Raw genomic sequence first — 56,027 nt, 5'->3', positions numbered from 1 at the left:
GCTGCACTGCGCGATTTGCCGCTGGAGTGGCACTGCATCGGCCCGATCCAGAGCAACAAGACTCGGCTGGTGGCCGAACATTTCGACTGGGTCCACAGCATCGACCGTCTCAAAATCGCCCAGCGCCTGTCCGAGCAGCGGCCCGAACACCTGCCGCCCTTGCAGGTGTGCATCCAGGTCAATGTGGACGGGGGCGAGACCAAATCGGGTGTGTCGCCGTCAGACTTGCCAGCGTTGGCGCAGGCCGTGGCGGCCTTGCCGCGACTGCAGTTGCGCGGGTTGATGACCATCCCCGAACCGGCCGAGACCGACGCACAAATGCGCGCCGTGCACCGCCAGGCCAAAGTCTTGTTCGAGCAGTTGCGTGCGCAAGGCCTGCCCCTGGACACGCTGTCGATGGGCATGAGCGCCGACTTGGCCGCCGCCATTGCCGAGGGCAGCACCATGGTGCGGGTGGGTACGGCGATATTTGGCAAGCGCTGAGCGAATGAGGTACCTGCTTGTAGCCTTTTGCTGTTGCCTGACTCGCCTATCCCTTGAATTCAAAGACGGGGTACAGTGCCCCAAAAGACCTGACCACATCACCCATGACCCTGAACCCTTCTCAAGAACCTGCCGTGCACGCAGGCCCGGTGCGCCGGTTCAAGCAGCCGGACTACCTTGAAGTGGCCCCCACTTTGGGGGACTTGCGCCAGAAAATCGATGCGCTGGATGAACAGATCGTGGCCCTGCTGGCGCAACGTGCCTTGTGCGTGAAGGACGCCACCCGTTTCAAACGCGACGCCTTTCAGGTGGCGGCGCCTGCACGGCAGGCGCAGGTGTTTCAGCGCATCCGGCATTTGTGTGAAGCCCATGCCGCCAGTTTTCCGGGCTTTGCCGATGTGGTTGAAGCCAGCTACCGGACTTTGGTGGCGGGCTTCATTGCTGGTGAAAAAGACCTGTTTGACATCACCGAGGAGATACGCTCTTGACAACCCAGACCCTGATGAAAATGTTGACCCTGCGCAAGCTGTTTCAACTGTTTGTGGCCGGCACATTGACCTGCCTGGTAGGCTTGGCCCCGGCACAGCCGACCTGGCCGAGCAAACCGGTGCGCATCGTGGTGCCTTACGGCCCGGGGTCCTCGCCTGACGTCATTGCCCGCATCGTGGCGGACAAGCTGTCGCAGCGGCTTGGACAAGCCGTGATCATTGAAAACAGGCCAGGCGCGGGCGGCAACACCGGCTCGGGCGTCGTGGCCAAATCTGCCGGGGACGGGTACACCTTTCTCATCAGCACCAATGGCCCGCTGGTCTACAACACCGTCATCTACAAGAAGCTGTCCTACGACCCGTTCACCGAGCTGAAGCCGGTGATTCTGGCGGGCGGTCAGGCCAATGTGTGCGCTGTGCGTGCCGATTCGGGCATCACCTCGCTGGCCGGACTGATCGATGCCATGAAGAAAAATCCGGGCAAGTTCAACTTCTCTTCGACCGGTGTGGGCAGCTTGTCCCAGCTGGGCGTGGAGTTGCTCAAGGTCAAGACCGACACCTTTGCGGTGCACATTCCCTATGCGTCTTCGCCCCTGGCCATCACGGCCATTTTGCAGGGTGACGTGCAGTTCGCCTGCGTGCCCGCCGTGGCGGTGATTCCCCAGGTCAAGGCGGGCAAGATGCGCGCCCTGGCGGTGTCCACGGCCAAGCGCAGCCAGCTGACGCCCGACATCCCGACCATGAAAGAAGCCGGTTTGCCTGAAATTGAAAGCACCGCCTGGATGGCCTTGATGGCCCCCGCCAGCACCCCCCAGGACATCGTCTTGCGCATGAACCAGGAGATCAACGCGATCCTGGCCCTGCCCGATGTCAAGGACAAACTGCACGCCCAGTACATGGAACCTTTGGGCGGGTCGGTGGAAGATTTGCAGAAGTTCATGCAGCAGGAGCTGCGCACCATGACGCCCATCATCCGGCGAATTGGGTTGACCATGGAGTGATGATCGGCCTTCAGTTCGCATGGCATCTGGTGTGCATTGCTGGGTGTCCCGATTTCCTGATGAACGACGGCGTTGCTCCCGGTTTTGTAGAGGTCGGGGTTGCACCCTGCCGCCCTCTGGAGTGAAAAAAACATGAAAGCACCCGTATCGCTGATGGAGTCGGCCCGGGCCTTGCCCCTGTTCGGTGACTTTGACGTGGTGGTGGTGGGCGGTGGACCGGCAGGTCTTGCGGCCAGTGTCAGTGCGGCCAGGCAGGGTGCACGCGTGTTGCTGGTGGAGCGCTATGGTTTTTTGGGGGGCATGGGCACGGCCGGTGGGGTCACCAATTTCGCGGGTCTGTATGGCCGCCGGGACGGTGACATGGTGCAAGTGGTGCACGGTGTGGTGGACGACTTGCTGGACCGGCTGGAGTCGTTGGGCGGGCTCAATGCGCCGCAAGATGGCATGAATGGCCGCATCCGGGTGCGCTCTTACGACGTCTCGGCCTACAAATGCGCGGCCGATCAGTGGCTGTTGGCAGCAGGGGTGAAGATCCTGTTTCACGCCCACGCGAGCAGCGTGATCCTGTCGGGCAGACAGATCGCCGCCTTGGTGCTGGAGACCAAATCGGGGCGCTGTGCGGTGCGGGCCCGGCATGTCATCGATGCTTCGGGCGATGCCGATGTGGCCAAGTTTGCAGGCGTGCCTTACGAGGTGGGCGATGGGCAGGGCAGTGGCCTTTTCCCCACGCTCATGTTCCGCATTGGCGGGGTCGATCCCGAGCCCGCACTGGCCGCTGTGGGGCCGTTTCAGGCCATCAACGACTGGATGGCCCAAGTGCAGCAGGCTCAGCCAGGGCGTTACCGTTTTCCGCGTGAAGGGGCCATCTTGCGGCCGCAAAAAGACCCCCGCGAATGGCGCGCGAACGTGACCCAAATCCGCAATGCCCAGGGCACGGCCATGGACGCCACCGACGCCCGCCAGCTCAGCGCAGGTGAAATCGAAGGGCGACGGCAAATTGCCGATTTCTTCGCGTTCCTGAAAAACGAAATCCCTGGTTTTGCAAACGCTCACATCGTCGAGATTGCGCCACAAGTGGGCATTCGCGAGAGTCGGCGCGTTCGGGGGCATTACCAGCTCAGCAAGCAGGACATCCTGGATTCGGTGGTGTTTGAAGACAGCATCGGCCTGAATGCCTGGCCGCTGGAAATCCACGCCGAAGGGCGCATTGAATGGGGCTTTCCGCACAACACCGATCTGGGGGTGGGCCGGGTCTACAACGACTTGCCCTGGCGCATGCTGGTGCCGCTGGGCGTGGACAATCTGCTGGTGGCCGGTCGGTGCGCTTCCATGACCCACGAGGGCCAGTCCGCCGCCCGCGTCAGCGGGGCCTGCTTTGTCATGGGCCAGGCCGCAGGCACGGCCGCCGCCATGATGCGGGAGGGGCAAGCGTTTGAACACATCAACGTCACGCAATTGCAGGCGCGCCTGATCCGCGATGGGGCCGTTCTGGCCTGAGGAAGGTGTAAGGGGGATTCAGGCCCTTGCGCCAGGCATCCGGCTCAATGGTCTTCACCCGGCTGCAGCTTGAACACGCTGCGTCGCTCGCCCACCGGTAAGCCCGCCACATTCAAAATCACCTGCGCACGCCAAGGGGCCAGTTGTGCACGCTGTGCATCGTCCAACCAGCCCAGTTGGTCCAGCGCCTCCACGCTGGCGGCAAACAGCGCCGCCTTGTTGCCGTCCATGATCTTGATGGCCAGGGCCTGCCCCCGCGAACGGCTGGCCACCACCTGCACCCCATCGGCCCCCACTTTGGTGACCCAGTCGCCCCGACCCGCGCGCATGAAGTCGGCGTCGTTGCGCCCAGTGCCCGAGACCAGCTCGGGGTGCGCGCTCATGGCCTGGCCCAGCTGCGTCAGGCTCTCGCCATACAGGCCGTCCGATTCGGGTTGCGCCAGGCGGGCATAGCTGCGGGCCAAGCGTGCCAAGGGCATGGCGTAGTTGGGGGCCGAGCAGCCGTCGATGCCCAGCGCCAGTTCTTCTTCCCTGAGTCCGGCCAGGTGCGCCACCGCCTGGCGAATGCGTTGCTGCAAGGGGTGGTCCACCTCGGTGTAGCTGTCGGTGGGCAGGCCGTGCTGCACGCAATACGCCAGAAAGCCGCTGTGTTTGCCGCTGCAGTTGTGATGCCGCTCATCAAAAGCAAAGCCTTCGGGCATGGGCTTGTCGAAAAACGTGAAGCGGTAAGGCACATGGCAGCCGCAGCGCATCTGGCGCGTGCTGCTGCCGCTTTTGCGCAAGATGGACGAGACCTGTTCGACGTGCATGTCTTCGCCGTTGTGGCTCGCGCACATCATGGCCAATTCTGTGGGGGTGAAGCCGAAATGTGCCACGCCGCCCGACTGCACCAGCGGCAGGGCTTGCATGGCCTTCAGGGTGGAGCGGGTGAAGCACAGCCAATGCGGGTTGCCCACTTGCGCCAGCACGCGGCCCTCGGTGTCGGTCACGGCCAGTGCGCCCAGGTGCAGGCATTCCTGTACGCCGTTGCGGGTGAGTTCGATCAGGGGGGCGAAGTTCATGATGGTGGTCTGTTGTGTTGAAAAAAAGCCAGTCTATTGATTCTGCCCTGTGAAGTTTTCAATGCTCAAAGATGTTGTAGGTCGGAGGTCGAAGACCCCGACATGGGCCTGTGCCGAAACCCATCATGTCTGAATCTGCGAGTAGCGACCTACGAGATGACATGTCTCACACATTTCAAACTTCAGCGTGCCGGATCAATAAATTGTCCCGGACTTGACCGGGTGCTGGCGGGGCTGCGCCGCACAATGGCCGCATGCAAAACATTCATTCTCCCCTGCAGGCTCAACTGGTTCAGTGGCTGGTGGCCCCCGGCGCGGACGTGGCCGCAGGCGACGTGTTGGTCATTTTGGAAGCCATGAAAATGGAACACGAAATCCGCGCGCCCCATGCCGGGCGCTTGAACGAGCTGTACTTTCAGGCGGGCGAGACGGTGGGTGAGGGGGATGTCTTGGCGAGCTGGATGCAGATGGATTCAGTGCCAGTGGCGCGTAAAACGGAGGCCCACGCACCGGCCACCTCCGCCGTGCCGTCGGCTTTGCCTGTTGCGCCTCAGACCCCAGCCCATGGCGCTGTAAGCCCTGCCGCCCTGGACGCCCCCCGCGCCGACCTGCAAAAGCTGCAAGACCGCCTAGCCTTCACGCTCGACGCGCAGCGCCCCGAAGCCGTGGCCAAGCGCCATGCCTCTGGCCTGCGCACCGCCCGCGAGAACATCGCCGATCTGTGCGATCCCGATTCCTTTGTCGAATACGGCGCACTGGCCGTGGCCGCCCAAAGCCGCCGCCGCAGTGCCGACGACCTCATGCGCAACACGCCTGCCGACGGCATGGTCACCGGCATCGGCTGCATCAATGGCCAGCGCGTGGTCGTCATGGCCTATGACTTCACCGTGCTGGCGGGCACACAGGGCATGCGCAACCACCAAAAAACCGACCGCATGCTGGGCGTGGCGCTGCACAACAAGTTGCCCGTGGTGCTGTTCGCCGAAGGCGGCGGGGGGCGGCCGGGTGATGTCGATGTCGCCATCGTGGCGGGCCTGAACCTGGCCACCTTCGCCTCCTTTGCGCGGCTCAATGGCCAGGTGCCGGTGGTGGGCGTTGTGGCGGGGCGCTGCTTTGCGGGCAACGCGGCTTTGCTGGGTTGCTGTGACGTGATCATTGCCACCCGAGACAGCAACATTGGCATGGGTGGCCCAGCCATGGTCGAAGGCGGGGGCTTGGGCGTTTTCAAGCCCGAGCAAATTGGCCCGAGCGCCGTGCAGCACAGCAACGGCGTGATCGACATCCTGGTGGACAACGAAGCGCAAGCCGTGACGGCGGCACGGCATTACCTGTCGTGCTTTCAAGGCGCACAAACCGAATGGCAAGCACCGCCCGCCGAGGCGCTGCGCCATGTGGTGCCCGAAAACCGTGTGCGCGTGTACGACACTCGCAACGCCATGCAGGGCATCGCCGATGAGGGCAGCCTGTTGCCTTTGCGCACCGACTTTGGCGTGGGCATCCACACCGCGCTGGCGCGCATCGCGGGCCGTCCGGTGGGCCTCATGGCCAACAACCCGCTGCACCTGGGCGGCGCGATCGACGCCGATGCTGCCGACAAAGCCGCCCGCTTCATGCAACTGTGCAACGCGCATGGCCTACCCATCGTGAGCCTGGTGGACACGCCCGGCTTCATGGTCGGCCCCGACATTGAGGTGCTGGCGCAAGTGCGCCATGTCTCACGCATGTTTGTGGCGGCCGCTCACCTGCGGGTGCCGCTGCTCAGCGTGGTGCTGCGCAAGGGCTATGGCCTGGGCGCCATGGCCATGACCGGCGGGAGCTTTCACGAAACCCTGAGCACGGTGGCCTGGCCCACGGGCGAGTTTGGCGGCATGGGCCTGGAGGGTGCGGTGCGGCTGGGTTACCGCAAGGAACTCGAAGCCCTGCCCGAAGGCCCCGAGCGCGAAGCGTTGTTTGAGCAGCTGCTGGCGCAGCAATACGAGAACGGCAGCGCGATCAACATGGCGGCCACGCTGGAGATCGACGCGGTCATCGACCCGTCCACCACCCGCGACTGGCTGGTGGCGGGGTTGGAGGCCGGGCGGGTGAGGCCCGCCGATGGCACGCTGGCCATCGACACCTGGTGAGCGCAGAAGCGGTGCTTGCTTCCTTTGTAGGAGCGACGCCCTCGTCGCGATGAGCCGGTGCAAACCACAAGCCATCGCCCCGGGGGCGGGGCTCCCACAAAGAGGCGATCTCTGTTTTTTGTAGGAGCGACGCCCTCGTCGCGATGAGCCGGTGCAAACCACAAGCCATCGCCCCGGGGCGGGGCTCCCACAAAGAGGCGATCTCTGTTTTTTGTAGGAGCGACGCCCTCGTCGCGATGAGCCGGTGCAGACCACAAGCCATCGCCCCGGGGCGAGGCTCCCACAAAGAGGCGATCTCTGTTTTTTGTGGGAGCGGACGCCCTCGTCGCGATGAACCGCTGTTGGTCAGCCCTTGGGCACCCGCGCTGGCAGCACCGTGCCCACACACTCGCCAAAACCAATCCGTGCAGCGCCCGCTTTTTCGCACCAGCCGCGCAGCACCACGCTGTCGCCGTCTTCCAGCCAGGTGCGTTGCTCGCCATTGGGCAGGGCAATCGGGTTCTTGCCGCCGGTGGTCAACTCGATCAGCGCGCCTGCCTGGTCCAGCGTGGGGCCCGAGAGCGTGCCGCTGCCGAACAGGTCGCCCGGCTGCAGGTTGCAGCCGTTCACCGTGTGGTGCGTGAGCATTTGCGCCACTGTCCAATAGGCGTGGCGGTAGCTGGTGCGGCAGATGCTGGCGTCAGGCTGACCGGCAGCGCGCATTTGCGGCGTTTGCAGGCCCACTTGCAGCTGGATGTCGAACGCGCCGCCGCTGCGGTTGGCGGCACTGTCCAGATAGGCCATGGGTTGCGGGTCACCTTCTGCGCGGGTGAAGGCCACGCGGTAAGGGGCCAGCGCTTCGAGCGTCACCACCCAGGGCGAGACCGTGGTCGCAAAGTTCTTGGCCAGGAAGGGGCCTAGAGGTTGGTATTCCCAGCCCTGGATGTCGCGGGCCGACCAGTCGTTGAGCAGGCAGATGCCGAACACATGGTCTTCGGCTTCGTTGATGTCCACGGCCTCGCCCAAGTCGTTGCCGCTACCGACAAAGATGCCCAATTCGAGTTCGATGTCCAGCCGCTTGCAGGGGCCGAAAGACGGCTCGGTCGCGCCGGGCGGCATCGTCTGGCCCACCGGGCGGCGGAATTGCTGGCCAGACACGCCGATGCTGGACGCACGACCGTGGTAACCAATCGGCACCCATTTGTAGTTGGGCAGCAGCGGGTTGTCGGGGCGGAACTGTTTGCCGATGTTGGTGGCGTGGTGGACCGAGGTGTAGAAGTCGGTGTAGTCGCCGATGCGGGCGGGCACGTCGTATTCGGCTTCGGCTTGCGGCACCAGGCAGGCTTGCAGAGCGGCTTGCTCGGCCGAGCCTTCGCGCAGTGCACGCGACAGGGCCAGGCGCAGGGCGCTCCATGCCGATGCGCCCATGGCCATCAACGCGTTGAGCTTGTCTTGTGCGCCCGCTTGCGCGGCATCAGCAGCCTCGCCTGTCAGTACGCCTGACTTGGCAACAGCCGCCAGGTCCACGATCTGGTCGCCAATGGCCACGCCGCCCCGAAAGGCTTCGGTTGAGCTTTTGCGGCGGAACACCGCAAAAGGCAGGTTCTGGATGGGGAAGTCGGTGCCAGGTGTGTTGGCCGAGGCCACCCAGCTTTGCAGGGCGGGGTTGTGGGTTTCGTTGAGCATGTTCATCAAGTCTGCTTTCAAGAGGCCATGCTGCCATCGTGCATCCAGGCGGCGTGTTTGGGGGCGCGTTTGGTTTGGCTCCACTCTTCGAGCATGTCCCACTTCACCTCGTCGAGCTTTTTCATCATCTCGGGCGTGCCGCAGTCGGCGGCCAGCTCCAGGCGGTGGCCGCTCGGGTCAAAGAAATAGATGCTCTTGAAGATGGTGTGATCAACCGGGCCGAGCACCTCGACACCACCCGCCACCAGCTTGTCTTTCGCCGCCAGAAGCGTTTCCATAGAGTCCACTTTCAGCGCCAGGTGCTGCACCCAGGCAGGGGTGTTCTGGTCGCGGTCCATGGGCGGCTGGCTGGGCAGCTCAAAGAAAGCCAGGATGTTGCCGTGGCCCGCATCCAGAAAGATGTGCATGTACGGATCGGGCGCTTTCGTGGACGGCACTTCGTTTTCGGCAATGGCCAACACGAATTTCATGTCGAGGTGCTTTTGGTACCACTCGACGGTTTCTTTGGCGTCTTTGCAGCGGTAGGCAACGTGGTGAACGGATTGAACGAGCATGGGAGTCTCCTTGGAAGTGAGGGGGTCAGAGGTCTTGCAGGGCAGCGGTGATCAGCTGCTGGAACAGGTTTTCGTCGGCCAGGGCGTTGGCGTTCAGCAAGGCGAGCTTGACGAGGAACAACTGTGCCTTGTCTGCGCCTGCTTGGTCAATGGCTGTGGCGAGGGCGTCGTAGACGGTTTCAAGGCCGCCGATGGTGAGTTGTGTGTTGGTCATGGTTGTTCTTCAAGGATCTGGCCCTGTGAGGTTTGACGTTCAAGGCATTTTTTGGGGATCACGTTCTGTCCTTTGTGCCAATGTGGGAGCCCCGCCCTCGGGGCGATGGGTGGTGGTCTGCGAGGCCAGATCGCGGCGAGGGCGCCGCTCCTACAGGGTGGATTCCATGCCAACATCATCGGGCCTGATCAAAAGTGTGGCAGCGCGGTCGTCAGAGCGGCTTGCAGGCGCGTGGCATCCAGTGTGATCCAACGCGCACAAATGTGCTGGTCTGGGCGCAACAAATACGCGCCACCGTTGGCGGCCACACCATAACGCTCACGCAGGTGGCCGTCGGCGTCGGGCAGGTACTGGTCGGCACCCGCTACAGACTGGGCCGCACCGATGGCGGTCACGTTCAAGGGCATGCCTGTTGCACGCGCTGTGCTGATCACCTCTTGCAATGCTTCAGGCAAATCCGTGTCGGTGAAGTACAGCAGGTCAAAGCCGCCGCCCAGGTGGTCGAGCAAAAAGTCGTTCGCGCCCAGGCGCACGTTTTGCGGGGGCGCGCCGTGCGCCGGGCCGGTCTTGAATAAGCCGTTGTCGTCGCCCATGCTGTTGAGCATGGAGTGGGTGTACTCGTGCGGACGCGAGGTGCGCCAGTGGTAGAGCGGGCGCACAAATTCTTGGGTGAGCGAGAGCGACAGCACCGCATCGCGCAGCAAGCGAAAGCCGGGGCTGGGCGGTGCCATGAAACGGGTGCTTTTGCCCGCCTCGGTGATGATCTCGCGGGCCGCGCCCACGCGCTCGGTGCTGTGGTTGGCCAGCAGCTTGTGACCCGCCAGACCTTTGACCACAAAAGCCAGATGCCAGCCCAGAGACTGCGCATCTTGAAAAGCCGTGTTGGCCCCGCGCACGCCAAAAATGGGCAGCAGGTGCGCCGCGTCACCGGTGAAGATCACGCTGCCGTGCACAAAGTCGGGCAGCGTGAGCGTGCGTGCCGAGTAGACCGAAGACCAGTCCATCTCCCACTTGAGCCCTGCGTGGCCGATCATGGCCAGTTGTGCGTCGATGCGGGTCTTGAGCGATTCGGGGCGTAGCGCTTCTTCGGGTGTTTCGCCCGGGGGCAGCTGGTAGTCCACCCGCCAGATGCCGTTGGGCTCGCGGTGCATCAAGATGGTGTTGCCGGGGTTCCAGTCGGGGTCAAAAAAGGCCAGGCGCTCGGTGGGGAAGGGCAGATCAATCTTGATGTCAGCGATCACGAAAAAGCCTTCGTAAGACGCGCCTTCCATTTGCAGGTTCATGGCGGTGCGGATGCCTGAGCGGCCCCCGTCAGCGGCCACGACCCAGCCGCTTTCGAGTGCATACGGCCCTTCTGGCGTGTCGACTTCGAGCAGGGCGTAGCCGTCTTTCTGTTCCACGGCGTTGACCTTGTTGCCCCAGCGGAAGTCGATCAGCGGGTTGGCTTTGCACGCGTCGTGCAGGTACTCCTCCATGAACTGCTGCTGCACGTTGATGATCGGGAAAAAGCGGTCATCGGCATCGTGTGGCGCTTCCATGCGGAACACGCGCTGGCCCCGGTAAAACGAGTTGCCAAAGCGCCAGGGCAAACCGCCTGCGGTCATGCGGTCGGCCACGCCCACTTGCTGCAAGATTTCCATCGAGCGGCGGGTGAAGCAAATCGCCCTGCTGCCTTGCGAGAACTGCAGCTCGGCCGACAGCACCACGCTGGGCACGCCGTGGCGGGCCAGCTCCAGCGCCGTGACCATGCCTGCAGGGCCTGCGCCGACGATCACAACCTTCTTGCGGTCTTGTTTGGGGTGAGCTGATGCCAGCCAAGGTTTGAAGACTTCGTACTGGTAATAAATCGAAGGGCGGGCTTCGGTGGTGGGGTTGTGCATGGGATGGTCGTTGTGTGATGTTCAGCGGGGACGTACGTGCGATATCAATCGGTCGAACAGTGCGCTCAATGTGGCCTGTTCCTTGTCGGTCAGGCAGCCAAAAATGTCCTGATTGCGTTGGTGGACCATGGCCATGGCGCGCTCAAACACTTCGCGCCCGGCAGGCGTCAGCGTCAGCACCACGCCCCGGCCATCGCCCGGGTGGTCGGCTTTGAGCACCAAGCCCTGATCGACCAGCGCCTGCGCAGCGCGGCTGGCTTGGCCCTTGTTCAGGTTGGCTTTGTCGGCCAACTCCTTGACCGACAAAGGCTCAAAAGTGCCAATCGTCGTCAGGCACCGCCCGTCGCTCATCGACAGGCCCGTGCGCTCCGGATAGACCGACTGGCTGTCCATGTCGGTCAGCTTGTGCAGCTGGTGCAGGCGGTAGGTCAGCGTACGGTCGAGTGGCACGGCGGGTGTGCCAGCGCTGGGCGGTTTGGAGGGTGTGGTCATGGGCCAAATGGGTTTTGGCCGGATTGTAAATAAAACTGGTTGCGTGCGCAACCAGTTGGGTTTTGATGAATTTTGTAGGTCGGTGGCTTCAGCCCCGACATGGTGGACCGCATGCATGTGTCGGGGCTGAAGCCGCCGACCTGCAAATGCTTTGTAAAAAAGAATACTTGATGGCTCATAAAAAGAGTGGCTCAATCCTTGCAAAAGAGGGGGGAGAACGTTATGCAATACCGCCGATCGAACATCCCGGGGGGCACATACTTTTTCACGGTCGTGACCCATCAGCGTGCACCGTGGCTGCGAGAGGCGGGGGCGGTGACTGCCTTGGGTGATGTGATGCGGCTTGTGCGTGCTCAACGCCCATTTGAAACCCTGGCGATGGTGGTCATGCCCGATCACCTGCATTGCATCTGGCGTTTGCCTGGCGATGACGCCGATTTTTCGACCCGCTGGATGCTGATCAAGCAAGGCGTTGTGCATCGCTTGCGTGGGCGCAATGGCGTTCAGACCTTATGGCAATCCCGATTTTTGGAATACTCATTGCGCGGCGAACGGGATGTGGAGCAGCACACGCATTACATCCATTTCAACCCGGTCAAGCATGGGCTTGTGCCGCAGGTCGGTGATTGGCCGCACAGCACTTTTCACCGGTATGTGAAGAACGGCATTTACCCTGCTGATTGGGGCACGGCCCCCGGCGTGTTGCCTGGCGTCAGAGAGTGAAGCGTTGTAGGTCGGCGGCTTTAGCCCCGACAAGTGCGAGTGGTTCATCATGTCGGGGCTAAAGCCGCCGACCTACAAAAACCAACAGTTCAAAACCGCGGCAAATCCGGGTGTTTGATCGCCCCCGCCCGCACCAGCATCTTGCCGTATTCGGCGCAGCGGTTCAGCGTCGGGATGACCTTGCCGGGGTTCAAAAGGCCTTGGCGGTCAAAAGCGCGTTTGACGGCGAACATCTGCTCGTTTTCTTCCGCGCTGAACTGCACGCACATGCTGTTGACTTTCTCGATGCCCACGCCGTGTTCGCCAGTTACGGTGCCGCCCATGGCCACGCTGGTTTCCAGAATCTCGGCACCAAACAGTTCGCAGCGGCGCAGCTGGTCTGCGTCGTTCGCATCGAACAGGATCAGCGGGTGCAGGTTGCCGTCGCCCGCGTGGAACACGTTCAGGCAGCGCAGGGCGTATTTGGTTTCCATCTCGGAGATGGCTTGCAGGATGTCAGCCAAGCGCTTGCGCGGGATGGTCGAGTCCATGCACATGTAGTCGGGGCTGATGCGGCCCGACGCCGGGAAGGCGTTTTTGCGGCCACTCCAGAATTTCATGCGCTGGGCTTCGTCGCGGCTCACGGTGATGGCCGTGGCCCCGCAGCCCCGCAGCACCTCGCTCATGCGGCCAATTTCTTCTTCGACCTCTTCGGGAGTGCCGTCGCTTTCGCAAAGCAAAATCGCCGCCGCGCTCAGGTCGTAGTCGGCATGCACAAAGTCTTCCACGGCAATCGTCATGGGGCCGTCCATCATCTCCAGCCCCGCCGGGATGATGCCGGCCGCAATCACGGCCGCCACCGCGTCGCCTGCTTTGCGCACGTCGTCAAAGCTGGCCATGATGCAGCGCGCCAGTTGCGGTTTGGGCACCAGCTTGACGGTCACTTCGGTGGTCACGGCCAGCATGCCTTCACTGCCCACCAGCACGGCCAGCAGGTCGTAGCCGGAAGTGTCCAGCGCGTCGCTGCCAAACTCGATCGGGTCGCCTTCGATGGTGAAGCCTTTGACCTTGAGCACGTTGTGCACGGTGAGGCCGTATTTGAGGCAGTGCACGCCGCCTGAGTTTTCGGCCACGTTGCCCCCAATCGTGCAGGCGATCTGGCTGGATGGGTCCGGCGCGTAATACAAACCATAAGGCGCAGCCGCTTCGCTGATGGCCAGGTTGCGCACCCCGCACTGCACCACGGCCGTGCGGCTGACCGGGTCAACGGTTTTGATTTGGTTGAAGCGCGCCATCGACAGCGTCACGCCCATGCGGTGCGGCATGGCCCCGCCCGACAGGCCGGTGCCCGCGCCGCGTGCCACCACGGGCACTTGCAGGGCGTGGCAGGCCCGCAGCACGGCTTGCACTTGCGCTTCGGTCTCGGGCAGCGCCACCACCAAGGGGCGCTCGCGGTAGGCGGTCAAACCGTCGCACTCGTAGGGCGTGGTGTCTTCAGGGGTGTACAAAATCGCGTCAGCTGTCAGCACCCGGCCCAAAGCCTGCACCACAGCGCGTTGGCGCTCGGCACGTTCGGTGGCGGTCAGTTCGTTGGTTTCTGCGGGGGTATTGGCGCTCATGGCAATCAAGGCCTAGAAAGTGATGTCCAACTGTAAGCGCAAGCCCGGTGCGTGGGGCTGAAGAATCTTTGATGAGCGTGTGAATTTAGCCATCACAACATCAGCGTTGAAAGGGGGATGACTTTGTAGGTCGGCGGCTTCAGCCCCGACATCTTGGGCCAATCAAGCCAGCACGCTTTTGAGCCAGTCGGCAAAGGTGGCGCATTCCCAGCGTTCCATGGTGCCGGTGCGCCAGCACAGGTAATGGGCGTGGGGGCTGGGTACGCTGCGGTCAAACAGCCGCACGAGTTGCCCGTTTTCCAGCCAAGGTGCGCCCAGCTTGGTGCGGATCAGGCCGATGCCCAGGCCTTGGGCGGCGGCGTCGCACATCAGGCCGATGTCGTTGAAAGACGAGCCGTCGATGGGTTCGGGCCAATCCAGGTCGTGGGCAGCAAACCAGGTGCGCCAGGGCTCCAGCGGGCTGCGCAGCAGGGGTTGGCCCAGCAGGTCCTCTACGCTGGTAAAGGGGCCGTTTTCGCGCAACCAGGCGGGTGATGCCAGCGGCGTGACTTCATCCTTGGCCAGGCAGACGTGCTCCACATCCGAATAGCGCCCGGTACCAAAGCGCACGGTCAGGTCTGCATCTTCGGCCACCACGTCGAGCAAGGGAATGCTCACTTGCAGGGTGATGTCGATCTCGGGGTAGGCGTCCAGGAAATGCTTGAGGCGCGGCATCAGCACTGAGCGTGCAAAAGTCGGGGTGACCGCCAGGCGCAGCTTGCGGCGCCCGGGCGTGTTGCTGGCGCTGGGAAAGCGCTGCAAGGACACCAGGCCCTCGCGCACATGGGCCAGGTATTCAATGCCTTCTGTCGTCAGCGAAAAATCCGCACGGCCAAACAGCTTGGTGCCGATGATTTGTTCAAGTTGTTTGACGCGGTGACTCACGGCGCTGGGCGTCACGCACAACTCTTCAGCCGCTTGCGTGACACTGCGCAAGCGCGCCAAGGCTTCAAAGGTCAGCAGGCACTGGATGGGCGGGATGCGTGAGGTGGCGGACATGGTTAATCAGTTGGGGACAGAGCTAAAGATCTGTCCCTCAAGGTTATTTATTTGAAGATCACGGTTTTGTGGCCGTTGAGCAGCACCCGGTGCTCGCTGTGCCACTTGACGGCGCGGGCCAGCACCTGGCTTTCGGTGTCGCGGCCCTGGGCGGTCAGGTCTTCCACGGTCTTGCTGTGGTCCACGCGGGCCACGTCCTGCTCGATGATCGGGCCTTCGTCCAGGTCAGCCGTCACATAGTGCGCGGTGGCACCGATCAGCTTCACGCCCCGGTCGTGCGCCTGGTAATAAGGCTTGGCCCCTTTGAAGCTGGGCAAAAAGCTGTGGTGGATGTTGATGGCCCGACCGGCCAATTTGCGGCACAAGTCGTCAGAGAGGATCTGCATGTAGCGCGCCAGTACCACCAGCTCGGCGCCTTCGGCCTGGATGATTTCGTACTGTTTGGCTTCGGCCTGCGCCTTGTTGTCTTTGGTCACCGGGATGTGGTGAAACGGCACGTTGTAGCTGGCCGCCAGTTGGTAGAACTCGCGGTGGTTGCTCACGATGGCGCGGATATCGAGCGGCAGCAGGCCACTCTTCCAGCGGAACAGCAGGTCGTTCAGGCAGTGGCCTTCTTTGCTGACCAAGAGCACGGTGCGCATGGGCTGGGTGGTGGCGTGCAGGTCCCACTTCATCTCAAAAGTCTGGGCAAACTCACCCCACTGGGCATTCAGGCTATCGCCGTCAACTTGCTCACACGCAAACTGCACCCGCATGAAAAACAGGCCGGTGTCGTGGTCGTTGTACTGCGCCGCTTCTTCAATGTTGCCGCCACGCTCCAGCAGGAAACCCGATACGGCATGCACGATGCCGGTGCGGTCAGGGCAAGAGAGGGTCAGGATGTAGGTCGTGGTCATGGAGCAATACGGTGTTTCACGGTGTCCCTGCCCCGGCTGGATGCATGGGGTTCAGGACGGCGTATTGTAGATAAGCGCATGCCCGTGTCGCTTTCGGGCGCAAGCCCGTCGTTGCCCGGCTTAAACTGGCAGGCTGCATGCAACTCAAGGAGTTTTTGACGTGGCCCATACCGACCTGAACATGGACAACCAGTGGTTGCCCTTCACCCCCAACCGTACTTTCCGCCAAGATCCGCGTGTGTTCGTGGGCGCAGAAGGCATGCACTTCACCACCCATGATGGCAAAAAGGTGATCGATGGCATCTCCAGCCTCTGGTGCGTGGGCGCGGGGCACAACCGCCGCCCGATCAATGAAGCCATCAAAAAGCAACTGGACACGCTGGACTACGCCACGGCTTTTCAGGCCAGCAACGACAAGGCTTTCAAGGCCGCCGAGATGATTGCGGCCATGGCGCCCGGCGATCTGAACAAGGTGCTGTTTTGCAACTCGGGCTCGGAAGCGGCCGACACTGCCCTGAAAGTGGCACTGGCCTACCACCGCGCTCGGGGCGAAGGCCACCGCAACGTCTTCATTGGCCGCGAAAAGGGTTACCACGGCGTGAACTTCGGCGGCATGAGCGTGGGCGGCCTGCCTGCCAACCGCAAGGTCTACGGTGCGCAGCTTTTGCCGCGTGTGGACCACATGCGCTTCATCCACGACCCGGTGAACCACCCCTACATCCACCATGAGGAGCCCGTGTGGGCGGAAGACCCGCTGCTGGAACTGGAAAACCGCATTTTGGTCTTGCACGACCCAAGCAACATCGCGGCTGTGATCGTGGAGCCGATTGCGGGCAGCGCAGGCTGGTACATCCCACCCAAGGGCTATGTGAAGCGCTTGCGTGAGATTTGCGACAAACATGGCATCTTGCTGATTTTTGACGAGGTCATCACCGGCTTTGGCCGCTTGGGCGTGAACTTTGGTGCCGACTACTACGGCGTGGTGCCCGACATGCTCAACTTTGCCAAGGCGGTGACCAACGGCGTCATCCCGCTGGGCGGCGTGATCTGCCGCGACTTCATCTACGACGCGATGATGAACGCCAACTCTCCCGAACACGCGATCGAGTTCTTCCACGGTTACACCTATTCGGGCCATCCTGTGGCTTGCGCAGCGGCCATTGCCACGCTCGACTTGATGAAAGAAGAAAACCTGTTTGCCCGCGCGGGCCAGCAAGGCCGCGTGCTGGGTGACGCCATGCACAGCGCCTTGAAGGGTTTGCCCAATGTGATCGGCATCCGGACGCTGGGCCTGGCCGGTGCGGTGGAGTTGTCCAGCATCGCAGGCTCGCCCGGCAAGCGGGCTTATGACATCTTCATGGACTGCTTCCATCATGGCGTGTGGGTGCGACCGGCGGGCGAGAACATCGTCATTTGCCCGCCCTACATCGTCGAGAACTCACACATTGATCAGATCGTGCAAACCGTGGCCGACAGCATCCGTCGGCATGCCTGAGCGGGACTCAGCAGCTCGCAGCGACCGCGCTACCGCTGCACTGCCAATCCCGCCACTGCTCCGTAGGTCGGCACTCGCAGAGTCCGACTTTGGCTTGTCATGCGCATGTGGCCGATGGGGGCCTTGCTGGTCAATCAACCATTGGTCGGGGACTTCGACCGCCGACCTACAGGACGGCGCTTGAATCACGCTTTACGGACGGTGGCCACGCTGCTGGCCGCATGGTGCGCTGCCCAGCTTTGCCTGTGGCTGCACACGCCGATTCCCTGGATGCTCGGGCCTTTGATCGTCACGGCTTTCGCGTCGATGTCGGGGCTGCCCACGCACAGTTCGGGCTGGCTGCGCAATGCGGGGCAATGGGTGATTGGGGCGGCGCTGGGTCTGTATTTCACACCGCAGGTCAGCGCCTTGGTGGTCAGCTTGTGGTGGGCGATTGTGCTGGCCATCGCTTGGGCCCTGTTGCTGGGCGGACTGTTTGGCCTGTGGTTGCACCGCCAGCATGCGGCGGATTTTGCGCACCTGTCGCCCCGTGCCTTGCGGGCCACCACTTATTTTGCCAGCGCCATTGGCGGTGCCTCGGAGATGACTTTGTTGTCTGAGCGGCACGGCGCACGCACCGACCTGGTGGCGGCAGCGCACAGTGTGCGCCTGCTGTGTGTGGTGATCGCCCTGCCCTTTGGCATGCAATGGGCGCAGCACCGCTGGGGCTTGCATGTCGATGCGAGCTTGTTGCCCGGCCCACGCATTGCCCAATGGCCGGGCTTGTTGTGGCTGGCGCTGGCCACAGCGGTGGGCGCCGGGGTGATGGTGGCGGTCAAGCGTACCAACCCGTGGTTCATGGGGCCGCTGCTGGTTTCCATGGGACTGACCTTGTCGGGTGTGGAATGGTCCGCCGTGCCCAACGATTTGTCGAATGCGGCGCAGCTGGTGATCGGGGTGAGTCTGGGCGTGCGTTTTCGCCGTGAATTTGTGCACACCGCCCCTCAGTGGCTGCTTTCGGCAGCGGGCGGCACGTTTTGGATGATGGCCCTGTCCTTGGCTTTTGGTCTGCTGATGGCCTGGCTGACCGGCCTGCACCCGGCGACTTTGATTTTGGGCACAGCCCCAGGCGGCATTGCCGAGATGGCGATCACCGCCAAGGTTTTGCAGTTGGGGGTGCCAGTGGTGACGGCGTTTCAGGTGTGTCGCCTGGTGGCGGTGCTCTTGATGGTCGGGCCCTTGTTCAAGTGGGTGGTGGCTCAGGAGCAAGCCAGAACAGTGGACCCTTCGTAGGTCGGTGGCTTCAGCCCCTACGTTTGCAGGATGGGCCACTGTCGATCCACTGTGGCACTCAGGGTGATCAACAATTTGTCGGGGTCTTCGACCGCCGACCTACAGGGGCGTGGCTGACCATGGGGGTCAATGCACGACGACAGGCTGCTGGGCCAGGCCGGTGTAGCCTTCCAGGGTGTCTTCGACTTCTTCTTGTGTGGGGGTGTGTTGTTGCCAGGCCTGGATTTGTTGCTGGAACATTTCTGCCCAGGAACCGTCCAGGTACACCTCTTTGCCAGAGCGTTTGTCCACGATCTCAAAACCATGGCGTTCCAGCAGCGGTTTGCTGGTCGCTGGCGCGGCTTCTGCGGGCGCGTTGGCCAGCATGTGCATCACGGCAAATGTTTCGGATTCGTACAGCAAGTTCATATGGTCATTCTCCCTCAAGTCCTGGTGAACAAATGAGGACTAGGCGATGAACTTCAAGCGGGTGTGGTTTTTTAACCCGCTGGGGTGGTCGCCGGAAGGGCTGGCAGGATTTTTTGACCGTTCATCAGCAAGTCAATGTAACTGCCGCTGACCTGGGTGATGCGGATGCGCACCGGCAGCCAGCCGTGTTTGGGCGAGACCCAGAATTCGACCTTCGCATCAAAGCGGTTGCGCGGCTGGGCCGACCATTTGGTGGTCTCCAGGATTTCGCTGTTCAGCGTCAGGGTTTCGGCTTGCTCAAGGGTCAAGATCCAGGGCACGGCTTCGCGCAAGGTGACGGTCTGGATGCTCAGGCGCGTGCCTGGGGTAAATCGCTCGGGCGAGCCCGCCATGGCCGATGCCAGTTGCACATACAGACTGATTTGGTCTTGGGCACCCGGCAACAGCTGTGCCGTGGGCGCATTGCTGCTGAACACCACCTGCTTGTTCTCGCGGTCAAAGTGCGAGGCCCTCTCGCCGCGCCAGCTGTCCGTGAATTTGCTGGGCGCCAGGCCTGCTGCCGTGATTTGCCCTTGGCTGCGCCAATGGCGCGAGCCCAACAAAAAGGCTTTCACCGACAGTGCCAGGGTATAGGCTTGGTCGTTGTGTTGCCAGTTCAGCTCGCCGCTGGCGTGGTAGGTGATGCCTTTTTCCATGCCGGTGAGGTTGTAGCTGAGCAGCATGGACGGCGGCAAGGCGCCCAAAGGGATGTTGGGCAGCACCTCGGTGGGCGCGGGCTCGGTGGCGGCCGTCACGGCAGGTGGTGCTTCTGGTACTGGTGCGGTGGTCGATGCAGTGGTCGCTTCGCTCGCTGGGCTTTTCGGTGCATCGGCGGTGGCGACCGCGCTGCTGGCCTCTTTTTCTGGCGCTGAGGCCTCTGGGGTGGGGGCCTGCGCGATGGGCGTCTGCGGCAATGGGGCCGCAGGCGGTGGCGCCGCTTCTTTGGCAATGCGGGTGCGCGGAGCGGCTGGTTTGGGCGCTTTGACCGCGGGTGCCACAGGCACAACGGGTGTCAGCATGCGCGTTTGCAAGGGGTTGACCCGCGCCGCATCGGGCGTGGCCAGTTGCACCTCCAGCAAACCTGACATGCCCAGGAAAAACACCAGATGCATCACCAGCACCAGGCCCACCAGCCAGGCCAGCGTTTTGCGGGCGGGCCGCCCAGAGGTTGGCCATGCGCCCAATGCCGGGGTGGATGCGCAAGACACGCTGCGTCCCACCGCGTCAGACCTGGCGCCAGCCCAGATCGGCCGACAGCTGCGTTGCAAACTGGCGCAGGGCTTGGGCCACGGGCCCTTGCCACTCGGTGTGCAAGGTGGCCGATGAGCCCAAAGCCACGACGCCCAGCACCAGGTGCCCATCGGCATCAAACACCGGCGCACAAAAGCCTGCAATGCCAGGCAGCAAGACATTGACCACGCGGCCCAGGCCTTGCTGGCGGGTTTCTTCGATCATGGCTTGCACCTGCGCTTGGGTGCTTGGCAGATCGCTGCGCCCGAGTTTGCGTGCCAGGGCCAGCTCTTTGTCGATCATCGGCTGCGCTTTTTCAGCGGCGCCCCCATGGCTGTTGAAGGCGGCAAAGCAGCGGCCCGTGGCCGATGACAGCAGGGGCATCACATCGCCCAGGCGCAAGCTGACCGGCACGGCCAGCGGGGTTTCTTGCCAATGCACCAGGGTCGGCCCCCGGTTGCCCCAAACGGCCAGGGCCACGGTGTGTTCTGTGGCCTCCATCAAGGCGTGCAAACGCTCGCGGGCCATCTTGACCGCATCCAGGCGAGACAAGGTGGCCAAGCCCAGACGCAGCGTGGCCGGGCCGAGTTCGTAGCGGTTGGTGCTGCTGTCTTGCACCACCAGGCCCAGGCGCTGAAAGCTCACCAGATAGCGGTGGGCTTTGGCGGCGCTCATGCCCGCAGCACTGGCCAGATCGCGCAGCATCAAGCGATCACTGGCCTGTGCCAGGACATCGAGCAGCGCAAAACCGACCTCCACCGACTGGATGCCAGCGCGCTCTTTGCCTTCATCGGAGAGGGGGGTGCCTGGGGCCATATCGTCTAGAATCCGGTTTCGTTTAGTTAAACGAGTTTAACAATGCGTAATTTTTCAGTGCGCCACACTGTAGCGCATCTCGACCAGAACGGGACACCTTCATCATGAAATTGGCGACCTACAAAGACGGCTCACGCGATGGACAACTCGTGGTGGTGTCGCGCGACCTGAGCACAGCCCATTATGCGACCGGCATCGCCAGCAAACTGCAGCAAGTGCTGGACGACTGGAATTTTCTGGCCCCGCAACTGGAAGACCTGTACCTGACCCTGAACCAGGGCAAGGCTCGTCATGCTTTCCCGTTTGACCCTGAGCGTTGCATGGCCCCGCTGCCCCGCGCCTACCAGTGGGCCGATGGCTCAGCCTACCTCAACCATGTAGAGCTGGTCCGTGCGGCGCGCAACTCGGAAGTGCCCAGCAGCTTTTACACCGACCCCCTGATGTACCAAGGCGGCAGCGATGATTTCATCGGCCCTTGCGACCCGGTGGTCTGCGCCAACGAGGCGTTTGGCATCGACTTCGAGGCCGAAATTGCCGTCATCACTGGCGACGTGCCCATGCAAACTCCCGCCGACGAAGCCATTGAAGCGGTGCGCCTGATCATGCTGGCCAACGACGTGAGCCTGCGAAACCTGATCCCGAACGAGTTGGCCAAAGGCTTTGGCTTTTTCCAGAGCAAACCCGCCACCGCCTTCAGCCCCGTGGCCGTGACGCCTGACGAGCTGGGCGATGCCTGGCAAGGAGGCCGCGTGCACCTGACGCTGCAATCCACCTGGAACGGCCGCAAAGTCGGCATGTGCGACGCCGGCCCCGAGATGACTTTCCACTTCGGCCAATTGATCGCCCACATCTGCAAAACCCGCAATGTGCGCGCAGGCTCCATCGTGGGCAGTGGCACCGTGAGCAACAAGAGCGTGGAAGTCAAAGGCAAACCGCAGTGGCCCAAAGGCTACAGCTGCATCGCCGAAAAACGCGCCATCGAAACCATCCTGGACGGCAAACCCTCCACCGAATTCATGAAGTTCGGCGACACCATCCGCATCGAGATGAAGGGCCAAAACGGCGAGAGCTTGTTTGGCGCAATTGAGCAGGAAATCGTGCCCATCGAAGCCTGAGCACCCCTGTCAGGGTCTTCGACCACCGACCACAAAATGCAGCGCCCTCGTAGGTCGGCACTCGAAGAGTCCGACATGTGTGAATGCCTCCACCCAGCCAAAACGAGCCGCGCCGCTGGATCAAACAAACGTCGGGGTCTTCGACCACCGACCTACAAAATGCAGCGCCCTCGTAGGTCGGTACTCGAAGAGTCCGACATGGCTGGCACAACCAGCGCCTATTGCCTCCCCGCTGGCCCCATCAACCATGCAGCCAACTCACAAAATGAGCCGCTACGGCCTCCGGCTTTTCCATCATCATCATGTGACCCGATCCAGCCACCACCTGCACGACGGGGTGGGCGGGCATCAGGTCGGCCATGGCCTGGTGCTGCTGGGGGCTGGCCCAGGTGTCCCACTCACCGGCCATCAGCAAGGTGGGCACACGCAGTTGTTGCAACACATCGCTGGCGTCCGGGCGCGCCAGCAAGGCCCGGATCTGGCGCTTGAACACATCTTCTGACTTGCGCTCGAACATGTGCACAATTTCTTCAATCAGCGCCGCATCGGTCAGGCGCGAAGGTGCCACCATGTTTTGCACCCAGGCTTGAGCCATCACCCGCACACCATCGCGCTGCGCCAGATCCAGCAAGGCTTGTCGTGTCTGGACTTCCTTTTCTCCCGCTGCACCAGCCTCCTTGGGCCGGTAACCCGTGCCCAGCAAGGCCAGCGCCTGGACACGCTCAGGTGCAAGCCGCATCACTTCCAAAGCCACACGACCGCCCATCGAGTGCCCGGCCAGGTGAAAAGTCTCGGGAGCAGCGTCCAGAATCTGCTGCGCCATCACGATCAAATCATCGGCCTGACCGTGATCAACCACAGTGCAGTGCGCATGCCCCTGCAACGCTGGCAGCATCGGTGCCCACGATGCGGCATCGCACATCAAGCCGGGCACAAGAATCAAATGCGGGAGGGGCATGTGGGTTGTGGGCGTGTATAGGGCTGAGCTGACCATGATGCCTGACTCACCGCGTACCGGGATCGGTAGAAGGTGCCCATGATGGTTGAAGATTCTATGGGGTCAATTGGCCTGTTGAATGGTCGTCAGGGGCTATGGCGTGGGCGCTTTTGTCCATGAGCAATAGGCTCGGGTTCCGGATCAATGCCATGCAAATTCTTGAGATGTCCGTGCAAAATCAATGCCTTGCTTCAATTCTAGTGATGCTCATCAACTTTTCAAATGACGATCCCCTCCATTGTTCACGCGCTGATCGGTGAAACCCCGGTAGATCAGAAGACCCCAACAACATCTGCCTCGCAACCGAGCTTCCATGCGCAAGGCGCATTCCCTGTGCAAGCACTGTCTGTCGAGGTGCAAGGGTTTGGCGGCTTGCCTCCTTTTTTGCAAGATGCCCAAGTGGCCCGGTTGCGTGAAAACGCCTCTGCGGCCTTGTTTGGGCATCGCGACAAGACCTTGATGGACACCACAGTGCGCGATACCGCAGAGATCAAGGCTGCCGCTCTGAAGTTAACCGGGTGGGATGCGGTCTGGCCTCAGATCGAAGCGTCAACGCAATCCGCGCTGGGCTTGGATGGCATCGGCTTGCAGGCCCATTTGCACAATGCGCTGCTTTACGGGCCGGGGCAGTTTTTCAAGATGCACCAGGACACCGAAAAGCTCCCCGGCATGGTCTTGACCTTGGTGCTGGTTTGGCCCTGTGCGCACTTGGGCGGTCATTTGATGGTGCATCGGGGTGACGAAGTGCACCGTTTTCAGTCCGAGCATTTGCACGCCGATCAGATCCAGTGGTTTGCGTTTTATGCCGACTGCCAGCATGAGGTGCGCCCCGTGCAGCAAGGAAATCGGGTCGTCTTGACTTTCAATGTGGTGCTGAAAACCGAGTCATCGCAGAACCAGGCCAAGCACAGTCCGGCATTGCTGGCGGCCTTGGAGCAGCATTTTCAAGTGACCCACAATCCTGCAGATAAACAGCGGCTGGTGATTTTTTTGGACCATGAATATTCAGAAAAAGGGTTGAGCTGGTTCTTGCTCAAAGGCGCAGACAGAGGGCTTGCACAAGCCTTGCGCAGCGCGGCGGATGCGCTGGGTTTGCGGACTTATCTGGCCTTGGCCGAGATCCACGAAATGTGGACTGCTCAGTTGAGCGATGTGGACTATCGACGGTCCCGTCGCCAAAGCTCTGAGCCCGAGCCGGACGAACTCATTGAGCACAGCACCACGCTGGACCATTGGGTGGACACGAACAATGCGGTCCAAAAACTCGGGCAGCTTCAAGTGCGTGACCACGAAATTGTCTGTATCCGAGAGACCGATGAAGACGATCTGGTTAACTCCGAATACGAGGGGTACATGGGCAATTACGGCGAAACGCTGGACTATTGGTACCGGCGTGCTGCCGTGGTGCTGTGGCCACAGGCCAGCGAATTGCTGCAACAGTTTGACCTGGATGCCGACAAGGCCTTGCAAGCTTTGGTGGCGCTGGCGAGCCAACCTGCGCAAGCTGCCAAAGTTCTGAGCACAGTGCAGGCCGTTAAAGCGCGATTGCTCCGTTTTCAAAGCGAAGACCCCCAACGCTTTACCGACCAGTGCCAGATTGCTGCCAGTTTGTCAGACCCGCAATTGGCGCTTGAACTGCTGGAGACGGCATCACCTTGGGTGCTTGGTGCGGGGCATGCGATGGGCTTGGCCGAAGTGCGCAAGGCGCATGGCCAAAAGTTTTGCGATGAGTTGCTGAGTCGTTGGCTGCAAAAGCATGATCTGGAGCGTCAGGTAAAAAGCGTTCTCAGTGAATGGGCACACAGCTACGGCGGCACAAGATTGCGGCAGCATTTGCTGGGGCTGCCAAAGTTGATAGAGGCCATCCAGCAAACGGGGCTTGACCCGGCCTGGACTGTGCGCCTTGCTCAAGCCAGATGCCAGCTTTGGCTCAAGCTGGAATCCCAATGGATGCTTTGACGCCCCATGCGCGTGACACGGCATGGCTTTGGCGCAGCCAATTTGCGGCCGAACTCATCCGCGCTGGTCTGCTGTTGCCCGGCGCCATGCTGGCCGCAGACGTGGTTCGTCAATTGAATGAAGGCTTGGTGACCCACTCCATCGTTGTGCTCAGCCCCCTGTTGCTGGAATTGGACAAAGCGGCGCACGCCGTGCCAGGCTGGTCCGCACTGCGAGAGCGCGTCAAACAAGCCCTGGATTTGTCATTGGCCAAAGCCCTGCCCGAGCCAAGTGACTGGTCCATGGTGGTGCCCGTCATGCCTTGTCAGTGCGCCGATTGCCGACAAGTGATGACATTCCTGAAAAGCCAAGACTCCGCAGGGTTGACATTGCCCATGGCAGAGGCTCGGCGAAAACACATCATCGATCAGTTTGAACAGTCTGGCCTGGGACTGACCATGGACGTGCTGCGCCAAGGTTCTCCCTACAAACTGCGCATCGCCAAGCCTGCCAATTTGCGCGCAAAGGCTGAACGGCAACGTTTGCAGCATGAACAGTGGCTTGCTGCACTGGGCTGATGGATGGCGCTGGCGCAAGACCAGAAAACCGCCCGTGAGGTGTTCGATCAATAGCCTTGGAACAAAAAATCCATCGCGGCAGTGATCTGGTCTTGGGCCTGGGCGAGCGATGTCACGCGCGACTTCAGCACCCGTTGTGGGACAGCGCCCATTTTGGGTGTTTCCAGCAGGTACTCTTCACCTTCTATGGTGAAAATCGGTGTCAGTTGAGTTGACAGCTTGACCTTGGGAAAGTGCTTGAGGTTGCGCAAGGGAATCACCATCCGGCTGTCCAGCCCATTGAGCAAGTCGCTCTGTACATCCAGCAGGTAGGGGGTGGTGGTTGCCTGGCTGCCAGGGTTGGCATAGACGTCAAAGCGTGCCATCAAAAACTTCTCCACTCATCCAGTGGCAGGCCTTCAGCCTCGATGGTGGCGTTGTAAGCCGCGATGAAGTCGGCATGATCCTCGCGCCATTTGCGCTCCTGTTCGCGGCGCACAACTTCACGCAGGTGGCTGTCGCAGACCTGAGAAATGTTGATGGCGAGGTGCTTTGCGGTGTCCAGCACATCGCTGCTCAGGCTTAAATTGATAGCGCGCTTACCGGATGCGCTGGTGCGCACACTGGGGGCTGTGTGGGTGGGTGGCATGGCGATCTCCATGTGCATTGAAGTGTGCGCATATCTTAATCCACATGCTTGTTGTGGGCAGCGTGGGCCAATACCAAGCCAAGTTGCAGATTGACCCGAACCGACATGGTGTTCAACCGACTGATCCGGTCAAATTTGGCTGCAGTGGATGTGCTGGCTATACTTGTATAGCAACCATTGAAAGGGAAGAAACCATGCTTGCCATCCGCCTGCCCGAAAACATCGAAACCCGCTTGGGCCAACTGGCCCAAGAGACCGGGTTGACCAAAACCGCGTTGGTGCGCGAAGCCATCCTCGAACACATCGACGACCTCGAAGACTATTACCTGGCCGAGGCCCGCGCCCGCAAGAACCGCAAAACCATTTCTCTGGAAGTCGTGGAGCGCGATCTTGGCCTGGCAAATTGAGTTTGACCCTGACGCCCTCAAAGACCTGCGCAAACTCGACAAGCCCATCCAGATCCGGCTGGTGGGTTTTTTGCGCACACGCGTCAGCAGCTTGACCAACCCACGCGACATCGGCGAGGCCCTCTCGGGTCAGCGTTTGGGCAGCTATTGGAAGTACCGAGTCGGCGACTGGCGCATCATCTGTGACATCCAGGATCAGAAAATTCTCGTGCGCGTGCTGCGTATCGGCAATCGGCGAGAGGTCTACCGATAGGAGTTGAAGCGTAAAAAAGCCATTTACGCTTCACATGTGAAGCGTAAATCCATAAAATACGCTTCATGTTCCTCTGGCAATCCCCCCAATGGCCTGAATTCCAGTTCGATTTAGTCGCGCTGCAACCGTTATTGGCCGCTGCACGCTATGCGCAAGGGCGTGCCATGGGACTGGCCAGTCATCTGCAACTGATGGACCTGGGCGCATTGGAACTGCAAGGCTGGGCCGACGAAGCCATCGCCACGGCGCAGATCGAGGGCGAAACGCTGCAAGTCAATTCGGTGCGGGCCTCTGCCGCGCGGCGCTTGGGCCTGGCCGACGCCAAAGCGCTGGAGCGCGACGCACGCACCGAAGCCACGCTCGACGTGTTGCAAGCGGCCATCGAACAAAGCCAGCAGCCTTTGAGCCACGACACCTTGTACGGCTGGCAAGCAGCCTTGTTCCCGACCGGGCGCAGTGGCATCCAGAAAATCCGCACCGGCGCTTACCGCGACCATGCCGAACCCATGCAGATCGTTACACCCCGCATGGGCAAGCCCGACATCGTGCATTACCAGGCCCCCGATTCGGCCGACGTGCCTGCGCAGATGACGCGGCTGATCGACTGGTTCAACAGCAGCCTAGGCAAGACCGACGGCCTGGTGCGTGCGGCGCTGGCGCACTTGTGGTTGGAAGCCATTCACCCCTTTGAAGACGGCAACGGACGCGTGGGTCGAGCGCTGGTCGAAATGGCGCTCGCTCAAGACCTGAAAACCGACAAGCGCATGTGGAGCCTGTCGCAGCAAATGTGGCTGGACCGGGCAGGCTACTACGCCCAATTGCAAGCGGCCACCGGACAGGCCAATATGGACGTGACGCCCTGGGTGCAATGGTTTGTGGGCTGCGTGCACAAAGCCGCTGATGCCACCTGGGGGCACATGCAAGCGGCCATGCGCAAAACCCGTTTCTGGTCAGAACTGCGCGAGCAACACCCGCAGCTCACCCCCACACAAACCAAGGCGATCAACAAACTTTATGACGTGGGACCTGATGGATTTGCTAACGGCATCAGCACAGAGAAATACGTGAACCTGTGCCGTGTGTCACGCGCCACGGCTTACCGTGAACTCACGGCGCTGTGCGAGATGGGGGGGTTGGTGCAGACGGGGACGGGGCGGGGGACGCGGTATCAATTAAGAGTCAGAGATTTCTTCCGCCAAAATCATTTGTAGGGTCCGATGAATTTGTCGCCGTTGAAGTGAATCATATGGTGCGGAGAATCTGCTAGCCAAACTTCAGTCTCCCATGCGATTTCGTGCGCAAATTTTCGATAAACCGCACGATCTGGAAAGGCCGTGACATAGACAACGTCAGCTGAGCAAGATTCGGTCAATTTATTCAAGGTTCGAAGACGTAGTTCGTTGATCGGGTTTGCTGTTGTAACGGCTTCAATCAAAAAGAGCCAACCCTTGTCTTTCGAATAAGCAACAACATCAGGTAATTTATCATGGGATAAATCAAAAAAATTGATTGACCTCAGGCCTTCTTCATCTTTGTAGAGTTGTTTGTTTTCAGTGTCTCCCACGTATAAAACTTCAGCGCCATTTCCAAAAATTGGAAGAAATTCTTCAATGATATTGCGCTGAAGTAAGTTGTGTTTGCCTGAGCTGAGTGAGAGGGTTAGTCCTTGCTTGATAGTCACAGGAGTTCGTGCAAGCTCACGAGAGCGAGAAAGTTGGAAAGCCAGCGTAGGCCGTTGGCATATGAATGAATTTAAATGACTCTCCCATTGATCAGTGCCAAAGCTACGGATAACGCATGCGGCATCAGGACTTAGGGCGAAACCTCTTGTACCATCATTGGTGTTGGCATTAGGATTTTTTGCACTGCTTAAAATTACCATTGCCTCTACGGGTAACATCAAATCTTTACGGCGTATATCATCGTATGAACCAGGAGAGATTGTTTCTCCAAGATGAGTGTTCATAAATTGAATAATTTGCCTCGTTTGTAGGGTGTGGCCGTTTCCTGACGTATTGTCTTTCGCTGCAATCCATTTGATGCCGGGCTTTATGTCTGCAACAGCCAAAAAAACCTTAGCCATTTTCACTTTACGGCGTTCGGTTAGGTTGTTTAATGGCAAACCCAATGCTTCGAGAATGGTTAGTGCTTCGCCTACTAATTTCTGAATGGACGTTTTTCGAGGCATGATGTTTATGCAGCCAATAAATTCAGTTGAGTTGGGTGCCGCCGTTTGCGAATTTCAGCTGAACTCAGACGTAGTGATGAGTTTAAATATTCCCGAAAACTACCCGCAAGAGCATAAGCCAAAAGAGGTGGCACAGCATTTCCTACTTGGTTAAAAGCGCTGGTTTCACTTCCCTGAAATTCGAACCAGTCTGGGAAGCTCTGTAAACGCGCACCTTCTCTAACAGTGAGCCGACGACGAGCTCCATTTGGCAAAACAATGCGGTGCATGTCCCCCGTCGCTCCGGCTAGGTTCCGGCAAGTCACGGTGCGGGAAGGTCGATCTAAGTGCAAGTCTCGGGGTGTAATGCAATGGGATGCTTTTTCATATTTTGCGACGTAAGTATCCATGCTCGATGTTAGTAACTTATTCTCGGTATTAGTTTGTTCTGGCAAAGCAGTGAGCGCTTGACCAGCTGTGACTCGCTCGCCAATAGTTGTGGGGTAATTAAATTCTCCCCGGTGACCGACAACAATGACGCGCTCTCTGTTTTGAGGAACGCCATAATTGACTGCGTTTAACAGGCGAAACTCAACGATGTAGTCAAGGTTTTGAAGCTCTGTAATTATTCTGTCTAGGTAGTCTTTATTTTTGTACATCAATCCACGAACATTTTCAAACATCCAAATGTCTGGTTGAGATTGCTCAATAGCAGAAATAAATGAAGGAAAACCATCTCGCGCATCTCGAATTCCATTTTGATGACCCCCGACACTGAAGGGTTGGCATGGGGGGCCACCGATTACGACTTGTGCTTTTGGAAAAACATAACTTGCATCCAATTTAGTATTGATGCAATCACCAGATAGGTTGTGTCTGTAACTTGCGCAACAGTCTTTGTCCATTTCGAAGCCTAATGTCTCAAAACTGTGTGCCTCAAATCCCAATGCCAGACCGCCACAACCCGCAAAAAGATCAAGCACCAATGGGGATCCTTGGGTTTGGGGTCGAAGCAGAGTATTTAGTTTTTCAGGAAAGTTCACAGATATATTTCCAAAATAATGAGGGTTATTCACAAAAATGGAAAGCTGAAAACTAACCCAATTTCTTCATCAGCAGCGCATTCACCTGCCCCGGATTGGCCTTGCCCTTGCTGGCCTTCATGATCGGGCCGACCAAACCGTTCAGAGCCTTGGCATTGCCCGCCTTGAACTCTTCCACGTTCTTGGGATTGGCGGCCAGCACGTCGTCGATGATCTTTTCCAGCTCACCCGTGTCGTTCATCTGCTTGAGGCCTTTGGCTTCGATGATGGCGTCGACTTCGCCTTCGCCGTTCCACAGACCTTCAAACACCTGACGCGCTGCGTTGTTGCTGATGGTGTTGTCGCTGATGCGGCCGATAAGAGCGGCCAGTTGGGCCGCGCTCACCTGGGCTTGTTCGATCGCCATCTCGCTGGCATTCAAGCGGCGTGAGACTTCGCCCATGATCCAGTTGCTGGCCAGTTTGGCTTGGCCGCAGGCTTTGGCCGTGGCTTCAAAGTAGGCGGCAACCGCCTTGCTTTGCGTGAGTTGCGTGGCGTCGTATTCGGGCAAGGCGTAGTCGTGCACAAAGCGCTCGGCCATGACACGCGGCAGCTCGGCCATTTCGCCTTTGACGCGCTCCACCCAGTCGCGGCCAATCACCAGCGGTGGCAAGTCCGGGTCGGGGAAGTAGCGGTAGTCGGCGGCGTCTTCCTTGGTGCGCATGGCGCGGGTCTCGCCCGTGTCGGGGTCGAACAGCACGGTGGCTTGCTGGATGGTGTGGCCGTCTTCGATTTGGTCGATCTGCCAGCGCACTTCGTAGTCGATGGCTTGCTGCATGAACTTGAAGCTGTTCAGGTTCTTGATTTCGCGGCGGGTGCCCAGCGGGTCGCCGGGCTTGCGCACAGACACGTTGGCGTCGCAGCGGAACGAGCCTTCTTGCATGTTGCCGTCGCAGATGCCGATCCAGGTGACGATCTTGTGCAGCTCTTTGGCGTAGGCCACAGCCTCTTCGCTGCTGCGCATGTCGGGCTGGGTCACGATTTCCAGCAGGGGTGTGCCAGCGCGGTTCAAATCGATGCCGCTTTGACCAATGAAGTCTTCATGCAGTGATTTGCCCGCGTCTTCTTCGAGGTGGGCACGCTCCAGGCGCACGGTTTTGCGCACGGTCTCTTTGCCCGCTTCCAAGAAGAACGACACCTCGCCGCCTTGCACCACCGGGATCTCGAACTGGCTGATCTGGTAGCCCTTGGGCAGGTCGGGATAGAAGTAGTTTTTGCGCGCAAAGATGCTGCGCTCGGCGATGTGGGCGTTGATGGCCAGACCGAATTCGATGGCGCGTTCGACGGCCCCGATGTTCATCACCGGCAGCGTGCCGGGCAGGGCCATGTCCACTGCGCAGGCTTGCGTGTTGGCTTCGGCGCCAAACGCAGTGGGGGCGCGGCTGAAGATCTTGCTGTGGGTCGAGAGTTGGGCGTGTGTTTCGAAGCCGATGACGACTTCGTAGCCTTGGACGAGTTTGGGTGCAGTCATAAAAGGTGAGCGAGATTTGCTTTGAGCAGAATGTGTGTGGCGAGATTTTGAAAGTCTTCGTAGGCGGCGCGTACGGTGGCCATTTGTGAGCCACTGACGCCATCCGCCGTCTTTAAGGAAAAAATCGGTTTGCGTGCTTCTTGTCCGATGGGCATGATGCTTTTGTAGTGGCGCAGCCATGCCAGTGCAAAGGAATCGTCTTCAATTTTCGGAATATCCGCGCTTGTTGTTTCTTCAATGTATTGGCGGTAGTCGCCGGGAATGCGATCTATCCATTGTTTATACGCCTGTACGGGTCGAGAGAGACGTTCCTGGTGTTGCATGGCGACATAGCCCAGGACATGCATGTCGCCTTTGGGTAATGTGTACTTCTTGAACGGTTTGGCGCTACGGATGGCCCAGGATTTGCGCCACTCGCGCAAAGCAGGTCCGGTGTGTTGCAAACCGCGCAAAGAAAATACATCAGCGCCCAGCGGGACGATGACATGGTCCGTGCCCAGCAAGACAGAGCGATTGATGGCACCCAAATTGGGCCCAATGTCAAAGAGGATGATCTCTGCCTGGCAGTTTGCAGCAGCTTCTTGGGTGCAACGCCAAAACGCGGTCAATATATCCAACGCTCGACCATAGGTGTTTTCGTTGTTGTCGTCGGCTTTGCACCACTGCTCGGACAATGGATCTTCAAAACAAGACAGGCCAAGATCTCCCGCGATCAAATGCAGATTGGGCGTGATCTCTTTGGGTGTTGGTGCGACGTAATCATCTTTTCGAAGCATGGGGTGCACGGCGCGGTAAAGGGTTTGCGCACAAGTCGTATCGTCCCAAAGCGTCTGGAGCGCTTCATCTTGTAAAAAAGCGGCACTGAGCCTGGCTTGTGGATCGCCATCAACCGCCAGGACACGCACGCCCATGAGCGCAAACATGTGGGCGATGTGATAAACCAAGGTGGTGTTGCCAATGCCCCCCGTGTTGTTGAAAAAAGTAAAAACGGGTTTGGTCATGGTCGTTGCCGCAGGGTGACGCTGACGTAGTTGGCACTCGGGTCAAGTTCTAACGGTGGGTTGCCGTTGTTGTGCAGCTCGGTGCGCGCAATGCCAATACCAGCGCCAAAGCGCTGTACAAATCCCAAGTCTTTCAATGCGCCAGCCAAATTCGGGTTGCGATAGCCCACTGCATAGGGTTGTCCAAACTCTTCAAGGCCCATGCCAAATGGCCCACCAGGATTGGTGATGCGGATGCGGTCATTGAACCAATAAACACGAATGGGCGCATTGCTGCCAAAGTAGCTGCGATGCATCACGGCATTGCGAAACAGCTGTTGAAACGCCACTTTGGGGTACTGCGAAAACCGCTGTTCACGGTCTTGCGAAGTGAAGTCAATCGGTATCTGGTTGTGGGCGTTGAATTTGGCTTCGGTGCTTTGGATGACATCGGCAATGTTGCCGTGAATCTCTTGCTGATCCAGAACGGGACTGGTTTCGTCGTCACCGGCAAAACGCACAAACTGCACATAGGCACCGGGCACCGCATCGGCAGGAGACAAGCCCAAGCACAGCATGCCCAAGACCGTGGGGTAGAGCACGCCATCTCGGCCTTGCCCTGCCATCTTGGTGCTGGCCAGACGTTCTTCCTGCGTACGACCATTGGCTTGCAAAACATCAGGTGCAAAGGCCTGCATCAAATATTGATTTTTGAAGTAGTCCAGATTCAAGTCATGGATGTGGAAACCTTCCAGGACTTGCGCGTCATCAGGCTGGTCTTTGTTACGGCGCTTTTCATTCAAGCGGCGTTCTTCCTCCGCATTGGCTTGGTGTGTGACGTTGCCAGGACGCACCCAAATGCGTTGGTCAAATTTAACGGGTGTGGAAATGCTGGGTTGTACTTCGATGCACAAAATAGCTTGGCCCAGATGCATGCGACGCACCGTGAAAAAACTGGGGAAAGGCAGGATTTTCCCTTCGCCACGAATCGACAAAACCTTCTGTTCCAACTCGTCGTCAATGGACAGGCCAGAGGGTGAGCCATCGTCATTCACACCCAAGGCAATGACGCCGAACTCTTCATTCCCGTTCAAGTCGTTGGCAAAGGCGCAGATCGTGCGGCATATTTTTTCTTTGCCATCGCCTTTGCTGGAGAAGTCACTTTTGAATTCGCACCGATAAGACTCACCTGCTGCAATGAGGTGAGCCATCGTTTCATCGGATGCGCGGTACACGTCAAATCCCCTGAGGTTTTTGAAGGTGCCAATCGGTCGCTTGTTGCAGGCGGTGCGCGGCGTTCAGCAGCTGGGCTTCCTTGAAGTAGTTGCCGATCAGTTGCAAGCCCACGGGCATGCCGCCCGCGCCAAAGCCCGCAGGCACGCTCATACCGGGCAAACCCGCCAGCGAAGCAGGCAGCGTGAAGATGTCGGCCAGGTAGTCGGCCACCGGGTCGTTGGCGTTCTCGCCAAACTTCCAGGCCACCGATGGGGCCACGGGGCCAGCGATGACGTCGCATTCTTTGAACGCGTTTTGGAAGTCGTCGGCGATCATGCGGCGGATTTTTTGGGCTTGCAGGTAGTACGCGTCGTAGTACCCATGCGAGAGCACATAAGCACCCGTCATGATGCGGCGCTTGACCTCATTGCCAAAGCCTTCGGCGCGGGTCTTTTTGTACATGTCCACCAGATCGGTGTAGTCCTTGGCGCGGTGGCCGAACTTCACGCCGTCAAAGCGGCTGAGGTTGGAGCTGGCTTCGGCTGGGGCAATGATGTAGTACACCGGAATCGACAACTCGGTACGCGGCAGGCTGATGGGCACCAGCTTGGCACCCAGCTTTTCGTATTCGCGCAATGCGCTGTCCACGGCGGCACGCACGTCGGCTGCCAGGCCTTCGCCAAAGAACTCTTTGGGAATGCCAATGCGCAGGCCTTCAAGCGAGTTGTTCAGCGATGCCGTGAAATCTTCGGTGGGCATGTCCAACGAAGTCGAGTCACGGTCCAAATCCGCGCCGCACATGGCGCTCAACATCAGGGCGCAGTCTTCGGCGCTGCGGGCCATGGGGCCGGCTTGGTCCAGGCTCGATGCGTAGGCGATCATGCCGTAGCGACTGGCGCGGCCATAGGTCGGCTTGATGCCGGTGATGCCGCAAAAGCTGGCGGGCTGGCGGATTGAGCCGCCCGTGTCGGTGCCCGTGGCGGCAGGCGCCAGGCCTGCGGCCACAGCGGCGGCGCTGCCGCCAGAAGACCCGCCGGGCACGCGGGCCGTGTCCCAGGGGTTTTGCACCGGGCCGTAGGCCGAGTTTTCGTTGGCCGAGCCCATGGCGAATTCGTCGCAGTTGAGCTTGCCCAGGGTGACCATGCCCGCCGTGCGCAGGCGCTGCACCACGGTGGCGTCAAAAGGCGAGCGGTAGCCGCTCAGGATTTTGGAGCCTGCGGTGGTGGCGAAGTCGCGGGTGACGAATACGTCTTTGTGCGCCACGGGTACGCCTTCGAGTGGGCCAGCGGTGCCGTCGGCCAGTTTGGCATCCGAGGCGCGGGCTTGGGCCAGCGTCACTTCGCTGTCGATGTCCAAAAAGGCGTTGTGCGGGTTGCCGCCCATGCGGGCCAGGAAGCGCGTGGCGACTTCGACCGCACTGACTTCTTTGGTCTGTAAAAGGCTGGCCAGCGATTTCACGCTGAGGTTGTGCAGATCACTCATGGCTTACTCGATGACTTTGGGAACCAGGAACAGGCCGCGCTCGACGGCCGGGGCGCTTTGCTGGTTCAAATCGCGTTGGTTGGGCTCGCTCGCCACATCGGGGCGCAGGCGCAGCGTGATGTCCTGAATGGCCGCCACGGGGTGGGCCATGGGGGTGATGCCGGTGGTGTCAACCGCCTGCATGGCTTGGACGATGCCAAAAAAGCCGTTGATCTGAGTGAGCATGCGCTCGCTTTCTTCGGGCTTGAGTTCCAGACGGGCGAGGTTCGCGATCCGGGCAATATCCTGCGGGGTCAGGGACATGGTTTGAAAAGAGTTGTAAAGGTCTGTTTTTCCAAGCCGGGGAATACGTCAACGCACGTCCCAGGCCGGGGGATCGGGTATTATCCTGTGTTTGCTGCGGCGCGCGGAGAACATCCCGTCATGCCCGCCTCACACCCCAGATTTTTGACCGTCGTGCCAGCCGCCCTGCGTTTTTGAGCCGCCGGTGGCTGAACGCCAAAGGATTTCCGAATGTTTTCCTCATTCCGCCGTTATTTTTCCAGTGACCTGGCCATCGACCTGGGCACTGCCAACACCCTGATTTTTGTGCGCGACAAGGGCATCGTGCTCGACGAGCCCTCCGTGGTCGCCATTCGCCACGAAGGCGGCCCCCAGGGCAAAAAGACCTTGCAGGCCGTGGGCCACGAGGCCAAGGCCATGCTGGGTAAAGTGCCTGGCAACATCGAAGCCATCCGCCCCATGAAAGACGGCGTGATCGCCGACTTCACCGTGACTGAGCAGATGCTCAAGCAGTTCATCCGCATGGTGCACCCCCGCAGCACCTTCCGCCCCAGCCCCCGCATCATCATTTGCGTGCCTTGCGGTTCGACCCAGGTCGAGCGCCGGGCGATTCGTGAATCGGCTTTAGGCGCAGGTGCTTCCGAGGTGTACCTGATCGAAGAACCCATGGCCGCAGCCATCGGCGCGGGCTTGCCCGTTTCCGAAGCCTCTGGCTCCATGGTGGTCGACATCGGCGGCGGCACCACCGAAGTGGGCGTGATCTCGCTGGGCGGCATGGTCTACAAAGGCAGCGTGCGCGTGGGCGGCGACAAGTTCGACGAAGCCATCATCAGCTACATCCGCCGCAACTACGGCATGTTGATCGGTGAACCCACAGCCGAATCGATCAAGAAAAACATTGGCTCGGCCTTCCCTGGCAGCGAAGTCAAGGAAATGGAAGTCAAAGGCCGCAACCTGTCCGAAGGCGTGCCCCGCAGCTTCACCATCAGCTCCAACGAAATCCTTGAAGCCCTGACCGATCCGCTCAACCAGATCGTCTCGGCCGTCAAGACTGCCCTGGAGCAAACCCCGCCTGAGCTGGGCGCCGACATTGCCGAACGCGGCATGATGCTCACCGGTGGTGGCGCCTTGTTGCGTGACCTGGACCGCTTGCTGGCCGAAGAAACCGGCCTGCCGGTGCTGGTGGCCGAAGACCCGCTGACTTGCGTGGCCCGTGGTTGCGGCATGGCGCTGGAGCGCATGGACCAGCTGGGCAGCATTTTCACCAGCGAGTAAGCCGTTCGCTTTGGGGGCTGCAGACCTGTGTGCCTGGTGCCTTTTTCCCCTCTCACCTGAAAACGGCTCTTCCCAACCATGGCCTTGGATACCATCGACCGCAGTGTCCCGCCGATTTTTCGGCAGGGATTGTCTGCGACGTCCAAGCTGGTGATGCTGGGGCTGCTGTCCATCTTGCTGATGGCGGCAGACCACCGTTTCAAGATCTCTCAACCCATCCGCTCGGGCATTTCCATCGTGCTGGCGCCACTGGAGTGGCTGTCTTTGCAGCCAGGGCGCACCATCCATGCCGCCGCCCAATATTTTGGCGATTTGAATGAAGCCCAAGATGCTGCTCAGGTTTTTCAAAGCCGCACCATTGCCCAGGCGCAGCGTCTGCAACAAGTCGAGCAGCTGACCCAGGAAAATGCCCAGTTGCGGCAATTGCTGGACTTGCGCAACGAAGTGGCTGGTCCTTCCAAAGCCGTGCAGGTGCTGTATGACGCGGCAGACCCCTACACCGACCGTGTGGTGGTGGATCGGGGCCAGCTGGCGGGCATTGCCGCAGGCTCGGCCGTCATCGATGCGGCAGGCGTGGTGGGGCAGGTCACGCGCGTCTATCCGTTTGTCAGTGAGGTCACTTTGCTCACCGACCGCGAGCAGACCATCCCCGTCATGAATGCCCGCACCGGCAGCCGCCATGTGGCGTACGGGGGCTCCTCGGAGGCGGGCTCTCTGGACCTGAAATTTGTGCCCTCCGGCACCGACATGCAACAAGGTGATTTGCTGACCACCAGTGGCATTGACGGGGTTTATCCACCCGGTTTGCATGTGGGGCGCATCAGCCGCATTGATCGCCGTGTGGACTCCTCGTTTGCCCGTGTTCAGGCCACCCCGGTGTCGGTTCAGCGTGGCCGTCATCTGCTGGTGCTCATGCCCGTCAAGGATTGGCCTGCCAAACCTGCACCTCAGCCAGAAGTCCAGCGCGTGCCCAGCGCCAAAGGCAAGGCCGCGCCTTCATTGCCCGCCTCAGCCGCATCCACCTCAGGAGCCACGCCATGATCATGCCCGCAGGTCGTCCGCTGTTGCTGCCGGCCAACCCCCGCTTCATCGCCTTCACGCTGGTGTTGGCGCTGCTGCTGAACATGCTGCTGGGCTTGAGCGGTTTTCGCTGGTTGCCCGATGTGCTGGCCATTGTGTTGGTGTTCTGGAACGTGCACCAGCCTCGGCGTGTGGGCCTGGTGCTGGCATTTTTGCTGGGGCTGGCGCTGGATGTGCACGAAACCGCCTTGCTGGGCCAAAACGCCTTGTCTTACGTGGTGCTCAGCAGCATGGCCATGGCGATCCAGCGTCGTTTGCTGTGGTTTTCGCTGGGTGAACAGGCGCTGCAAATCGTGCCCCTGTTTGTGATCGCCGCCTTGGTCGAATGGGTCACGCGCCTGGTGGTGCAAGATGCCTGGCCGCACTGGAGCCAATTGTTTGCGCCGCTCATGCAGGCTGCGCTGTGGCCCCTGGTGGGCACCTTGCTGCTGGCGCCTCAACGGCGTGCCTTTGCCCCCGACAACATCCGTCCGCTTTGACCATGTCGCTGAGCCTGCCTTCGCTCGCTGAACTGCGTGATACCCAAGCAGAAATCCAGAAGTTTCGCCGCCGGGTGGTGGTTACCCAGTTGTTTGTCCTGTTCTGTTTTGCTTTGCTGGCCATCCGGTTGTCGTATCTGCAAATCGTGCGGCATGAGGACCTGCTGGAGCAAGCCGAAAACAACCGCACATCGGTGGTGCCCACGGTGCCGCCCCGGGGCACGATCCTGGACCGCAATGGCGTGGTGCTGGCCAGCAATTATTCGGCCTATACGCTGGAGATCACGCCCTCGAAAGTCGTGGACCTGGAGGCGACCATCAATGAACTGAGCGAGCTGGTCGACATCCAGCTCAAAGATCGCCGCCGCTTCAAGCGTCTGCGTGAAGACTCCCGCAGTTTCGATTCCTTGCCGATCCGCACGCGATTGACCGACGAAGAAGTGGCACGCTTCAGTGCCCAGCGCTTTCGCTTTCCGGGGGTGGAGATCAAGGCGCGCCTGTTCCGGCAATACCCATTCGGCGAGCTGGCCAGCCATGTGATCGGTTACATCGGCCGCATCAATGCCCGCGAAAAAGAACGCATTGAAGAAGACGACGATGCAGGCAATTACCGGGGCACCGAATACATCGGCAAGCTCGGCGTGGAGCAGCGTTACGAGCGGGAACTGCACGGCATCACTGGGGTGAACCAGGTCGAGACTTCGGCCGGGGGCCGAGCCACACGCAGCCTGTCCAGCCGTCCAGCCACGCCCGGCCAGAACGTGGTGCTGTCCATCGACATCCATTTGCAAAAAATGGTGGAAGACCTGTTTGGCACACGTCGCGGCGCCTTGGTGGCCCTGGACCCCAACACCGGCGAAATTCTGGCTTTTGTCAGCAAGCCCACGTTTGATCCGAACTTGTTTGTCGAAGGCATCGATGTTGAGAGTTGGCAAACGCTCAATGAGTCGCTGGACAAACCACTGCTCAATCGGGCGCTGCGTGGCACGTATCCGCCAGGCTCAACCTACAAACCCTTCATGGCGCTCGGGGCCTTGACCACTGGCAAACGCAGCGCCAGCACCATCATCAACGATGCCGGATCGTGGACGTTTGGTGGGCACACCTTCCGAAGCCACGGCGACACAGGCCTGGGCGGGGTGGACATGGTGCGTGCCATCACCTTGTCCAGCAACGTGTACTTTTATTCGCTGGCCAATGACATGGGGGTGGACACCATCCATGATTTCATGAAGCCCTTGGGCTTTGGCCAGATCACCGGCATCGACTTGCCGGGTGAGGTGCGCGGCGTGCTGCCCAGCACCGACTGGAAGCGCAACTACTACAAAAAGCCCGAGCAACAAAAATGGTACGCGGGTGAAACCATCTCGCTGGGCATCGGCCAAGGCTACAACGCCTTCACCATGCTGCAACTGGCCTCTGCCACGGCCACGGTGGCCAGTGGCGGTCTCAAATTCACGCCCCGCGTGGTCAGCGCCACACAAGATGCCTTGACGCACGCCCAGTCATCGGTGGCCGATACAGCCCCCGTTAACCTGGGCTACAACCCGGACCACATCGCCGTGGTTCGCAACGGCCTGGTGGGCGTGGTGACTTCGGGCACCTCGGCCCAGGTGTTTGCGGGTGCGCCCTACCAAAGTGCGGGCAAAACCGGCACGGCGCAGGCGGTAACGATTGGCCAAAAAGACAAATACAACGCTGCCAAATTGGCGGAACACCAGCGCGACCATGCGCTGTACATGGCTTATGCGCCTGCCGATGCGCCCAAGATTGCACTGGCGGTGGTAGTGGAAAACGCAGGTTTCGGGGCGGTGTCTGCCGCGCCCATTGCCCGCCGGGTGTTTGACTATTGGCTCGAAGGCATCTACCCCAGCGAAGACGACATGGCCGCGACCCAAAAAGGCCAATCCAGCCGCCCCATCGGCACGCCCCGCACCAAGCAAGACGTACCTTTGCTGAGCACCAAGCTGGCCAACTGAGGCTGAGCATGCACAGGCACCTGTCGGACTCTGCGAGTGCCAACCTACAAAAGCAGCATCTCCCCTCGTAGGTCGGTGGTCGAAGACCCCGACATGGTGTGCTGAGGCGGTGGCGCCCGATGCTTGCGGCGGTGCTTGTACAGGCACCTGTCGGACTCTGCGAGTGCCGACCTACAAAAGCAGCATCTCCCCTCGTAGGTCGGTGGTCGAAGACCCCGACATGGTGTGCTGAGGCGGTGGCGCCCGATGCTTGCGGCGGTGCTTGTACAGGCACTTGTCGGACTCTGCGAGTGCCGACCTACAAAAGCAGCATCTCCCCTCGTAGGTCGGTGGTCGAAGACCCCGACATGGTGTGCTGAGGCGATGGCGCCCTATGCTCGCGGCGGTGCTTGTACAGGCACCTGTCGGACTCTGCGAGTGCCGACCTACAAAAGCAGCATCTCCCCTCGTAGGTCGGTGGTCGAAGACCCCGACATGGTGTGCTGAGGCGGTGGCGCCCGATGCTTGCGGCGGTGCTTGTACAGGCACTTGTCGGACTCTGCGAGTGCCGACCTACAAAAGCAGCATCTCCCCTCGTAGGTCGGTGGTCGAAGACCCCGACATGGTGTGCTGAGGCGATGGCGCCCTATGCTCGCGGCGGTGCTTGTACAGGCACTTGTCGGACTCTGCGAGTGCCGACCTACAAGAGCAGCATCTCCCCTCGTAGGTCGGTGGTCGAAGACCCCGACATGGTGTGCTGAGGCGATGGCGCCCGATGCTCGCGGCGGTGCTTGTACAGGCACTTGTCGGACTCTGCGAGTGCCGACCAACAAGAGCAGCATCTCCCCTCGTAGATCGGTGGCCGAAGACCCCGACATGGGTGTGCTGAGGCGATGGCGCCCGATGCTTGCGGCGGTGCTTGTACAGGCACTTGTCGGACTCTGCGAGTGCCGACCTGCAAGAGCAGCATCTCCCCTCGTAGATCGGTGGCCGAAGACCCCGACATGGTGTGCTGAGGCGGTGGCGCCCGATACTTGGGGCGGTGCTTGTACATGTGCTTGTCGGCCCCTTCTTGAAGCGACTTGCGAGGGCGCTGCAGTTGCAGAGCCTGTGTCAATGGGGCCAGGATTGGGCCAAGGATTTCAGGCCCCGGATCAGCATCTCCACCGAAATTGACACCAGGATCAGGCCCATGAGCCGTTCAAACGCGCTCACCACACGCAGGCCCACCAGGCGCTGCAGACGCTCGGCCAGCAGCAAGACCCCGGCGCACACCAGCATGGTCACGCTCAGCGCGGCCACCCACTCCAGGCGCCGATCAGGTGCTTGACTCACCAGAAGCAGCACCGTGGCCAAGGCCGAAGGCCCTGCCAGCGCCGGAATGGCCAGCGGCACGATCAGGGGTTCGGCCATTTGCACTGGGGTGTCTTGCGCAGGCGGCGGAAAAATCATGCGCAGTGCAATCAGGAACAGCACAAGCGCGCCGCCGATTTGCAAAGACACATCCGACAGGCTCATGGCCTGCAAAAACGATTGGCCCACAAACATGAAAGCCAGCAAGAGGCCAAAAGCGATCAGCACCTCGCGCACGATCACACGGGCACGGCGCTCGGGCGGCACGGCCTGCAAGGCGTTCACAAATATCGGGATGTTGCCCAGTGGGTCGGTGATCAGCAGCAACAAAATGGTGGCCGAGGCAAAGGTGTGTTCCATGGTCGGTCAGCTCGCGTAAACCGTGTCCAGGCTGGAAAAGCCTTTGACCTCGATGGGGTTGCCGAAAGGGTCCATGAAAAACATGGTCCACTGCTCACCCGGTTGCCCGGCAAAGCGCAAGTGCGGTTCAATGACAAAGTTCATCTTGGCGGCCTGCAAACGATCAGCCAATGCTTGCCAATCGTCCTTTTGCAAGATCAGTCCGAAATGTGGCATGGGCACCAAATGCTCACCCACATGCCCGGTGAGGCTGGTCTTGAAGGGCTCGCCCAGATGCAAAGAGATCTGATGCGAGAAAAAATCAAAGTCCACCCAGGTGGCGGTCGAACGTCCCTCCTTGCAACCCAGCAGGCCGCCATAAAAGCGGCGCGCCTCGTCGAGGTTGGTGACGTGAAAAGCAAAATGAAACAGGCTGCGCATGCGTCAAAGCATAGCAGCACGTGACGTGTCAAATCTTGCCGGGGGGCAATGCCATGGCGTCAAATTTCTTGAAATATTGGCGCGCCAAGGCCGCCAGTTGCGCATCGCTGGGGTGGTCTGTGGCGATGCTGTCCACGATGCATTGTCCCGTGGCCGGTTGCTGAGCGTTACACCAGGCATGAAAGTCCTGCCGAGCCAGGCCCGGACCGGTCAGCAACACTTCGTGGACACCCTTCAATGCCTTGGCGATGTCCTGGTAAAACGCCCCTGAGTCACTGGCCTTGCCTTCGTGTTTGTGGTGGCTGCGCGATTTGATGCGTTGCGCCTCAACATGTTCACGGTCAAACATGACAACGTGGGCTTCGCTGTGGTCCATCCAGACCACTGAGTGAAATGTGCTCATGGGGGGCTTTCTTCAACCAATCAATGGGGGTTTTCAAGTGCGGCCTGACACCCAATGCAACGCAATGCGGCAGGGTAGGCGGCCAAACGGGCTTCGGGAATCTGCACGCCGCAGTCTTTGCATTTGCCGTACAGACCCGCATTCAGGCGCTCCAGGGCTTCTTCAAAAGCCCCCAGCTCGGCTGTTTCGTGCTCGTTCATGGCGAACTCGTCATCGCGTTCGGAGATGGCTTGTGCCCGATTTTCAAAATCGCGCACATCGTGTTCGGCCGCCATGTCGACACGCGACACCAAGCCGCCGCGCTCTTGCGCCATGCGTTGCAGAAGTTGATCGCGCGCCTGCACAAGGCGTTCGCGGTGGAGTGTGTTGGATGAGGTCATGTTTTCATCCTGAACCTGAGCGGCACGCGTGATGTTGATGTGCATCAAGAAGCTGACAGCCTGTACGACCTGCGGGGGGTTGTAGGTCGGTGGCTTCAGCCCCGACATGGCGCCTGTGTCGGAGTCGACCGACGTCTGACCAGAAAGAACCGACCTGAGGGGTAGGTGCAGGTCGGTGGCTTCAGCCCCGACCTGTCGGGCAAAGCGAGTGCGCTCGCTTCAGGCTGCCTTCATCCGGGACAACATCAACTCGGTGTTGGCTTTGCGGTCGGCATTGACTTGCTGCATGGTGGGCCGTTCGTTCATGCGTTTGATGTAGTCGCGCACCGGCAGCTCTGCCAAGAAGTCGCGGCCATACACCAGCTTGGTTGCGCCAGATACCAGCGGCAGGTGGACCACTGCCGCGCAGTCTGCCAGGGTCAGCTGATCGCCCGCCACAAATGGCGAAAACTTGGCCAGCTGGGCAAAGGCAGCCACGTTCTTTTCCAGCTGAGCACCGACTTTTTCTTTCGTGCTGTCGCTGATTTTTCCGCCGAAAAACGCCTGCGGATAAAGGTTGCGGGCGACCAGTTCAAGGTGCAGTTCCAGAAAAGTCACCAGCTCGCGCACTTTGGCAGCCGCCAAGGGGTCTGCGGGCAGCAGCGGGTTCTGAGGGTACTGCTGCTCGATGTATTCCATGATCACACCAGACTCGCACAGTGAGCCACCGGGCGTCTTGATGTAAGGCACTTTGCCCAGCGGGCTGGCAGCTGCATCGGTTTTCCCGACCCAAGCCAGTTCTTCCTCAAATGGCACGTCTTTTTCGAGCAAGGCGAATTTGACTTTGTTGTAGTAATTGCTGGCCGCAAAGCCGCAGAGTGTGAGCATGTGAGGTCTCCTGATGTGTGAACGGCAAAGGCTACCTGTTTCGAGGTGCTTGGGGCGTCACGCAGATGACGTGTTGCATTGTCTCGGGCTTCATTCAACAGTGTCTTTGACGGATGCATAAATATTTAATTTAAAAGTACTAAAAAATTTAACTTTGTGTTAAAAATTAGCTCTTTTTAAATTGGAGATGTTGCTGTGAGTCATCAAATTTTGAAATCGACCATGTTGGCTGTGAGTGTTGCGGCGCTGGCCGCTTGTGGGGGCGGTAGCCCAACTACAACGCCCGAAAAAACAACCGGTGACGTGACCTTGAGCGGAACAGCCGCTACCGGTGCGGCCATGGCCAATGCAACCATCAAGGTCAAGTGCGCCACAGGTGATAAAAGCACCACGGCCGATTCCAAGGGCGCTTACTCCGTCACCATCACTGGCGCGAGTTTGCCTTGCGTGATTGAAGCCACCGATGGCACCAATACACTGCATTCCTTGGCTGAAGGGACAGGCGCAGGCACGTCCACAGCCAACGTAACGCCGCTGACAGAATATGTGTTGGCCCAAGTGATGGGTTCAGAAAAAACCGAAGATATTTTCAATAGTTTTGACAGCGCTGCACAAGGCAAGCTGACCAGCAGCAAAGTAGCAGAAGCCGTCACGGCCATCAAGGCGAGTTTCAAGGATGTGCTGACCATCGATTTCGACCCGCTCAAAGTTGAATTCAAAGCCGCCGTCAACGGCGAAGGTGGTGATGCCACAGACAAGATCCTCGACAAACTGTTGTCCCTGGCGCAACAAGACAGCCCTGAAGCAACCCCGAAGGACGCCCTCAAGGCTTTGACCAAGAAAGTGGTGGTCGCAGGAGGAGGGGCAGCGGCTTCATTGAATTTGGCCAAATTGCCGGTTGACAATTGTCCTGCCGTGCGCAATGTGCCTTACAGGATCATCACCTTGGCTGGAAGTTATGGTGTCACCGCCAGTACCCAATGGGACAAACAGGAAGTGGTTGCCGCTTGGAATGACAGTGATGAAAGCAGTCAGTCGAATGCAGTGGCGTTTGATGCCGCGCAGCCCTGCAAATATGAGTTAACACCCGCCAACAGCAATGGCAAAAAAATGCAAGGAGCTGTTGCCGCTTCGGGGGTCTTTGTGATGCGAGATCCTGGCTCGGTGAACTCCGAGGCTGGTTTGGCCATTGGTTTCCCAGCGCAAACCATTCCTCTAGCCGATCTTGCTGGGACTTGGAATGCATTGCAGTATCAAAAAGAAGTCAACAACTGGATCAACAAGCAAATCACCTTCACCTTGGATGCCAATGGCAACCTGACAAATTTCCAAAATTGCAGTGGCACAACTCAAGCCAGTGACACATGCGTTGCGGTTGATGCTAATAAGAGTCCCAAGGCCTTGGTCGCCAACAGCAAAGGTGGCTTTGATATGGTGAATCAAAGCGACGCGAAAACAGGCAATCGACTGTTTGGGTATCGCAATGCCAGTGGTGAATTGATGATGGTCAGCACGGGTTCAAATTCAGGTAGCGCGGGTCCGGGCATGCTCATCGCCACCAAAAAAAGAACTTTGACATTGCCGAAGGTCAATGACGTGGCCAAGATATGGGACATCCAGGCGTCTGTCTCAAGCTCGTTAACCTTGGTCAGCTCATTCAGCGCTTCGCAGGTCACCGTCAAGTCGGTGGGTTCGAACTCGGCCACACGTGTTCGCGATACCGTAGATGGCGCAGCCGATGGCCGTGAGGACACCTTGAGCTACAACCAGCCTCGCGACGGTTTGCGTTACCGCGCTGCGGGTAGCTATACACCCGCTGGAGCCACAACCCCGAAACCCATCTCGGCTGCTGTACAGATGCCCATCAAAGACATGGGGCTGACAGTGACGGCCGGTACGGGAAGTGACAGCACAGGCAAATTCCTGAATTTGAGTGTCGCCATGCCCTGAAAGGCATTGATCGCAGCTTCGACATGTTGGCTTCACAACAGCCGCATGTCGGGGCTGAAGCCGCCGACCTACAACATATTCGGCTATCCCGTAGGTCGGTACTCGCAGAGTCCGACAGGGCCGTTCACCGATGGCGCTCATTCATGCGATTGCGCCCATTCAAGTCAACGTCGGGGTCTTCGCCCACCGACCTGCGAATAACCGTGACCCCTCTTGCAGGTCGGTACTCGCAGAGTCCGACATGGCCGTTCACCGATGGCGCCCATTCATGCGATTGCGCCCATTCAAGTCAACGTCGGGGTCTTCGACCACCGACCTACGAAAACCCGTGACCCCTCATGTAGGTCGGTACTCGCAGAGTCCGACAGGGCCGTTCAAACCCGCGTCAAACTTAAAAACGCGGCTTGCACCGTAGCCTGCCCGGTGTCGGTCAGCAGGTCGCTCACGCGGCCTTGGTGGCGGATGGCGCCTTTGTGCAAGACGATCACGCGGTCAGCGTGTTCGACTTCTTCCACCAGGTGTGTGGCCCAGAGGGTGGCCACGCCTTGTTCGCGTTGCAGGTCTTGCACCGCTTGCAACAGTTGCACGCGCGAGGCCGGGTCCAGACCCACGGTGGCTTCGTCCATCAGCAGCACGGCGGGGCGGTGCAGCAGGGCGCGCACCAGTTCGATCTTGCGGCGGTTGCCGCCCGACAGGGTGCGGCAGGGTTTGTGCAGATGTTCCATCAGGCCCAGGCGTTCCAGCCCTTCGTGGATGCGTGCGTCGGCCGTGGCGCGGGGCATGCCGTGCAGGTCGGTGTGAAAGCGCAAATTGGCCTGCACGCTCAAGTCCAGGTCAAGAGCCGGTTGCTGGAACACCACCCCCAGGTGTGACAGGGCGCGGGGTGCCGCAGTCCGCATGTCGTGGCCCATGATGTGGATGCTGCCCTGGTCGGGCGCAAACAAGCCGGTCAGCAGCTGCATCAGCGTGGATTTGCCCGCGCCGTTGGGGCCCAACAGCGCCACGCGCTCGCCGGGCTGGAGGCTCAGGCTGACATCGCGCAGCGCCGGATGGCCCTGGTAGGACTTGCTGAGGGATTGGGCTTGCAGGGGCAGGGGTGTGCTCATGGGGTGATTCGTGGGGATGGGCCGGGAGGGCGAGTTCATTCGGCCAGCAGTTTCATGCGTTGCAGCAGTTTGCGTTCGCGCTGTGAGCTTTGAGCCAGCATTTGCCGGTACGCCAAACCATCCAGGTAGCTGGCGTCCTGGTCGTAGCGTTGTAACTCGGCCAGGTGCCGGGGGGTCAACATGGCTGCTTTGAAGGCGTCGTGCAGCGCACCGATCACGCCAGCAGGTGTTCCGGTCGGGGCCACCAGGCCCCAGGGTGAGTGGTAGACGGCCTGGGCATAGCCCAGCTCTTTCATGGTGGGCACCTGCGGCCAGCGGGCGCTGCGCTGTTCGCTGAAGACGGCCAGCAGGCGCAGCTTGCCTTGTTCGACCCAGGGCGCAAAACCGGTGGAGTTCATGCCCGCCATGATGGTGCCGCTGGCCAGCGCCAGCATCTGGTCGGTCGTGCCTTTGAAGGGGATGTGGGTGTAGCTGATTTGCTGCGCGCCCAGCAATTCTTCCATGGCCAGGTGCGGCGTGGAGCCCATGCCGGTGGAGCCGAGCATCAGCGCACCGGGGTTTAGACGTGCCCAGTCCAGCAGGTCCTGCACTTTTTGCCAGGGGCTGTTGGCGGGCACCAGCAGGCCAAAGGTGGTGCTGGACACTTGCAAGATGGGCGCCAGGTCGATCAGCGGGTCCCAGGGCACTTTGTTCATCAGCGCATGGCGCAGTACTGGCAAGGGCAGCTGGCCAATGGTGTAGCCGTCGGGTGCAGCCGCTTTGAGCAGCGGCGCCACCATGGTGCCGGCCGCACCGGGCCGGTTGACCACCACCACTGGCTGCCCCAGTCGGTTGCCCGCTTCTTCAGCCAGGATGCGGATGCTCAGGTCAGTGCCACCGCCAGCGGGCCAGGGCACGATGAGCTGTATGGGTTTTTGTGGCCAGGCGGTGGCTGCCAGACTGGCCCCGGACAAGGTGGGCACACCCAGGGCCGCCAAGTGCAGCAGCCAGTTTCTGCGGGTGAGTTTGTCCGGGTAATTTCTGAAAGACGTCATGGCTTTGAAGATAGCAAAATACAAGCCAGTCGGCCTATGCGTGCCATCCCTCGGTTTTGGCACGGGAATTGCCGATCAACCCCCAAGTTTGTTGCGAAACGGAACACATTGATGGATCAGGAGACAAAACCCATGAGCAAAGCCAGGACCCCGTTGCCATGGCCCGATCGGCGCTGGCGTGCAGCGCTCGGCATGGCCTGCGCCTTGTTGGCGGGAGCGGACATGGCCCACGCTCAGGCGGCCCCATCTGCGGCCCGGGTGTATGTGTCCAATGAAAAGGACAACCAGATCGTGGTGTTTGATGCGCAGGGCCAGAACCTGGCGCGCATTCCCGTGTGCCAGCGTCCGCGTGACATGAAATTCAGCCCCGATGGGACGCGCATCCTGGTCATCTGCGCCGACAGCAACCAGCTCGGCTGGGTCGATCTGGCGCAGCAAAAAATGGTGGGTACCCTGCCTTTGGGCGACAGCCCGGAGATGTTTGGCCTGTCCCCCGATGGCAAGACAGCCTATGTCTCCAGCGAAGACGACAGCGCCTTGCAGGCCTTTGACCTGGTCACGCGCAAGAAACTGTTCGAGGTCAAGACCGGCGGCGAGCCCGAAGGCGTGTTGGTCATGCCCGATGGGCAGTTTGCCTATGTCACCTCTGAGGTGGCCAACGTGGTTCACCGCATCGACCTCCAGCAAAAGAAGGTGTTGCAGAACATCAAGGTCGGCAGCCGCCCGCGCCGCTTCTCGCTCTCGCCCGATGGCAAGGAGGTGTGGGTCAGCAACGAGCTGGGCGCCAGCGTGAGCGTGATCGACGCCGCCACGCAGCAAGTCAAGGCCACCGTGCCTTTTCAGATCGCGGGCATGCGCGCCTCGGACATCACGCCTGTGGGCTTGGTGCACAGCCCGGACGGGCGCAGCGTGTGGGTGAGCCTGGGCCGCGCCAACCATGTGGCCGAGGTGGACGCCGTCAGCAAACAGCTGCGCCGCACCGTGCTGGTGGGCAAACGCGCCTGGGGCCTGGCCCTGAACAAGGCGGGCAGCATGCTGTATGTGACCAACGGCCTGTCGGACGACATGACGCTGGTGGACACCGCCCAGGGTAAGGCATTGCGCAGCGTGGCCGCCGGGCGCGTGCCGCACACGGTGCTGGTGCGGGAGTGAGCGGCGCATGAACAGCTTGACTTCACGCTTCACAAGTTCGCGCACCTTGTGGCTGGCCACTTGGACCGTGGCGGCGGCGGTTGCGGCGCAGGCCGCCACGCCTGCTTCTCCTGCGGTGAAATCGTCCGCAGCCAACGCGACCGCCAAATCGGGCAACACCTTGCAGGTGGCCGTGGTGTCCGTGGCCGACGATGCGCGTTACCAACCCCGCCGCGCCGAGCGCCGCTGGCCCGGGCATTCAACCGGGCGCTTGCTGTCGGCCGCACGTCTGGCTGTGGACGATGCCCAGGTCGAGTTGCAAGAGGCCGGCTTGAGCCTGCGTCTGCGCGAGGCGGTGGCCGCTGACGCCGACCAGCTGGCCGCGACCTTGCAGCAGCTGCAAACCGACAAGGTGGCTTACTGGCTGCTGGACTTGCCCGATGCGCTCATGCCGCAGGCCGTGCAGGCGGCCCAAAAAGCCGGGGCTTTGGCCATCAACGCCAGCAGCCCGCTGGACAGTTTGCGCAGCCAGTCTTGCGGCGCGTCGGCGGTGCTGCACAGCTACCCCAGCCAGAGCATGCTGGCCGATGCGTTGGCGCAGTTTTTGGCGGCGCGTTCGTGGCGCGAGGTGCTGGTGCTGCAAGGCAGCAGCCCGGCAGACCAGTTGCAGCTGCAAGCCTGGCAACGTGCCAGCAAACGCTATGGCCTCAAGACCACCGACACCAAAACCTTCAAACTCAGCGGCGACCCGCGTGAGCGCGACGCGGCCAACCCCAAACTGCTCACGGCCGAGCGCAAGCACGAGGTAGTTGCCGTGTGGGACGCCGAAGGCGAATTCGCCCGCAGTCTGGTCTATGCCACCCAGTGGCCGCGACCCGTGTTGGGCAGCAGCGGCCTGACAGCGCTGGCCTGGCATGCCCAATGGGAGCGCTATGGCGGCCCGCAGCTCAACCGCCGCTTTGTCAAACTCACGCAGCGGCCCATGACGGGCCAGGACTGGGCCGCTTGGGTGGGCGTCAAATCGTTGGTGACCGCTTGGGTTGCCGAGCCCAAGGGCACGCCCCAAACGCTGGCCGCCCGGCTGCGCACAGGCCAGGTGCAGGTGGATGGCTTCAAGGGCCAGTCGCTCAGTTACCGAGCCTGGGACGGCCAGCTGCGCCAGCCGGTGTTGCTGGCGCATGCCGATGGCGTGGTGCAAACCGCCCCCATGGAGGGGGTACTGCACCCGATCGACACACTCGACACCTTGGGTGTCGATGACAAGGAAAGTCCATGCAAGACACGTTGAGCCTCGTTCACCTGGGGCGTGCGGCGCGGGCCGTGGTGGGCCGTGAGATCCACAAGTTTTTGCGCCAACCTGCGCGCCTGGCCTCGGCCCTGGTGCGGCCCTTGCTGTGGTTTGTGGTGTTTGCGGCGGGTTTTCACAATGTGTTCGGCGTCTCCATCATCCCGCCTTACGAGACCTACATCGAATACAAGGTCTACATGGTGCCCGGCTTGCTGGGCATGATCGCGCTGTTCAATGGCATGCAAAGTTCGCTGTCCCTGGTCTATGACCGCGAAATGGGGCTGATGCGCCTGCTGCTCACAGCCCCCCTGGCGCGGGCCTGGTTGCTGGGCTTCAAGCTGCTGGCGGGCACCAGCTTGTCGCTCTTGCAAATGCTTGTGTTCCTGTTGATCGCCGTGCTGCTGGGGGTCGAGGTGGACGCGCTCAATGTGCTGCTGGCCTTGCCCACGCTCATGCTGGCGGCCTTGCTCATGGCGTCCATGGGGCTGGTGCTGTCGGTGCATGTGCGCCAGCTGGAAAACTTTGCCGGGGCCATGAACTTTGTGATCTTCCCGATGTTTTTCATCAGCTCGGCGCTTTACCCGCTGTGGAAGTTTGAAGAGTCGGGTGCCTGGTGGCTCTATCAGCTGGCCCAGATCAACCCCTTCACCCAGGCCGTGGAGACCATGCGTTTTGCCCTGCATGGCCAGACCTATGGCATGGGCTGGCTGGTGGGCGTGGTGGGCACGCTGGTGTTTTTTGGGCTGGCCGTGCGCGGCTACGACCCGCAACGCGGCGCCATGCGCCAGCGCGGCGCGGCTTGAGCCATTTCGCCCTTCACGCTTTTTTAATCCCCTGCATCCACCCCACGATTCACACAACAGGTGATCAGATGACCGACCGTTTCTTGCCCATGCGTTCAGGGCGTGACCCCTGGGGTTCTCGCAGAGCCGCCTTGCAGTTGGGCGGTGCTGCTGCGCTGGGGGCAGTACTGCCCTGCTGGCCCGTGCAAGCCCAGGACCAGACCGGCGGCGACCCGCTGGGCTCCATGCAGTGGCCGGGCATTGTGCGCAAATTCATGGGGCAGGGGGCCTGGCACTTCACCGACGAGGTCATCGTCAAGGGCCCCGAATTTGCCGAAGACGCCATGAACGTGCCTATCTGGCTCGATGCCCGGGCCTTGCAGCGCAGCGCAGGCCCGATCGAACGCATCGTGGTGGTGGCCGACCGCAACCCGATCCAGCACATTCTGGACTTTGAGCCCTTGAACAGCTGGCCGGTGCTGGCCTTTCGCTTGCGCATGGAGCAGGGTTCGCCCGTTCGCGCCCTGGTGCGCACCCAAGACGGCCGCTGGCATGTGGGCCAGACCTGGGTCAATGCGGCCGGTGGCGGCTGCACCGTGCCCGGTGCCAGCCGCGCAGACGGCTCCTGGAGCCGCACACTCAACCAAGTGCAGGCGCGGGTGTTTCGCAATGTGCTCGAAGGCGGCACCCGTTTGCGCTTGCGCATCATGCACCCCATGGACACCGGGCTGGTGGGCGGCATACCGGCCTTTCACCTGGAACAGCTCGAACTGCGTGACGCCCAGGACCGGCCCAGCTGGCGCATGCATTTGCACGAACCGGTCTCGGAAAACCCCTTGCTCACGCTGGAGCTGGGCGACGGCGCCCAAGGCCCCTGGCAGCTCTTGGGCCGCGACAACAACGGCAACCGCATCGACGAAAGGTTCAAGGCATGAGCCGCCCTCTGTTGGGAGTGGGGTTGGGGGTGTGGGCCGGGGTGCTGGCGCTGTGCCTGTCCTCGGGGGCCATGGCTGTGGACCTGGCCACAGGCGACTACCAGCTCCAGCCGCGCCAAGTTGCCGCACAGACCTGGGTGATCGAAGGCGCAGTCGAAGATTTCAGCCGGGCCAACGGTTGCAACATCATCAACACCGCCTTTGTGGCCACGGATGAGGGCGTGCTGGTCATCAACACGGGGCCGTCCTGGCGCTACGGCCAGCAGCAGCGGGCGGCCATTGCCCGCACGGTGCCCCAATCGCTCAATCAGGGGGTCAAGCAGGTGGTCAATCTCAACCTGCACCCCGATTATTTCTTTGGCAACCAGGCCTATGCCGATGTGCCGGTGTTGGCGCTCGGCGGCAGCCGTGCGGGCATGCAGGCCGAAGGCAAGGCCTATGAAGACAACCTCTACCGCCTGTGCGGTGACTGGATGAAGGGCACCGAATCGACCCCGGCGCGCCAGACGCTGACACCCGGACCTTTTGTGCTGGGTGGCCATGCGCTCGAATGGCGGCGCCTGCAAGGTCACACGGCGGACGACTTGCTGCTGATTGACCACAGCACCGGCGTGCTGTTTGCCGGTGGGCTGGTGTTTGCCGACCGCGTGCCCACCTTGCCGCACGCCAAGCTGCCCGACTGGATCGCCAGTTTGCGCACAGTGGCCAGCTGGATCGACCAGGGCACGGTGCACACCGTGGTGCCCAGCCACGGCCCGGTACACCGTGGCCGCTACGGCGTGGACCAGACGCTGGACTGGTTGCAGTGGCTGCACCAGCGCCTGCACAGCAGCGCCAGCCAGGGGCTGGATTTGTCCGAGGTCTTGCGCCTGCCTATTCCCGAGCGTTTTTCGCGCTGGGCGGCCTTGTCTGCCGAATACGCCCGCAGCGTCACCTACCTGTACCCCCAGTACGAAACTGATCAGTTTGCAACGCAGACTGTTCAGGCTGAAACTGGGCGTTGATCCAAAGTTGAACACTGTCACAAGCCGACTTGGGCCTCGAGGGGCGTGTTGGCCTGATTTTGGGGGCTGGAGGGGCGAATTTTTCAGGGTTTTCACTGAAGCGAGAGGCGCTGCAAAACCGGGCAAGCTGGCACGCTATTTGCGGAAATGCTTGCTGACGCCATGCCGGGTGTGTTTCAAAAACCTGGCGAGTCGTTCAATTTCATCCACGCTCTGACCCGTCTAAAAACAGGAGACACCACTGTGAAACTTAAACTTTTGAGCCTGCTCGTCACCCTGGCCGCCGCGCAAGTCGGCGCCCAGGTCACCAACGACATGATCAGCAAAGACGCTGCCACCACCAATGACGTGCTGTCATGGGGTCTGGGCACCCAAGGCCAGCGCTATTCGCCGCTGACCGATGTGAACGCCAAGTCCATCGGCAAACTGACCCCCGTCTGGTCCATGTCATTTGGCGGCGAAAAGCAGCGCGGCCAGGAATCCCAGCCGCTGGTGCACAACGGCAAGATGTTCGTCACCGCCTCTTACTCGCGCATCTTCGCGCTCGACGCCAAGACCGGCAAAAAGCTCTGGAAGTACGAGCACCGTCTGCCCGAAGGCATCATGCCTTGCTGCGACGTGATCAACCGTGGCGCTGCCCTGTATGACAACCTGGTGATTTTCGGCACGCTGGACGCCCAGCTGGTCGCTTTGGATCAGACCACCGGCAAGGTTGTCTGGCGCGAGAAGATCGACGACTACGCGGCTGGTTACAGCTACAGCGCAGCTCCTTTGATCGCCGAAGGCTTGTTGTTGACCGGTGTGTCCGGTGGTGAGTTCGGTGTGGTCGGCCGTGTCGAAGCACGCGACCCCAAGACCGGCAAGATGGTCTGGTCACGCCCTGTGGTCGAAGGTCACATGGGCTACAAAGATGGCAAGGAAAACGGCATCTCCGGCACCACCAACGCCACTTGGCCGGGTGACACCTGGAAGTCTGGCGGCGCAGCCACCTGGCTGGGTGGCACGTACGATGCCAAGACCGGCCTGGCCTACTTTGGCACGGGCAACCCCGGCCCCTGGAACAGCCACCTGCGCAAGGGTGACAACCTGTACTCCACCTCCACCGTGGCCATCGATGTCAAGTCGGGCCAGATCAAGTGGAGCTACCAGAACACCCCCAACGACGCCTGGGACTTCGACGGTGTGAACGAGTTCATCACCTTCGACATGGACGGCAAGCGCGTGGGCGCCAAGGCAGACCGCAATGGCTACTTCTATGTGAACGATGCGGCCACCGGCAAACTGCTCAACGCCTTCCCCTTCGTGACCAAAACCACTTGGGCCAACGGCATCGACCTGAAGACCGGCCGTCCCAACTTCGTGCCTGAAAACCGTCCTGGCGACCCCACAGGCGCAGGCGGCGATGGCACCAAAGGCAAGGCCGTGTTTGCAGCCCCAGGCTTCCTGGGCGGCAAGAACCAGATGCCCATGGCCTACAGTCCCAAGACCAACCTGTTCTATGTGCCTTCCAACGAATGGGGCATGGAAATCTGGAACGAGCCCGTCACCTACAAAAAAGGCGCGGCTTACCTGGGCGCAGGTTTCACCATCAAGCCTCTGTATGACGACTACATCGGCTCGCTGCGCGCTGTGAACCCCAAGACCGGCAAGATCGAGTGGGAAGTCAAGAACGAAGCCCCTCTGTGGGGCGGTGTGCTGGTCGCAGGCGACCTGGTGTTCTGGGGCACGCCTGAAGGCTACCTGAAGGCCGCTGATGCCAAGACCGGCAAAGTGGTGTGGCAGTTCCAGACCGGCTCGGGCGTCGTGGCGCCACCCATCACCTGGAAAGAAGGCAACGACCAGTACGTGTCCGTGGTCTCTGGCTGGGGTGGTGCGGTTCCGCTGTGGGGCGGTGAAGTGGCCAAGAAGGTCAACTTCCTCGAACAAGGTGGCTCCGTCTGGACCTTCAAGCTGAACAAGTGAGTGTTCGGCCATGCCCCTGAATAACTCCGCGTCAGCGGACAAACAGGGGCATGCTGGCCAGACCATGGCGCTTGCCGCTTTGGCCTGGGCCTTATCTGGGGCGGTCATCTGCGCACAGGCAGATGACCGCCCTTTTTTGCGCACCACGAACGCGTTGGCGGCCGACGATGACGACGGTTGGGAAGTCAGCAGCACCCTGCTGGCCAACCGCAAAGGCCAGGCGCTGAGTGTGCAAATCGAACATGACCTGAGCGCCACGCAGCGGCTGGAAGTCGAGTTCGGTCACACCACCCGTGCCGATGCCCCCGAACCCGAACAGGGCCTGCGCCTGCGCAGCCTGTGGGTCTCACCCGCAGATGCCGGTTGGGGCCTGGCCACCAAACTCGGCCTGGAGCCGCGCAGCCCCGCTGGCCCCGAGCGCTGGCAGGCCCTGCTGGCGCTGTCTGTACCCGGCCTGCATGAACGCTTGTGGCTGCATGCCAATCTGGGCTTGCAGTGGCGACGAGGCGACATGCGGCGTGACGATGCGCCCCGCGAAGAGGCGGGACTGGCCCCCGTGGCCGAGCGTCGCACCTGGGTCGGTTCCCTGGCCGGGCAGTACGCCCTGTCACCGCAGCGCACGCTGTACCTGGAAGCAGCCGGCAGCCGCGACGGCCTGGACCGCTTGCTGCACCTGGGCGTGCGCCACTGGC

General features: G+C 60.7%; 53 protein-coding genes and 2 pseudogenes (2 of these 55 running past the window's edge). 26 read left to right on the top strand and 29 right to left on the bottom strand.

Translation table 11 applies throughout. From position 1 onward, the window contains the following. From B9Z51_RS11475 to B9Z51_RS11460, 4 genes are all read left to right on the top strand, one after another. Positions 1-483, top strand: the 3' portion of a protein-coding gene (locus B9Z51_RS11475) for a YggS family pyridoxal phosphate-dependent enzyme (protein ID WP_108375013.1). Its footprint begins 201 nt before the window's first position; 483 of the gene's 684 nt are visible here — the last part of the coding sequence; the start codon falls outside the window, past its left edge; it ends in the stop codon at positions 481-483. 104 nt (positions 484-587) lie between these two features. Next, positions 588-971, top strand: a complete 384-nt coding sequence (locus B9Z51_RS11470) for a chorismate mutase (protein WP_108374632.1) — start codon at positions 588-590, stop codon at positions 969-971. Beyond that, positions 968-1,972, top strand: coding sequence for a tripartite tricarboxylate transporter substrate binding protein (locus tag B9Z51_RS11465; protein WP_233254930.1), 1,005 nt, complete (start codon positions 968-970; stop codon positions 1,970-1,972). Before B9Z51_RS11470 ends, B9Z51_RS11465 begins: the two co-directional genes overlap by 4 nt. 132 nt (positions 1,973-2,104) lie before the next feature. Next, positions 2,105-3,469 (top strand): FAD-dependent oxidoreductase, encoded by a 1,365-nt coding sequence (locus B9Z51_RS11460; protein ID WP_108375009.1) that lies wholly within the window; start codon positions 2,105-2,107, stop codon positions 3,467-3,469. Between the two features lie 44 nt (positions 3,470-3,513). Here the strand turns inward: B9Z51_RS11460 and B9Z51_RS11455 are convergent, their stop codons facing one another. Next, entirely contained in the window at positions 3,514-4,530 is a 1,017-nt protein-coding gene (locus B9Z51_RS11455; RefSeq protein WP_108374630.1) for an asparaginase, read from the bottom strand. Positions 4,531-4,766: 236 nt separating this feature from the next. Between B9Z51_RS11455 and B9Z51_RS11450 the strand changes: the two are divergent. Further along, positions 4,767-6,653, top strand: a pseudogene (locus B9Z51_RS11450) (carboxyl transferase domain-containing protein); the annotation flags it as partial. Between the two features lie 345 nt (positions 6,654-6,998). Here the strand turns inward: B9Z51_RS11450 and fahA are convergent. The 5 genes from fahA to B9Z51_RS11425 all read right to left on the bottom strand — a co-directional run bounded on the left by fahA (position 6,999) and on the right by B9Z51_RS11425 (position 11,458). Beyond that, a complete protein-coding gene (gene fahA, locus B9Z51_RS11445) occupies positions 6,999-8,324 on the bottom strand; it encodes a fumarylacetoacetase (RefSeq protein ID WP_108374626.1) in 1,326 nt (441 codons plus the stop codon). 11 nt (positions 8,325-8,335) lie between these two features. Beyond that, positions 8,336-8,872, bottom strand: a complete 537-nt coding sequence (locus B9Z51_RS11440) for a VOC family protein (RefSeq protein ID WP_108374624.1) — start codon at positions 8,870-8,872, stop codon at positions 8,336-8,338. Between the two features lie 25 nt (positions 8,873-8,897). After that, positions 8,898-9,086, bottom strand: coding sequence for a DUF2783 domain-containing protein (locus tag B9Z51_RS11435; RefSeq protein ID WP_108374622.1), 189 nt, complete (start codon positions 9,084-9,086; stop codon positions 8,898-8,900). A gap of 188 nt (positions 9,087-9,274) precedes the next feature. Further along, positions 9,275-10,966: an FAD-dependent monooxygenase gene (locus tag B9Z51_RS11430; protein ID WP_108374620.1), complete on the bottom strand. Its 1,692-nt coding sequence runs from the start codon at positions 10,964-10,966 to the stop codon at positions 9,275-9,277. 21 nt (positions 10,967-10,987) lie between these two features. Next, positions 10,988-11,458 carry a MarR family winged helix-turn-helix transcriptional regulator gene (locus B9Z51_RS11425; protein WP_108374618.1) on the bottom strand — a complete coding sequence of 157 codons (471 nt, stop codon included), beginning with the start codon at positions 11,456-11,458 and terminating at the stop codon, positions 10,988-10,990. Positions 11,459-11,680: 222 nt separating this feature from the next. Here B9Z51_RS11425 and B9Z51_RS11415 point away from each other — a divergent pair, with 222 nt between their 5' ends. Then, a complete protein-coding gene (locus tag B9Z51_RS11415) occupies positions 11,681-12,181 on the top strand; it encodes a transposase (protein WP_108374614.1) in 501 nt (166 codons plus the stop codon). 89 nt (positions 12,182-12,270) lie between these two features. On the opposite strand, the gene B9Z51_RS11410 is transcribed toward B9Z51_RS11415, so the two are convergent. From B9Z51_RS11410 to purU, 3 genes are all read right to left on the bottom strand, one after another. Further along, entirely contained in the window at positions 12,271-13,779 is a 1,509-nt protein-coding gene (locus tag B9Z51_RS11410) for an FAD-linked oxidase C-terminal domain-containing protein (protein WP_108374612.1), read from the bottom strand. A gap of 162 nt (positions 13,780-13,941) precedes the next feature. Then, positions 13,942-14,817 (bottom strand): LysR substrate-binding domain-containing protein, encoded by an 876-nt coding sequence (locus tag B9Z51_RS11405; RefSeq protein ID WP_108374610.1) that lies wholly within the window; start codon positions 14,815-14,817, stop codon positions 13,942-13,944. A gap of 47 nt (positions 14,818-14,864) precedes the next feature. After that, the gene (gene purU / locus B9Z51_RS11400) at positions 14,865-15,713 is read right to left on the bottom strand and encodes a formyltetrahydrofolate deformylase (protein ID WP_108374608.1); all 849 of its coding nucleotides are present in this window, start codon (positions 15,711-15,713) and stop codon (positions 14,865-14,867) included. A 160-nt stretch (positions 15,714-15,873) separates the two neighbouring features. Here purU and B9Z51_RS11395 point away from each other — a divergent pair, with 160 nt between their 5' ends. Next, a complete protein-coding gene (locus B9Z51_RS11395; RefSeq protein WP_108374606.1) occupies positions 15,874-17,208 on the top strand; it encodes an aminotransferase class III-fold pyridoxal phosphate-dependent enzyme in 1,335 nt (444 codons plus the stop codon). A 90-nt stretch (positions 17,209-17,298) separates the two neighbouring features. Next, a pseudogene (locus B9Z51_RS11390) lies at positions 17,299-18,480 on the top strand (AbrB family transcriptional regulator); the annotation flags it as partial. Positions 18,481-18,606: 126 nt separating this feature from the next. Here the strand turns inward: B9Z51_RS11390 and B9Z51_RS11385 are convergent. From B9Z51_RS11385 to B9Z51_RS11375, 3 genes are all read right to left on the bottom strand, one after another. After that, positions 18,607-18,888, bottom strand: a complete 282-nt coding sequence (locus tag B9Z51_RS11385) for a DUF3567 domain-containing protein (RefSeq protein ID WP_108374604.1) — start codon at positions 18,886-18,888, stop codon at positions 18,607-18,609. 71 nt (positions 18,889-18,959) lie between these two features. Next, positions 18,960-20,135 carry a DUF3108 domain-containing protein gene (locus tag B9Z51_RS11380; RefSeq protein ID WP_233254928.1) on the bottom strand — a complete coding sequence of 392 codons (1,176 nt, stop codon included), beginning with the start codon at positions 20,133-20,135 and terminating at the stop codon, positions 18,960-18,962. A 16-nt stretch (positions 20,136-20,151) separates the two neighbouring features. Beyond that, complete coding sequence (locus B9Z51_RS11375; protein WP_108374602.1) at positions 20,152-20,973, bottom strand: IclR family transcriptional regulator; 822 nt, start codon at positions 20,971-20,973, stop codon at positions 20,152-20,154. A gap of 104 nt (positions 20,974-21,077) precedes the next feature. Between B9Z51_RS11375 and B9Z51_RS11370 the strand changes: the two genes are divergently transcribed. Then, on the top strand, positions 21,078-22,088 hold the full coding sequence (locus B9Z51_RS11370) for a fumarylacetoacetate hydrolase family protein (protein WP_108374600.1): 1,011 nt from the start codon (positions 21,078-21,080) through the stop codon (positions 22,086-22,088). Positions 22,089-22,329: 241 nt separating this feature from the next. On the opposite strand, the gene B9Z51_RS11365 is transcribed toward B9Z51_RS11370, so the two are convergent. Beyond that, positions 22,330-23,046 carry an alpha/beta fold hydrolase gene (locus B9Z51_RS11365; RefSeq protein ID WP_108375003.1) on the bottom strand — a complete coding sequence of 239 codons (717 nt, stop codon included), beginning with the start codon at positions 23,044-23,046 and terminating at the stop codon, positions 22,330-22,332. Positions 23,047-23,307: 261 nt separating this feature from the next. Here B9Z51_RS11365 and B9Z51_RS11360 point away from each other — a divergent pair, with 261 nt between their 5' ends. Further along, positions 23,308-25,044 (top strand): 2OG-Fe(II) oxygenase, encoded by a 1,737-nt coding sequence (locus B9Z51_RS11360; RefSeq protein WP_108374598.1) that lies wholly within the window; start codon positions 23,308-23,310, stop codon positions 25,042-25,044. Beyond that, entirely contained in the window at positions 25,032-25,601 is a 570-nt protein-coding gene (locus tag B9Z51_RS11355) for a hypothetical protein (protein WP_108374596.1), read from the top strand. Before B9Z51_RS11360 ends, B9Z51_RS11355 begins: the two co-directional genes overlap by 13 nt. A 47-nt stretch (positions 25,602-25,648) precedes the next feature. Here B9Z51_RS11355 and B9Z51_RS11350 read toward each other — a convergent pair whose 3' ends face one another. Both B9Z51_RS11350 and B9Z51_RS11345 read right to left on the bottom strand, forming a co-directional pair. Then, on the bottom strand, positions 25,649-25,966 hold the full coding sequence (locus B9Z51_RS11350; RefSeq protein ID WP_108374594.1) for a CcdB family protein: 318 nt from the start codon (positions 25,964-25,966) through the stop codon (positions 25,649-25,651). Continuing rightward, positions 25,966-26,229, bottom strand: a complete 264-nt coding sequence (locus tag B9Z51_RS11345; RefSeq protein ID WP_108375001.1) for a type II toxin-antitoxin system CcdA family antitoxin — start codon at positions 26,227-26,229, stop codon at positions 25,966-25,968. The genes B9Z51_RS11350 and B9Z51_RS11345 overlap by 1 nt, the downstream gene beginning before the upstream one ends. A gap of 194 nt (positions 26,230-26,423) precedes the next feature. Here B9Z51_RS11345 and B9Z51_RS11340 point away from each other — a divergent pair, with 194 nt between their 5' ends. From B9Z51_RS11340 to B9Z51_RS11330, 3 genes are all read left to right on the top strand, one after another. Beyond that, positions 26,424-26,636 (top strand): DUF6290 family protein, encoded by a 213-nt coding sequence (locus B9Z51_RS11340; RefSeq protein WP_108374592.1) that lies wholly within the window; start codon positions 26,424-26,426, stop codon positions 26,634-26,636. Beyond that, positions 26,620-26,889: a type II toxin-antitoxin system RelE/ParE family toxin gene (locus B9Z51_RS11335; protein ID WP_108374590.1), complete on the top strand. Its 270-nt coding sequence runs from the start codon at positions 26,620-26,622 to the stop codon at positions 26,887-26,889. The genes B9Z51_RS11340 and B9Z51_RS11335 overlap by 17 nt, the downstream gene beginning before the upstream one ends. Before the next feature lie 65 nt (positions 26,890-26,954). Continuing rightward, positions 26,955-28,100, top strand: a complete 1,146-nt coding sequence (locus B9Z51_RS11330) for a Fic family protein (protein ID WP_108374588.1) — start codon at positions 26,955-26,957, stop codon at positions 28,098-28,100. On the opposite strand, the gene B9Z51_RS11325 is transcribed toward B9Z51_RS11330, so the two are convergent. Genes B9Z51_RS11325 through gatC form a run of 7 tightly spaced genes read right to left on the bottom strand, consistent with a single transcriptional unit; the run spans position 28,091 to position 35,589 of the window. Then, the gene (locus B9Z51_RS11325) at positions 28,091-29,077 is read right to left on the bottom strand and encodes a BsuBI/PstI family type II restriction endonuclease (RefSeq protein ID WP_108374586.1); all 987 of its coding nucleotides are present in this window, start codon (positions 29,075-29,077) and stop codon (positions 28,091-28,093) included. The two genes, B9Z51_RS11330 and B9Z51_RS11325, sit on opposite strands and share 10 nt — an antisense overlap. Positions 29,078-29,082: 5 nt before the next feature. Then, entirely contained in the window at positions 29,083-30,099 is a 1,017-nt protein-coding gene (locus B9Z51_RS11320; RefSeq protein WP_108374584.1) for a DNA cytosine methyltransferase, read from the bottom strand. Between the two features lie 52 nt (positions 30,100-30,151). After that, positions 30,152-31,609, bottom strand: coding sequence for an Asp-tRNA(Asn)/Glu-tRNA(Gln) amidotransferase subunit GatB (gene gatB, locus B9Z51_RS11315; protein WP_108374582.1), 1,458 nt, complete (start codon positions 31,607-31,609; stop codon positions 30,152-30,154). Then, entirely contained in the window at positions 31,606-32,610 is a 1,005-nt protein-coding gene (locus tag B9Z51_RS11310; RefSeq protein WP_108374580.1) for a ParA family protein, read from the bottom strand. The genes gatB and B9Z51_RS11310 overlap by 4 nt, the downstream gene beginning before the upstream one ends. Then, positions 32,607-33,800: an RNA-binding domain-containing protein gene (locus tag B9Z51_RS11305; protein ID WP_146187749.1), complete on the bottom strand. Its 1,194-nt coding sequence runs from the start codon at positions 33,798-33,800 to the stop codon at positions 32,607-32,609. The genes B9Z51_RS11310 and B9Z51_RS11305 overlap by 4 nt, the downstream gene beginning before the upstream one ends. A gap of 25 nt (positions 33,801-33,825) precedes the next feature. Next, complete coding sequence (gatA, locus tag B9Z51_RS11300) at positions 33,826-35,286, bottom strand: Asp-tRNA(Asn)/Glu-tRNA(Gln) amidotransferase subunit GatA (protein WP_108374576.1); 1,461 nt, start codon at positions 35,284-35,286, stop codon at positions 33,826-33,828. Positions 35,287-35,289: 3 nt separating this feature from the next. Next, positions 35,290-35,589 (bottom strand): Asp-tRNA(Asn)/Glu-tRNA(Gln) amidotransferase subunit GatC, encoded by a 300-nt coding sequence (gene gatC / locus B9Z51_RS11295; RefSeq protein WP_090140383.1) that lies wholly within the window; start codon positions 35,587-35,589, stop codon positions 35,290-35,292. A gap of 210 nt (positions 35,590-35,799) precedes the next feature. On the opposite strand from gatC, the gene B9Z51_RS11290 reads away from it, so the two are divergent. The 4 genes from B9Z51_RS11290 to mrdA all read left to right on the top strand — a co-directional run bounded on the left by B9Z51_RS11290 (position 35,800) and on the right by mrdA (position 40,381). Next, complete coding sequence (locus B9Z51_RS11290; RefSeq protein ID WP_089952093.1) at positions 35,800-36,843, top strand: rod shape-determining protein; 1,044 nt, start codon at positions 35,800-35,802, stop codon at positions 36,841-36,843. Positions 36,844-36,921: 78 nt separating this feature from the next. Next, positions 36,922-37,884: a rod shape-determining protein MreC gene (gene mreC / locus B9Z51_RS11285; protein WP_108374574.1), complete on the top strand. Its 963-nt coding sequence runs from the start codon at positions 36,922-36,924 to the stop codon at positions 37,882-37,884. Next, the gene (mreD, locus tag B9Z51_RS11280; RefSeq protein ID WP_108374572.1) at positions 37,881-38,402 is read left to right on the top strand and encodes a rod shape-determining protein MreD; all 522 of its coding nucleotides are present in this window, start codon (positions 37,881-37,883) and stop codon (positions 38,400-38,402) included. The genes mreC and mreD overlap by 4 nt, the downstream gene beginning before the upstream one ends. A 2-nt stretch (positions 38,403-38,404) precedes the next feature. Beyond that, positions 38,405-40,381, top strand: coding sequence for a penicillin-binding protein 2 (mrdA, locus tag B9Z51_RS11275; protein ID WP_108374570.1), 1,977 nt, complete (start codon positions 38,405-38,407; stop codon positions 40,379-40,381). A 1,092-nt stretch (positions 40,382-41,473) separates the two neighbouring features. Here the strand turns inward: mrdA and B9Z51_RS11270 are convergent. The 5 genes from B9Z51_RS11270 to B9Z51_RS11250 form a co-directional block, all read right to left on the bottom strand. Then, positions 41,474-42,073, bottom strand: a complete 600-nt coding sequence (locus B9Z51_RS11270) for a MarC family protein (RefSeq protein ID WP_108374568.1) — start codon at positions 42,071-42,073, stop codon at positions 41,474-41,476. A gap of 6 nt (positions 42,074-42,079) precedes the next feature. Beyond that, positions 42,080-42,493 carry a VOC family protein gene (locus B9Z51_RS11265; RefSeq protein WP_108374566.1) on the bottom strand — a complete coding sequence of 138 codons (414 nt, stop codon included), beginning with the start codon at positions 42,491-42,493 and terminating at the stop codon, positions 42,080-42,082. 28 nt (positions 42,494-42,521) lie between these two features. Beyond that, entirely contained in the window at positions 42,522-42,896 is a 375-nt protein-coding gene (locus B9Z51_RS11260; RefSeq protein WP_108374564.1) for a hypothetical protein, read from the bottom strand. Between the two features lie 20 nt (positions 42,897-42,916). Next, positions 42,917-43,276 (bottom strand): TraR/DksA family transcriptional regulator, encoded by a 360-nt coding sequence (locus tag B9Z51_RS11255; protein ID WP_233254927.1) that lies wholly within the window; start codon positions 43,274-43,276, stop codon positions 42,917-42,919. Positions 43,277-43,495: 219 nt separating this feature from the next. After that, the gene (locus B9Z51_RS11250) at positions 43,496-44,143 is read right to left on the bottom strand and encodes a glutathione S-transferase (RefSeq protein ID WP_108374562.1); all 648 of its coding nucleotides are present in this window, start codon (positions 44,141-44,143) and stop codon (positions 43,496-43,498) included. Positions 44,144-44,338: 195 nt separating this feature from the next. Between B9Z51_RS11250 and B9Z51_RS11245 the strand changes: the two genes are divergently transcribed. Then, the gene (locus B9Z51_RS11245) at positions 44,339-46,093 is read left to right on the top strand and encodes a hypothetical protein (protein ID WP_146187748.1); all 1,755 of its coding nucleotides are present in this window, start codon (positions 44,339-44,341) and stop codon (positions 46,091-46,093) included. 374 nt (positions 46,094-46,467) lie between these two features. On the opposite strand, the gene B9Z51_RS11240 is transcribed toward B9Z51_RS11245, so the two are convergent. Continuing rightward, positions 46,468-47,199 (bottom strand): ABC transporter ATP-binding protein, encoded by a 732-nt coding sequence (locus B9Z51_RS11240; RefSeq protein WP_108374558.1) that lies wholly within the window; start codon positions 47,197-47,199, stop codon positions 46,468-46,470. Between the two features lie 35 nt (positions 47,200-47,234). Then, the gene (locus tag B9Z51_RS11235; protein WP_108374556.1) at positions 47,235-48,233 is read right to left on the bottom strand and encodes a tripartite tricarboxylate transporter substrate binding protein; all 999 of its coding nucleotides are present in this window, start codon (positions 48,231-48,233) and stop codon (positions 47,235-47,237) included. 132 nt (positions 48,234-48,365) lie between these two features. Here B9Z51_RS11235 and B9Z51_RS11230 point away from each other — a divergent pair, with 132 nt between their 5' ends. From B9Z51_RS11230 to B9Z51_RS11200, 7 genes are all read left to right on the top strand, one after another. After that, complete coding sequence (locus B9Z51_RS11230) at positions 48,366-49,385, top strand: PQQ-dependent catabolism-associated beta-propeller protein (protein ID WP_108374554.1); 1,020 nt, start codon at positions 48,366-48,368, stop codon at positions 49,383-49,385. Positions 49,386-49,392: 7 nt separating this feature from the next. After that, positions 49,393-50,652: a branched-chain amino acid ABC transporter substrate-binding protein gene (locus B9Z51_RS11225; protein WP_233254926.1), complete on the top strand. Its 1,260-nt coding sequence runs from the start codon at positions 49,393-49,395 to the stop codon at positions 50,650-50,652. Next, positions 50,637-51,455, top strand: coding sequence for an ABC transporter permease (locus B9Z51_RS11220; protein WP_108374552.1), 819 nt, complete (start codon positions 50,637-50,639; stop codon positions 51,453-51,455). Before B9Z51_RS11225 ends, B9Z51_RS11220 begins: the two co-directional genes overlap by 16 nt. A gap of 68 nt (positions 51,456-51,523) precedes the next feature. Further along, positions 51,524-52,369, top strand: coding sequence for a quinoprotein dehydrogenase-associated SoxYZ-like carrier (locus B9Z51_RS11215; RefSeq protein WP_233254925.1), 846 nt, complete (start codon positions 51,524-51,526; stop codon positions 52,367-52,369). Beyond that, complete coding sequence (locus B9Z51_RS11210; protein WP_108374550.1) at positions 52,366-53,373, top strand: quinoprotein relay system zinc metallohydrolase 1; 1,008 nt, start codon at positions 52,366-52,368, stop codon at positions 53,371-53,373. Before B9Z51_RS11215 ends, B9Z51_RS11210 begins: the two co-directional genes overlap by 4 nt. Positions 53,374-53,616: 243 nt before the next feature. Then, the gene (locus B9Z51_RS11205; RefSeq protein WP_255419306.1) at positions 53,617-55,335 is read left to right on the top strand and encodes a PQQ-dependent methanol/ethanol family dehydrogenase; all 1,719 of its coding nucleotides are present in this window, start codon (positions 53,617-53,619) and stop codon (positions 55,333-55,335) included. A gap of 10 nt (positions 55,336-55,345) precedes the next feature. Continuing rightward, positions 55,346-56,027, top strand: the 5' portion of a protein-coding gene (locus tag B9Z51_RS11200; protein WP_108374548.1) for a hypothetical protein. It continues 110 nt past the right edge of the window; 682 of the gene's 792 nt are visible here — the first part of the coding sequence; the start codon lies at positions 55,346-55,348; its stop codon lies off the right edge, out of view.

Origin of the sequence: Limnohabitans sp. T6-5 (assembly GCF_003063315.1) — a bacterium.
In the GTDB taxonomy this organism is placed as follows: Bacteria; Pseudomonadota; Gammaproteobacteria; order Burkholderiales; family Burkholderiaceae_C; genus Limnohabitans_A.
Note: the sequence above shows the minus strand (reverse complement) of the source record. Positions and strands in the feature narration are given on the sequence as shown.

Excerpts from the sequence above, each read along its gene's own strand:
- B9Z51_RS11210 (WP_108374550.1), top strand. The coding sequence starts at position 52,366 with ATGAGCCGCCCTCTGTTGGGAGTGGGGTTGGGGGTGTGGGCCGGGGTG.
- gatC (WP_090140383.1), bottom strand. The coding sequence starts at position 35,589 with ATGTCCCTGACCCCGCAGGATATTGCCCGGATCGCGAACCTCGCCCGT.
- B9Z51_RS11425 (WP_108374618.1), bottom strand. The coding sequence starts at position 11,458 with ATGACCACACCCTCCAAACCGCCCAGCGCTGGCACACCCGCCGTGCCA.
- B9Z51_RS11220 (WP_108374552.1), top strand. The coding sequence starts at position 50,637 with ATGCAAGACACGTTGAGCCTCGTTCACCTGGGGCGTGCGGCGCGGGCC.
- B9Z51_RS11230 (WP_108374554.1), top strand. The coding sequence starts at position 48,366 with ATGAGCAAAGCCAGGACCCCGTTGCCATGGCCCGATCGGCGCTGGCGT.
- B9Z51_RS11260 (WP_108374564.1), bottom strand. The coding sequence starts at position 42,896 with ATGAGCACATTTCACTCAGTGGTCTGGATGGACCACAGCGAAGCCCAC.
- B9Z51_RS11415 (WP_108374614.1), top strand. The coding sequence starts at position 11,681 with ATGCAATACCGCCGATCGAACATCCCGGGGGGCACATACTTTTTCACG.
- mreC (WP_108374574.1), top strand. The coding sequence starts at position 36,922 with ATGGCCTTGGATACCATCGACCGCAGTGTCCCGCCGATTTTTCGGCAG.
- fahA (WP_108374626.1), bottom strand. The coding sequence starts at position 8,324 with ATGAACATGCTCAACGAAACCCACAACCCCGCCCTGCAAAGCTGGGTG.
- B9Z51_RS11240 (WP_108374558.1), bottom strand. The coding sequence starts at position 47,199 with ATGAGCACACCCCTGCCCCTGCAAGCCCAATCCCTCAGCAAGTCCTAC.
- B9Z51_RS11360 (WP_108374598.1), top strand. The coding sequence starts at position 23,308 with ATGACGATCCCCTCCATTGTTCACGCGCTGATCGGTGAAACCCCGGTA.
- gatB (WP_108374582.1), bottom strand. The coding sequence starts at position 31,609 with ATGACTGCACCCAAACTCGTCCAAGGCTACGAAGTCGTCATCGGCTTC.
- B9Z51_RS11365 (WP_108375003.1), bottom strand. The coding sequence starts at position 23,046 with ATGCCCCTCCCGCATTTGATTCTTGTGCCCGGCTTGATGTGCGATGCC.
- B9Z51_RS11470 (WP_108374632.1), top strand. The coding sequence starts at position 588 with ATGACCCTGAACCCTTCTCAAGAACCTGCCGTGCACGCAGGCCCGGTG.
- B9Z51_RS11455 (WP_108374630.1), bottom strand. The coding sequence starts at position 4,530 with ATGAACTTCGCCCCCCTGATCGAACTCACCCGCAACGGCGTACAGGAA.
- B9Z51_RS11345 (WP_108375001.1), bottom strand. The coding sequence starts at position 26,229 with ATGCCACCCACCCACACAGCCCCCAGTGTGCGCACCAGCGCATCCGGT.
- B9Z51_RS11235 (WP_108374556.1), bottom strand. The coding sequence starts at position 48,233 with ATGACGTCTTTCAGAAATTACCCGGACAAACTCACCCGCAGAAACTGG.
- mreD (WP_108374572.1), top strand. The coding sequence starts at position 37,881 with ATGATCATGCCCGCAGGTCGTCCGCTGTTGCTGCCGGCCAACCCCCGC.
- B9Z51_RS11375 (WP_108374602.1), bottom strand. The coding sequence starts at position 20,973 with ATGGCCCCAGGCACCCCCCTCTCCGATGAAGGCAAAGAGCGCGCTGGC.
- B9Z51_RS11460 (WP_108375009.1), top strand. The coding sequence starts at position 2,105 with ATGAAAGCACCCGTATCGCTGATGGAGTCGGCCCGGGCCTTGCCCCTG.
- B9Z51_RS11405 (WP_108374610.1), bottom strand. The coding sequence starts at position 14,817 with ATGTCCGCCACCTCACGCATCCCGCCCATCCAGTGCCTGCTGACCTTT.
- B9Z51_RS11350 (WP_108374594.1), bottom strand. The coding sequence starts at position 25,966 with ATGGCACGCTTTGACGTCTATGCCAACCCTGGCAGCCAGGCAACCACC.
- B9Z51_RS11310 (WP_108374580.1), bottom strand. The coding sequence starts at position 32,610 with ATGACCAAACCCGTTTTTACTTTTTTCAACAACACGGGGGGCATTGGC.
- B9Z51_RS11290 (WP_089952093.1), top strand. The coding sequence starts at position 35,800 with ATGTTTTCCTCATTCCGCCGTTATTTTTCCAGTGACCTGGCCATCGAC.
- B9Z51_RS11435 (WP_108374622.1), bottom strand. The coding sequence starts at position 9,086 with ATGACCAACACACAACTCACCATCGGCGGCCTTGAAACCGTCTACGAC.
- gatA (WP_108374576.1), bottom strand. The coding sequence starts at position 35,286 with ATGAGTGATCTGCACAACCTCAGCGTGAAATCGCTGGCCAGCCTTTTA.
- B9Z51_RS11305 (WP_146187749.1), bottom strand. The coding sequence starts at position 33,800 with ATGGCTCACCTCATTGCAGCAGGTGAGTCTTATCGGTGCGAATTCAAA.
- B9Z51_RS11385 (WP_108374604.1), bottom strand. The coding sequence starts at position 18,888 with ATGAACTTGCTGTACGAATCCGAAACATTTGCCGTGATGCACATGCTG.
- B9Z51_RS11225 (WP_233254926.1), top strand. The coding sequence starts at position 49,393 with ATGAACAGCTTGACTTCACGCTTCACAAGTTCGCGCACCTTGTGGCTG.
- B9Z51_RS11355 (WP_108374596.1), top strand. The coding sequence starts at position 25,032 with ATGGATGCTTTGACGCCCCATGCGCGTGACACGGCATGGCTTTGGCGC.
- B9Z51_RS11440 (WP_108374624.1), bottom strand. The coding sequence starts at position 8,872 with ATGCTCGTTCAATCCGTTCACCACGTTGCCTACCGCTGCAAAGACGCC.
- B9Z51_RS11255 (WP_233254927.1), bottom strand. The coding sequence starts at position 43,276 with ATGACCTCATCCAACACACTCCACCGCGAACGCCTTGTGCAGGCGCGC.
- B9Z51_RS11370 (WP_108374600.1), top strand. The coding sequence starts at position 21,078 with ATGAAATTGGCGACCTACAAAGACGGCTCACGCGATGGACAACTCGTG.
- mrdA (WP_108374570.1), top strand. The coding sequence starts at position 38,405 with ATGTCGCTGAGCCTGCCTTCGCTCGCTGAACTGCGTGATACCCAAGCA.
- B9Z51_RS11410 (WP_108374612.1), bottom strand. The coding sequence starts at position 13,779 with ATGAGCGCCAATACCCCCGCAGAAACCAACGAACTGACCGCCACCGAA.
- B9Z51_RS11330 (WP_108374588.1), top strand. The coding sequence starts at position 26,955 with ATGTTCCTCTGGCAATCCCCCCAATGGCCTGAATTCCAGTTCGATTTA.
- B9Z51_RS11250 (WP_108374562.1), bottom strand. The coding sequence starts at position 44,143 with ATGCTCACACTCTGCGGCTTTGCGGCCAGCAATTACTACAACAAAGTC.
- B9Z51_RS11340 (WP_108374592.1), top strand. The coding sequence starts at position 26,424 with ATGCTTGCCATCCGCCTGCCCGAAAACATCGAAACCCGCTTGGGCCAA.
- B9Z51_RS11430 (WP_108374620.1), bottom strand. The coding sequence starts at position 10,966 with ATGCACAACCCCACCACCGAAGCCCGCCCTTCGATTTATTACCAGTAC.
- B9Z51_RS11265 (WP_108374566.1), bottom strand. The coding sequence starts at position 42,493 with ATGCGCAGCCTGTTTCATTTTGCTTTTCACGTCACCAACCTCGACGAG.
- B9Z51_RS11215 (WP_233254925.1), top strand. The coding sequence starts at position 51,524 with ATGACCGACCGTTTCTTGCCCATGCGTTCAGGGCGTGACCCCTGGGGT.
- purU (WP_108374608.1), bottom strand. The coding sequence starts at position 15,713 with ATGACCACGACCTACATCCTGACCCTCTCTTGCCCTGACCGCACCGGC.
- B9Z51_RS11325 (WP_108374586.1), bottom strand. The coding sequence starts at position 29,077 with ATGCCTCGAAAAACGTCCATTCAGAAATTAGTAGGCGAAGCACTAACC.
- B9Z51_RS11270 (WP_108374568.1), bottom strand. The coding sequence starts at position 42,073 with ATGGAACACACCTTTGCCTCGGCCACCATTTTGTTGCTGCTGATCACC.